The 57,671-nt window shown below is 61.2% G+C and carries 49 protein-coding genes and 1 pseudogene (2 of these 50 cut by a window edge); 26 read left to right on the forward strand and 24 right to left on the reverse strand.

The window, feature by feature from the left end; all coding sequences use genetic code 11:
- Positions 1–492 carry the end of an ATP-binding cassette domain-containing protein gene (locus C2L66_RS41690; protein ID WP_250636842.1) on the forward strand. It extends 996 nt beyond the left edge of the window, so only the last 492 of its 1,488 coding nucleotides appear in the window; its start codon lies off the left edge, out of view; it ends in the stop codon at positions 490–492.
- A 520-nt stretch (positions 493–1,012) separates the two neighbouring features.
- On the opposite strand, the gene C2L66_RS18750 is transcribed toward C2L66_RS41690, so the two are convergent.
- A complete protein-coding gene (locus C2L66_RS18750; RefSeq protein WP_054932744.1) occupies positions 1,013–2,032 on the reverse strand; it encodes a LysR family transcriptional regulator in 1,020 nt (339 codons plus the stop codon).
- Between the two features lie 178 nt (positions 2,033–2,210).
- Here C2L66_RS18750 and C2L66_RS18755 point away from each other — a divergent pair, with 178 nt between their 5' ends.
- The 4 genes from C2L66_RS18755 to C2L66_RS18770 are packed head-to-tail and all read left to right on the forward strand — an operon-like array spanning position 2,211 to position 9,016.
- Positions 2,211–3,026: an alpha/beta hydrolase gene (locus C2L66_RS18755; protein ID WP_060606928.1), complete on the forward strand. Its 816-nt coding sequence runs from the start codon at positions 2,211–2,213 to the stop codon at positions 3,024–3,026.
- Between the two features lie 30 nt (positions 3,027–3,056).
- Positions 3,057–4,232 (forward strand): efflux RND transporter periplasmic adaptor subunit, encoded by a 1,176-nt coding sequence (locus tag C2L66_RS18760; protein ID WP_054932743.1) that lies wholly within the window; start codon positions 3,057–3,059, stop codon positions 4,230–4,232.
- A gap of 45 nt (positions 4,233–4,277) precedes the next feature.
- Positions 4,278–7,472: an efflux RND transporter permease subunit gene (locus C2L66_RS18765; protein ID WP_054932742.1), complete on the forward strand. Its 3,195-nt coding sequence runs from the start codon at positions 4,278–4,280 to the stop codon at positions 7,470–7,472.
- Positions 7,473–7,480: 8 nt separating this feature from the next.
- A complete protein-coding gene (locus C2L66_RS18770) occupies positions 7,481–9,016 on the forward strand; it encodes an efflux transporter outer membrane subunit (RefSeq protein ID WP_060606925.1) in 1,536 nt (511 codons plus the stop codon).
- Between the two features lie 73 nt (positions 9,017–9,089).
- Here the strand turns inward: C2L66_RS18770 and C2L66_RS18775 are convergent, their stop codons facing one another.
- From C2L66_RS18775 to C2L66_RS40700, 6 genes are all read right to left on the reverse strand, one after another.
- Positions 9,090–9,587, reverse strand: coding sequence for a TetR/AcrR family transcriptional regulator (locus C2L66_RS18775; RefSeq protein WP_233445005.1), 498 nt, complete (start codon positions 9,585–9,587; stop codon positions 9,090–9,092).
- A 189-nt stretch (positions 9,588–9,776) separates the two neighbouring features.
- Positions 9,777–10,481 carry a substrate-binding domain-containing protein gene (locus tag C2L66_RS18780; protein WP_060603853.1) on the reverse strand — a complete coding sequence of 235 codons (705 nt, stop codon included), beginning with the start codon at positions 10,479–10,481 and terminating at the stop codon, positions 9,777–9,779.
- 11 nt (positions 10,482–10,492) lie between these two features.
- A complete protein-coding gene (gene ligK / locus C2L66_RS18785; RefSeq protein WP_060603851.1) occupies positions 10,493–11,176 on the reverse strand; it encodes a 4-carboxy-4-hydroxy-2-oxoadipate aldolase/oxaloacetate decarboxylase in 684 nt (227 codons plus the stop codon).
- 2 nt (positions 11,177–11,178) lie between these two features.
- On the reverse strand, positions 11,179–12,204 hold the full coding sequence (locus tag C2L66_RS18790) for an amidohydrolase family protein (RefSeq protein WP_060603847.1): 1,026 nt from the start codon (positions 12,202–12,204) through the stop codon (positions 11,179–11,181).
- Positions 12,205–12,246: 42 nt separating this feature from the next.
- On the reverse strand, positions 12,247–13,548 hold the full coding sequence (locus tag C2L66_RS18795) for a gallate dioxygenase (protein ID WP_060603844.1): 1,302 nt from the start codon (positions 13,546–13,548) through the stop codon (positions 12,247–12,249).
- 123 nt (positions 13,549–13,671) lie between these two features.
- On the reverse strand, positions 13,672–13,962 hold the full coding sequence (locus C2L66_RS40700) for a hypothetical protein (RefSeq protein ID WP_158512168.1): 291 nt from the start codon (positions 13,960–13,962) through the stop codon (positions 13,672–13,674).
- A gap of 357 nt (positions 13,963–14,319) precedes the next feature.
- Between C2L66_RS40700 and rpsU the strand changes: the two genes are divergently transcribed.
- From rpsU to C2L66_RS18815, 3 genes are all read left to right on the forward strand, one after another.
- The gene (gene rpsU, locus C2L66_RS18805; protein ID WP_054932747.1) at positions 14,320–14,532 is read left to right on the forward strand and encodes a 30S ribosomal protein S21; all 213 of its coding nucleotides are present in this window, start codon (positions 14,320–14,322) and stop codon (positions 14,530–14,532) included.
- Between the two features lie 305 nt (positions 14,533–14,837).
- Positions 14,838–15,041 (forward strand): cold-shock protein, encoded by a 204-nt coding sequence (locus tag C2L66_RS18810; RefSeq protein ID WP_036000558.1) that lies wholly within the window; start codon positions 14,838–14,840, stop codon positions 15,039–15,041.
- 189 nt (positions 15,042–15,230) lie between these two features.
- Complete coding sequence (locus C2L66_RS18815) at positions 15,231–15,455, forward strand: hypothetical protein (RefSeq protein ID WP_036000560.1); 225 nt, start codon at positions 15,231–15,233, stop codon at positions 15,453–15,455.
- 108 nt (positions 15,456–15,563) lie between these two features.
- Here the strand turns inward: C2L66_RS18815 and C2L66_RS18820 are convergent, their stop codons facing one another.
- The gene (locus tag C2L66_RS18820; RefSeq protein WP_409372623.1) at positions 15,564–17,807 is read right to left on the reverse strand and encodes a SulP family inorganic anion transporter; all 2,244 of its coding nucleotides are present in this window, start codon (positions 17,805–17,807) and stop codon (positions 15,564–15,566) included.
- Positions 17,808–17,986: 179 nt separating this feature from the next.
- On the reverse strand, positions 17,987–19,609 hold the full coding sequence (locus tag C2L66_RS18825; protein WP_060603838.1) for an NAD(P)/FAD-dependent oxidoreductase: 1,623 nt from the start codon (positions 19,607–19,609) through the stop codon (positions 17,987–17,989).
- A 613-nt stretch (positions 19,610–20,222) separates the two neighbouring features.
- On the opposite strand from C2L66_RS18825, the gene C2L66_RS18830 reads away from it, so the two are divergent.
- Entirely contained in the window at positions 20,223–20,975 is a 753-nt protein-coding gene (locus C2L66_RS18830; protein WP_060603836.1) for a tetratricopeptide repeat protein, read from the forward strand.
- A gap of 115 nt (positions 20,976–21,090) precedes the next feature.
- Here C2L66_RS18830 and C2L66_RS18835 read toward each other — a convergent pair whose 3' ends face one another.
- Positions 21,091–22,242 carry an MFS transporter gene (locus C2L66_RS18835; RefSeq protein ID WP_060603833.1) on the reverse strand — a complete coding sequence of 384 codons (1,152 nt, stop codon included), beginning with the start codon at positions 22,240–22,242 and terminating at the stop codon, positions 21,091–21,093.
- A gap of 34 nt (positions 22,243–22,276) precedes the next feature.
- Positions 22,277–23,059, reverse strand: coding sequence for a DeoR/GlpR family DNA-binding transcription regulator (locus C2L66_RS18840; RefSeq protein ID WP_054932730.1), 783 nt, complete (start codon positions 23,057–23,059; stop codon positions 22,277–22,279).
- Positions 23,060–23,077: 18 nt separating this feature from the next.
- Between C2L66_RS18840 and C2L66_RS18845 the strand changes: the two genes are divergently transcribed.
- Positions 23,078–24,034 (forward strand): PhzF family phenazine biosynthesis protein, encoded by a 957-nt coding sequence (locus tag C2L66_RS18845; RefSeq protein WP_233445006.1) that lies wholly within the window; start codon positions 23,078–23,080, stop codon positions 24,032–24,034.
- A gap of 60 nt (positions 24,035–24,094) precedes the next feature.
- On the opposite strand, the gene C2L66_RS18850 is transcribed toward C2L66_RS18845, so the two are convergent.
- The 6 genes from C2L66_RS18850 to C2L66_RS18870 form a co-directional block, all read right to left on the reverse strand.
- A complete protein-coding gene (locus C2L66_RS18850) occupies positions 24,095–24,394 on the reverse strand; it encodes a hypothetical protein (RefSeq protein WP_060603828.1) in 300 nt (99 codons plus the stop codon).
- Positions 24,391–24,765 carry a phage holin family protein gene (locus C2L66_RS18855; protein ID WP_054932727.1) on the reverse strand — a complete coding sequence of 125 codons (375 nt, stop codon included), beginning with the start codon at positions 24,763–24,765 and terminating at the stop codon, positions 24,391–24,393. Before C2L66_RS18855 ends, C2L66_RS18850 begins: the two co-directional genes overlap by 4 nt.
- A gap of 65 nt (positions 24,766–24,830) precedes the next feature.
- The gene (locus C2L66_RS18860; RefSeq protein WP_054932726.1) at positions 24,831–25,097 is read right to left on the reverse strand and encodes a CsbD family protein; all 267 of its coding nucleotides are present in this window, start codon (positions 25,095–25,097) and stop codon (positions 24,831–24,833) included.
- Positions 25,098–25,395: 298 nt separating this feature from the next.
- Complete coding sequence (locus C2L66_RS40705; protein WP_158512167.1) at positions 25,396–25,560, reverse strand: hypothetical protein; 165 nt, start codon at positions 25,558–25,560, stop codon at positions 25,396–25,398.
- Between the two features lie 223 nt (positions 25,561–25,783).
- Positions 25,784–26,035 (reverse strand): hypothetical protein, encoded by a 252-nt coding sequence (locus C2L66_RS18865; protein ID WP_060603825.1) that lies wholly within the window; start codon positions 26,033–26,035, stop codon positions 25,784–25,786.
- A gap of 84 nt (positions 26,036–26,119) precedes the next feature.
- Positions 26,120–27,541: a DHA2 family efflux MFS transporter permease subunit gene (locus C2L66_RS18870; RefSeq protein WP_060603822.1), complete on the reverse strand. Its 1,422-nt coding sequence runs from the start codon at positions 27,539–27,541 to the stop codon at positions 26,120–26,122.
- Positions 27,542–27,719: 178 nt separating this feature from the next.
- Here C2L66_RS18870 and C2L66_RS18875 point away from each other — a divergent pair.
- Positions 27,720–27,968, forward strand: a pseudogene (locus C2L66_RS18875) (cupin domain-containing protein); the annotation flags it as partial.
- Between the two features lie 57 nt (positions 27,969–28,025).
- Here C2L66_RS18875 and C2L66_RS18880 read toward each other — a convergent pair.
- The 3 genes from C2L66_RS18880 to C2L66_RS18890 form a co-directional block, all read right to left on the reverse strand.
- A complete protein-coding gene (locus C2L66_RS18880) occupies positions 28,026–28,301 on the reverse strand; it encodes a hypothetical protein (RefSeq protein ID WP_054932722.1) in 276 nt (91 codons plus the stop codon).
- A gap of 143 nt (positions 28,302–28,444) precedes the next feature.
- Entirely contained in the window at positions 28,445–29,710 is a 1,266-nt protein-coding gene (locus C2L66_RS18885) for a leucine-rich repeat domain-containing protein (protein WP_060603818.1), read from the reverse strand.
- 81 nt (positions 29,711–29,791) lie between these two features.
- The gene (locus C2L66_RS18890) at positions 29,792–30,847 is read right to left on the reverse strand and encodes an NAD(P)/FAD-dependent oxidoreductase (RefSeq protein ID WP_060603816.1); all 1,056 of its coding nucleotides are present in this window, start codon (positions 30,845–30,847) and stop codon (positions 29,792–29,794) included.
- Positions 30,848–31,389: 542 nt separating this feature from the next.
- Between C2L66_RS18890 and C2L66_RS18895 the strand changes: the two genes are divergently transcribed.
- From C2L66_RS18895 to C2L66_RS18910, 4 genes are all read left to right on the forward strand, one after another.
- Positions 31,390–33,060 (forward strand): hypothetical protein, encoded by a 1,671-nt coding sequence (locus tag C2L66_RS18895; RefSeq protein ID WP_176056866.1) that lies wholly within the window; start codon positions 31,390–31,392, stop codon positions 33,058–33,060.
- 286 nt (positions 33,061–33,346) lie between these two features.
- Entirely contained in the window at positions 33,347–34,381 is a 1,035-nt protein-coding gene (locus C2L66_RS18900) for a response regulator receiver protein (RefSeq protein WP_176056867.1), read from the forward strand.
- Between the two features lie 284 nt (positions 34,382–34,665).
- Positions 34,666–35,496, forward strand: coding sequence for a helix-turn-helix domain-containing protein (locus tag C2L66_RS18905; protein WP_233445007.1), 831 nt, complete (start codon positions 34,666–34,668; stop codon positions 35,494–35,496).
- Positions 35,497–36,286: 790 nt separating this feature from the next.
- On the forward strand, positions 36,287–37,837 hold the full coding sequence (locus tag C2L66_RS18910; protein ID WP_060603811.1) for a hypothetical protein: 1,551 nt from the start codon (positions 36,287–36,289) through the stop codon (positions 37,835–37,837).
- A gap of 60 nt (positions 37,838–37,897) precedes the next feature.
- On the opposite strand, the gene C2L66_RS18915 is transcribed toward C2L66_RS18910, so the two are convergent.
- Positions 37,898–38,758 (reverse strand): ATP-grasp fold amidoligase family protein, encoded by an 861-nt coding sequence (locus C2L66_RS18915; RefSeq protein ID WP_224101967.1) that lies wholly within the window; start codon positions 38,756–38,758, stop codon positions 37,898–37,900.
- A gap of 177 nt (positions 38,759–38,935) precedes the next feature.
- Entirely contained in the window at positions 38,936–39,862 is a 927-nt protein-coding gene (locus tag C2L66_RS18920; RefSeq protein ID WP_082670459.1) for a helix-turn-helix domain-containing protein, read from the reverse strand.
- A gap of 978 nt (positions 39,863–40,840) precedes the next feature.
- On the opposite strand from C2L66_RS18920, the gene C2L66_RS18925 reads away from it, so the two are divergent.
- The 6 genes from C2L66_RS18925 (at position 40,841) to C2L66_RS18950 (ending at position 49,565) form a co-directional block, all read left to right on the forward strand.
- Complete coding sequence (locus C2L66_RS18925) at positions 40,841–43,183, forward strand: polysaccharide biosynthesis tyrosine autokinase (RefSeq protein ID WP_225031867.1); 2,343 nt, start codon at positions 40,841–40,843, stop codon at positions 43,181–43,183.
- 59 nt (positions 43,184–43,242) lie between these two features.
- A complete protein-coding gene (locus C2L66_RS18930; RefSeq protein WP_054932713.1) occupies positions 43,243–44,358 on the forward strand; it encodes a glycosyltransferase family 4 protein in 1,116 nt (371 codons plus the stop codon).
- Between the two features lie 19 nt (positions 44,359–44,377).
- Positions 44,378–45,820, forward strand: a complete 1,443-nt coding sequence (locus tag C2L66_RS18935; RefSeq protein ID WP_060603800.1) for a hypothetical protein — start codon at positions 44,378–44,380, stop codon at positions 45,818–45,820.
- A gap of 97 nt (positions 45,821–45,917) precedes the next feature.
- On the forward strand, positions 45,918–46,928 hold the full coding sequence (locus C2L66_RS18940) for a glycosyltransferase family 2 protein (RefSeq protein WP_054932711.1): 1,011 nt from the start codon (positions 45,918–45,920) through the stop codon (positions 46,926–46,928).
- Positions 46,929–46,960: 32 nt separating this feature from the next.
- Complete coding sequence (locus tag C2L66_RS18945) at positions 46,961–48,277, forward strand: lipopolysaccharide biosynthesis protein (RefSeq protein WP_060603796.1); 1,317 nt, start codon at positions 46,961–46,963, stop codon at positions 48,275–48,277.
- A 94-nt stretch (positions 48,278–48,371) separates the two neighbouring features.
- Positions 48,372–49,565, forward strand: coding sequence for a glycosyltransferase family 4 protein (locus C2L66_RS18950; protein ID WP_054932745.1), 1,194 nt, complete (start codon positions 48,372–48,374; stop codon positions 49,563–49,565).
- 22 nt (positions 49,566–49,587) lie between these two features.
- Here C2L66_RS18950 and C2L66_RS18955 read toward each other — a convergent pair whose 3' ends face one another.
- A complete protein-coding gene (locus C2L66_RS18955) occupies positions 49,588–50,211 on the reverse strand; it encodes a phosphatase PAP2 family protein (protein WP_060603793.1) in 624 nt (207 codons plus the stop codon).
- A gap of 28 nt (positions 50,212–50,239) precedes the next feature.
- Positions 50,240–51,544, reverse strand: a complete 1,305-nt coding sequence (locus C2L66_RS18960) for an O-antigen ligase family protein (RefSeq protein WP_060603790.1) — start codon at positions 51,542–51,544, stop codon at positions 50,240–50,242.
- A 697-nt stretch (positions 51,545–52,241) separates the two neighbouring features.
- Here C2L66_RS18960 and C2L66_RS18965 point away from each other — a divergent pair.
- From C2L66_RS18965 to C2L66_RS18985, 5 genes are all read left to right on the forward strand, one after another.
- Positions 52,242–53,741: a mannose-1-phosphate guanylyltransferase/mannose-6-phosphate isomerase gene (locus tag C2L66_RS18965; protein WP_060606917.1), complete on the forward strand. Its 1,500-nt coding sequence runs from the start codon at positions 52,242–52,244 to the stop codon at positions 53,739–53,741.
- Between the two features lie 41 nt (positions 53,742–53,782).
- A complete protein-coding gene (locus C2L66_RS18970; RefSeq protein ID WP_060603787.1) occupies positions 53,783–55,159 on the forward strand; it encodes an undecaprenyl-phosphate glucose phosphotransferase in 1,377 nt (458 codons plus the stop codon).
- 197 nt (positions 55,160–55,356) lie between these two features.
- Positions 55,357–55,689, forward strand: coding sequence for a hypothetical protein (locus C2L66_RS18975; protein ID WP_054932707.1), 333 nt, complete (start codon positions 55,357–55,359; stop codon positions 55,687–55,689).
- Positions 55,690–55,777: 88 nt separating this feature from the next.
- Positions 55,778–56,935, forward strand: coding sequence for a hypothetical protein (locus tag C2L66_RS18980; RefSeq protein ID WP_176056868.1), 1,158 nt, complete (start codon positions 55,778–55,780; stop codon positions 56,933–56,935).
- Between the two features lie 536 nt (positions 56,936–57,471).
- Positions 57,472–57,671 carry the 5' portion of a hypothetical protein gene (locus C2L66_RS18985; RefSeq protein WP_060603784.1) on the forward strand. 82 nt of this gene lie beyond the right edge of the window, so only the first 200 of its 282 coding nucleotides appear in the window; the start codon lies at positions 57,472–57,474; its stop codon lies beyond the right edge, outside the window.

Here is a 57,671-nt window from a genome sequence, read left to right on the forward strand (position 1 = left end):
GCGCTGTCGACGGCGGGCCTGGGCGCGCAGCAAGTGCGGGATCGCGCTGTCGAACTGCTGGAGCAGGTCGGGCTGGATGCGCGTTATCTCGAACGGCGGCCGCTCTCGCTGTCGGGCGGACAGCGGCAGCGCGTGGCGATTGCTCGCGCGCTTGCTCCGCAGCCGGCGCTGATCGTTTGCGACGAGCCCGTGTCGGCGCTCGATGTGTACGTGCAGGCGCAGGTGCTCGATCTGCTCGGCACGTTGCAGGCGGAACTGGGCTTGTCCCTGCTGTTCATTTCGCACGATCTCGACGTGATCCGGCATGTCAGCGATCGTGTGCTCGTGTTCAAGGACGGACGCGTTGTCGAAGCGGGTGATGCACAGCGGCTCTTCGTCGCGCCACGTCATGCGTACACGCGGCTGCTGATGTCGTCCGCGCCGTCGCTGCGGCGCGCGAAGGAGGAGGGCAGTGCCGGGCGCGCGCGCGAGGTTGAACCGCTGGCGGGATAAGCGCTGGGCCGCGAATGCCGGGCGGCGGACAGTCACGCGGTTTCCGGAGTGCGCGCGACTCTCGCGCGCACCTCGGACGAGTCTTAACGCACGATACGAATGGGAGGCGAATAGGAGCTAACCGTTGTATCGCCACTCCCACCCGTTTGCGACGTGCCGTTCGGGTCTCCGCCGAAGCCCGCTTCGTCCACGGCTGCTGAATGACCCGGCGTGCTAAGGCTCAGTGGCGAGGGGCTGCCCCGGTCCGTAACGACTGGCGCCGTGCGTACCGGCGGTTGATCGAGCGGTTGACTCGCCTGCGCAAATGTAGACAGCGGGGTGGCGAAGATTGCCGCGATGGCGAGCGCTTGAACTGTCGATTTCATCGTGAAGTAGTGAGGTTGGAGATGGACGGACACCATTGCCCACAGCGTGAGCGCAAGTGTATGAAGCGACACCCGAGCGAAAAAGATGCGCGTGCCGACATCTGGGTTCGGATTGAGTGAAAAGTCGTCGCGATTGAGTTCATGGATAGCGGCGATCAGGTGCTGACTGCCATGTCCATTTCATCGGAATCGACCGTGTCGGCGAGGCGCGGCGATTGGCTTGCGACCACACGGACGTCGCGGGTCCCGTCAACCGGTGGACGGTTACGCGCGAATGCAAGCGGGGACTGGGCGCAGATTTCCGCCACCCATTCGACGAACACCCGGACCTTCGGAGCGAGATGCCGGTTGTGCGGATAGACGGCAGACAACGGCATGGAGCGGACTTTCCACGGCGCGAGTATTTCTTTGAGCTCCCCCGCTTCGATGTGCGATGCAAGCATGAACGAGGGCGCCTGAATGATGCCCGCGCCGTTGACGCCGCACATCACGTAAGCGTCCGCATCGTTGACGGCGAGGCCGCCATTCATTTTCATATCGCGGCTTTCGCCGTTCACATCGAAGTTCAAGCCGAGGGTTCGACCCGTACGGCTGGAAAAATAGTGCACCGCGACGTGTTGCTCCAGTTCTTCGAGTGAGCAAGGCTCGCCGTAGCGGGCGAGATAGGCCGGACTGGCGGCAGTGATGGTCGACAAGGCGCCGAGCCGCCGTGCGACCAGCGTCGAATCGTCCAGATTGCCGACGCGCAGCGCACAGTCGACTCCTTCCTGAATCAGGTCCACGTGCCGGTCGCCGAAACCCAGCATCAACTCGACGTGCGGATACCGCTCGCGAAATTCTTCAAGGCGTGGCATCACGATCAGGCGTCCCAGCGAACCGGGCATGTCCACTCTGAGTTTGCCCCGAGGACCTTTGACGACGTTGGCGAGGCTGTCCTCGATCTCGTCGATGTCGGCGAGCACCCGCACGCAGCGTTCGTAGTATCCCGCGCCTTCTGGCGTCAGATTCAGGCGGCGCGTGGTTCGCTGCATCAGGCGCGTGTGCAGATTCGCTTCCAGATTCTTGATGATGGTGGTGGCCGACGCACGCGGAATGTCCAGAGCGTCCGCTGCGCGGGCGAAGCTGTTCATCTCGACGACCTTGGTGAAGACCTTCATCGCCAGGAGCTTGTCCATATTCCCTTACCTCACACAAATCAGCTGCAACTTGCTTTCGGACGCGGCAGGGCTGCGGATAGCTGTGATTCTTCGGCTGCCGTGAATAGTGTTCTGGATTATAACCATTTATCTGTTTTTCGTCTTCGGACAGAATGGCATGCATCGAAACATCCCGGAAGGCGCAGGCCTGCAGGCTATGTCAATCAATGTCGAACAGGCGATCGAAATTCAGAACGTGGATCTGGAAGGCCACGCACAGGCCATCCGGTTGCGTACCTATCGTCCTCCAGGCAGGCGCGACGCGTTGCCTGTCATATTTTTCTTTCACGGCGGCGGATTCGTTAAAGGAACGCCCGAGCAGTCCGATCCGACGTGCTCGCAGATTGCGCGTCAGGCGCATGCGCTGGTCGTTTCAGTGGGTTACTCGCTGGCGCCGGCCTTTCCGTTTCCCACTGCGCTCCACGACGGATTCCTCGCTGCACAGTGGCTCGTCACCCATGCGCGCGCACTTCATGCCGACGCGAAGCGAATGGCTGTTGCCGGGCACGACGCGGGCGGCAATCTGGCGACAGGTCTCGCGGCAATGGTCCGCGATCGGGCCTCTTTCCGTTTTTGCGCCCAGGCGCTGGTTGCGCCGCTGCTCGATCCGAGCATGACGCGCTTTCCTGATCTGGATGATGAAATAACACTAGATATGTGCGCAGAGGAATGCGCGTCCGGATATCGGGCCTATCTGCCGTTGGCGTCTCTGAGGCTTCATCCCTACGCCGCGCCGATCGAATCGCTGCGTCTGGCGGGGCTGCCTGCTGCATTCATCGCAAGCGCGGCGAACGACCTGATGCACGTGGAGGCCGAGCGGTACGCCGCCGGGCTGATCGCAGCGGGCGTGCCCACCACGGTGACACGCTACCGCGGCGTCGCGCACTACGAACTGGCGTCACGACAGGAAGTCATCGCTGACGTTGCCGCCTTCTTCAGTAAAGAACTTGGCACTGCGCCGAAGCGTTCCTGATTCATGTAACCAGAAAAATGGAGTTTGAAAATGCCGTCAAAGCGTAGGCTGGTTGCCGCCAGCGCGGTCTTGCTGGTCATCGTCGCGGGTACTGCGGCGACATATCACGTGCGCGGCAGCGCGCCCCTGAGCGACGCTGCCGCCGCTGCGGCGCCGCCGGCTGCGGACGTGGATGTCGCGCCCGTGGTCTCGCAGACCATCACCGACTATCAGGCCTACTCGGGCCGCATCGAGGCCATCAACAACGTGGAGATCCGGCCGCTCGTGTCCGGAACGATCGTCGCCGTCCACTTCCACGACGGCGCGACGGTCAAAAAGGGCGACCTGCTCGTTACGATCGACCCGCGCCCGTATCAGGCGGAGGTCGACCGCGCGGCCGCGCAACTCGCTTCGGCGGAGTCGCGCAATGGTTATGCGGCGGCCGACTGGGCTCGCGCGCAAAGGCTGCTGACGGACAACGCCATTGCCAAACGCGACTACGACCAGGCGCAGAACGCAAATCGGGAAGCCCTGGCCGCCGTGAAGGCGGCCAGGGCCGCGCTCGAAGCGGCGCAGATCAATCTCGGCTACACCGCCATCACGGCGCCCGTGTCGGGACGCGTATCCCGTGCGGAATTGACGGTAGGCAACATCGTTTCGCCGGGGGCCAATGCGCCCGTGCTGACCACGCTGGTGTCGACGTCGCCCATCTATGCGTCATTCGATGTCGACGAGCAGACGTACCTGCGCTTTCTCAGTCGCGACTCGAAAGTGACGGTGCCTGTCTCCGTGGGTCTCGCTAACGAGACGGGCTATTCGCGGCAGGGCGTGATCGATTCCGTGGACAACCGGCTCGACACCAGTTCCGGGACGATTCGCGTGCGCGCGCGTTTCGGCAACGAGGATGGCGTGCTGGTCCCCGGCCTTTACGTGCGGGCCCGCGTTGGCGGCGGTGTGCCGCATCAGGCAGTGCTGGTCAGCGACGCAGCCATCCAGACCGACCAGGACAAGAAGTTCGTGCTGCTGGTGGACGCGGAGAACCGGGTCCGATACCGCGAAGTCAAGCTGGGCGACCAGCACCAGGGTTTGCGCGTCATCACGGGCGGCCTGCAGCCGGGAGACCGTGTCGTCGTGAACGGCATACAACGCGTTCGCCCGGGCGATCCCGTCAAGCCCAACCCGGTGCAAATGTCGGGCGACACCGCCTCCACGACAAGGGCTTCCTGAGTGCGCACATTGCGCATGGCCCTTCATGCCTAGCCAGAGAATGTCATGAACCTCTCCAAGTTTTTTATCGAACGCCCGATATTTGCGGCGGTGCTGTCAGCCATGATCTTGCTGGCGGGGCTGATCTCGATGGTGAATCTGCCCATCTCCGAATATCCAGGCGTAGTGCCTCCGTCCGTCGTGGTGACGGCGCAATATCCCGGCGCCAATCCGAAGGTGATTGCCGAAACGGTTGCGTCGCCGCTCGAAGAACAGATCAACGGTGTCGAGAACATGCTGTACATGCAGTCGCAGGCGAATAGCGACGGCACGCTCACCTTGACGATCACGTTCAAGCTCGGCACGAATCCCGACCTCGCGCAGCAGCAGGTGGAAACGCGTGTGAACCAGGCGCTGCCGCGCTTGCCCGAGGACGTGCAACGCCTCGGGGTCACGACGATCAAGTCGTCGCCGACGCTCACGATGGTTGTCCACCTTGTTTCGCCGAGCGAGAAATACAACAGCACGTATCTGCGCAACTATGCGCTGATCAACGTTCGCGACCGGCTCGAACGTATTCCCGGCGTCGGCCAGGTGACGTTGTGGGGCTCCGGCGACTATTCGATGCGCGTGTGGCTCGATCCGCAGAAAGTAGCCGAGCACAACATGACCGCCAACGATGTCGTAACGGCGATCCGCGACCAGAACCTTCAGGTGGCGGCCGGCCAGGTGGGTGCGTCTCCGTCGACGCCCGATGCACCGCTGCAACTGAATGTGAATGCGCAGGGCAGACTCGAGACCGAAGACGAATTCCGCGACATCGTCCTGAAGACATCGGCCGATGGCGCAGTGACGCGCCTCAAGGACGTCGCGCGAGTGGAAATGGGCGCGTCCGAATATGCGCGCCGCTCGCTGCTGAACAACAAGTCGGCGGTCGCGATGGCTATCTTCGAGCTGCCGAATGCGAACTCGCTGGACATCTCGGAGCATGTTCGCGATGCGATGAAGCAACTCCAGGCCGACATGCCGGAAGGCGTGAAGTACGACATCGTCTATGACCCGACGCAGTTCGTGCGTTCGAGTATCCACGCGGTGATTCATACGCTGCTGGAAGCCGTCGCACTCGTCGTGCTGGTCGTCATCGTGTTCCTGCAAACGTGGCGGGCGTCGATCATCCCGCTGCTCGCCGTTCCCGTTTCGATTGTCGGCACGTTCTCACTGTTGCTCGCATTCGGCTTCTCGATCAATGCGCTGTCGCTGTTCGGCATGGTGCTGGCAATCGGCATCGTGGTCGACGACGCGATCGTGGTGGTCGAGAACGTCGAACGCAATATCGCTACGGGCCTGACGCCGAAGGAAGCGACCCATCAGGCAATGCAGGAGGTGAGCGGGCCGATTATCGCCATTGCCCTGACGCTGATTGCCGTGTTCGTGCCGCTCGCTTTCATGAACGGCTTGACGGGCCAGTTCTACAAGCAGTTCGCGATGACCATTGCGATCTCGACGGTCATTTCCGCATTCAACTCGCTGACGCTTTCGCCCGCGCTTTCCGCGCTGTTGCTCAAAGGGCATCACGACCCGAAGGACTGGCTCACGCGCGCGATGGATCGGGTGTTCGGTCCGTTCTTCAACGCGTTCAACAAGGTCTTTCATCGCGGCTCCGAGTCGTATAGCCACGGTGTGTCGAAGGTCGTCAACCGCAAGGTCGTCATTCTGGCGATCTATGCCGTGCTGCTGGGGCTGACCGTGCTGATGAGCAAGGTCGTGCCGGGTGGATTCGTTCCCGTTCAGGACAAGCAGTACCTGGTCGCTATCGTGCAGTTGCCCAACGGCGCGTCGCTCGACCGCACGGAAGATGTGGTGCGCGAAGTCGGGGAGATCGCGTTGAAGACGCCCGGCGTCGAATCGGCCGTGCAGTTCCCCGGCTTGTCGATCAACGGCTTCACCAACTCGTCGAGTTCGGCTGTCATCTTCTTCGGGGAAACGCCATTCGAAGAGCGTAAGGGCAAGTCGATGAACGGACTGAGCATTGCCGCCGAGCTGAACAAGCGGCTGTCTGGCATCAAGGGGGCGTTCGTCGCGGTGTTTCCGCCGCCGCCCGTTCTCGGTCTGGGCACGCTGGGCGGCTTCAAGCTTCAGATCGAAGACCAGCAGGCGCAGGGCTATACCGCGCTCAACAACGCGACCCAGTCGTTCCTCAAAGAGGCCGCGAAGACGCCTGAACTCGGCCCGGCGTTCTCGACGTACCAGATCAATGTGCCGCAAGTGAATGTCGCTGTGGACCGCGTGAAGGCCAAGCAATTGGGCATCTCCGTGAACGACATTTTCAGCACGATGCAGGTGTATCTCGGTTCGTTCTATGTGAATGACTTCAACCGGTTCGGCCGCGTCTACCAGGTGCGCGTGCAGGCGGATGCGCCATTCCGCGCGCACATGGACGACATCGGATTGCTGAAGACGCGTAACGACAAGGGAGAGATGGTGCCGTTGTCCACTCTCGTGAAAGTCACGCCAACCTACGGTCCTGACTCGGTGGTCCGATACAACGGCTATACGGCGGCGGATATCAACGGCGGTCCCGCGCCGGGTTATTCGTCGGGGCAGGCCCAGGCCGCCATCGAAAAGGTCGCGGCGAAGACGTTGCCGCGAGGCATGAAGTTCGAATGGACCGATCTGACGTATCAGCAGATTCTTGCGGGCAATGCGGCGCTCTGGGTGTTCCCGATCAGCGTTCTGCTCGTCTACATGGTGCTGGCCGCGATGTATGAAAGCCTCACGTTGCCGCTCGCCATTCTGATGATCGTACCGATGAGCGTGCTGTCCGCACTGCTCGGCGTCTGGTTGACTCACGGCGACAACAACATCTTCACGCAGATCGGCCTCATGGTGCTGGTCGGGTTGTCCGCGAAGAACGCGATCCTGATTGTCGAATTTGCCCGGGAACTGGAGATGGAAGGGCGCTCGATCGTGCAGGCCGCGATCGAAGCCAGCCGGCTGCGTTTGCGGCCGATCCTGATGACGTCGTTCGCGTTCATCATGGGTGTGGTGCCGCTGGTCGTGTCGAGCGGCGCGGGTTCGGAGATGCGTCACGCGATCGGTATTGCGGTGTTCTTCGGGATGCTGGGCGTCACCCTGTTCGGCTTGCTGCTGACACCCGTCTTCTATGTCGTTCTGCGAAAGCTCGACAGGAAAGAGCACATCGTGGACAAGCACGGACATCACCCGCACGTTCGCGGTGTCGATGCTTCCGTCGAAGCGTGAGGATCATCATGTCGAACAATAGAACGAAGGCTGTCCTCTGGAGCTCGTTGACGCTGTTGAGCGCGGCCCTTCTGACGGCCGGTTGCTCGCTGGCGCCGGAGTACAAGGTGCCGGCTTCGGCTGCCTCCGCGGCTTTCAAGGAAACGCCCGTCACGACGGCAACGGCCGCAACGCAAGGGCAGGCGGGCGCGTGGAAAATCGCGCAACCGTCGGACCAGATTCCGCGCGGGAAGTGGTGGGTGATTTTCGATGATCCCGCTCTCGACGATCTGGAAGAACAGGCGCTCGCCGCCAACCAGAATCTGGCTGCGGCTGCGGCGCGCCTCCAGGAAGCGCGCGCGCTCCAGCAGGCGACCCGCGCTGGCCTGTTTCCGACTATCGACGCAGGCTTTGGACCCACCCGGGAAAAGGTTTCGCCCGCTTCGCAGTTACAGCCGGACGGTGGGAACATTCCGGCACAGACCTTGTGGCGCGCTCAGGCGACGGCGAGTTATGAAGTGGACCTGTTCGGACGGGTATCCGACGCGGTGCGGGCGAGCCGCGCGGAGAGCGAACAATCGGCGGCGCTGCTGCGCTCGGTTCAGCTCTCGTTGCAGGCGGATGTCGCTGCGAACTACTTCAAGGTCCGCGAGCTGGACGCGGAACTGCAGGTCTACGCGCAGAACGTGTCGCTTCGCGAGCAGGCGCTGAAACTCGTGCAGTCGAAGTTCGGTGCAGGCGACATCGCCGAACTCGATGTCGCCCGCGCCAAAGCCGAACTGGCAACGGCACGTTCCGACGCGATGACGGCGGAGCGACAACGGGCGACGGCCGAGCACAGTCTCGCGGTTCTTCTGGGCAAGGCGCCGTCCGAATTCTCGATGGCATCGAACCCGTTGCGGCCCGTGCAGATTCGCATTCCGCCAGGCTTGCCGTCCGCGCTGCTGGAGCGGCGGCCCGATATTGCGGCTGCCGAACGGGCCATGGCAGCGGCAAATGCGCGAGTCGGCGTGGCGAAGGCGGCGTATTTCCCGGCGCTGTCGATAACGGGCGCAGCGGGATTCGAGTCCGCGACGCTGGCAGACCTGTTCAAATGGTCCAGCCGGGCGTTCATTCTCGGACCGCTGGCGGGCACCGCGCTGACCGTGCCGATTTTCGACGGAGGCCGTCGCGCGGGGAATCTCGCGAACGCGCGGGCCGTGTTCGACGAGGACGTGGCGAAGTATCGTCAGCAGGTGCTGCAGGCTTTTCAGGAGGTCGAAGACAACCTGTCGGACTTGTGGATACTCGAACAGCAGGTTCAGACGCAGGATGAGGCCGTGCAGGCGTCGTCGCGGGCTGCAACGATCTCGCGCACGCAGTATCGGGAAGGCGCCGTCAACTATCTCGATGTGATCGACGCCGAGCGCACCGTGCTTCAGTCGCAAACCACGGCCGTGCAACTCACCGGTCTTCAGGCGGCGGCGACTGTCAATCTGGTTCGCGCGCTCGGTGGCGGATGGGGTGATGACGTGACCGTCGGCTCCATCGATACGACGCGGGCGGAGTCGACCGGGCGGCAGTGAAGCGCGGGCGATCAGCATGAGAAAAGCGGCGAGCGCGCCTTTGCGCGATGCTCGCCGCTTCTTCAGATCTCCGCTATTTTGCGGCGCGTTTCGGCGACAGCAGTTCGAGTATCTGGCTTAACACGCCGTCGAGAATCTGCTTCGAAAGCTTGGGGTCCGTTACGGCGCGCGACAGTGCAACTGCGCCGACACACGCGCTCAGGACGAAATGCGCTTCGGCGCGCTTGTCCGCGCTGTCTTCGGTCGGGATGGCTTTTGCGATCAGCTCGGCCATGCGCTTGACACGGTTCGTATAGGCCGCGCGCGCGTCGTCCGTGCTGCGGCTCATATCGTTCACGAGCGTTGAAACGGGACAACTATTCGACACCTCGTCACGATGCGCATCGGAGAGGTACATGCGCATCGCTTGCCGGGGCGAGGTGACCATCGCCGCTTCCCAGGGCTCGACGTCGCGCAGGGCGTGCTCGAAGGCCTCGGCGATGAGCTCGTCGCGGGAAGCAAAATGCCGGTAAAAACCGCCTACAGTGAGGCCCGCATCTTTCATCAGGTCAGCGATGCTGATGCCGTCCAACCCCTGTTCGCGGAAGCGTTTGGCAGCGGCATCGACGATACGTTGATGGGTGGCAATCTTGTCAGCTTGCGAATGTCCCATGTCTTCGGCTCCCACGGATCAAGAGGATTATTATAATCCTGATCGGGTTGCGTCGGGGCTGCGGCTGGTCCCGGTCGAATCGGCGTCGTCCGATGTTCGCCATGACAGTCAGACAGGCGCCATTCCGTGCGCGATTTTCACTTCATTGCCGTCCGCCGAAACGAGATGGTTCAGCAAAGCTTTAGCGGCTTCCTGCCGTTCCGACGATGCGCAAATAGCCGCTGAAAACACCGTGACAGCCTGGATGGCGGCTGGAAGCATGCCGATTATGTCGATGCCGGGTTCGTGGACAAGTTCGCTGAGCTGCTGGAAACCGAGTTCGACCGTTCCTTGTGCAACGAGACTGCCGACGGGCACGCCGGGCCGCGCCTCGACGATACGATCCGCGATGACGTCGGCAATACCCCATTGACGAAGCAGATTGACCATATGCGTCCCGCTCGGTCCCGTCGAATACCCGATGGTCCGGGCGCGCAGCACGGCATCGCGCACAGCGGATTCTGAACTGAGGTCCCGACGCGGCTCCCCGTGTTTGACGGCGACGGCCACCTCCGAACGCGCGACGCCGACGCGGCTCGCAGCGATGATGTGACCATTGCGCTCCAGCCGGTCGAGTGCTTCGGATGCGAGAACGACCACATCGAAACGCTCGCCTTCCTGAATGCGACGGGCCGCTTCAACCCCGCCTGCCGACACGATCGAAACGCGCTGCCCGGACGCAGCCTCGTACGCTTGCGCCAGCTGCGTCAAAACATGACGCGTCGCCATCGACGATATGACGGTCAATGAATCACGCGAAGTATCAGTCGGCATACCCGTCTCGATCAGTCGATATAACGCAGGCCCGCCTGCTTCAGCGGTTCTCGCATGTTGTACATGTCGAGCCCCAGAACGCCGGAAGCGAGCCTGGCGCGCTTTTCCGCTTCCAGTGCTTCGCGCGCACTCGCCTTGTCGAGCACCGCGGCGGCGGCAGAAGCGGGAACCGCGACCACTCCGTCGAAGTCCGCGACGATCACATCGCCGGGCGCAACGAGTGCGCCCGCGCAGATCACGGGGATATTGACCGAGCCCACGGTTGCCTTGATGGTGCCTTTCGAGGAAATCGCCTTGCTCCAGACGGGGAAACCCATTTCCTCGAGCACTCTGACGTCGCGCACGCCTGCATCGATGATGAGACCCGTGGCGCCGCGCGCCTTGAAGCTGGTCGCCAGCAGATCGCCAAAGTAGCCATCCGTGCAGTCCGCCGTGATGGCCGCCACGACGATGTCGCCGGGTTGAATCTGTTCAGCGGCGACGTGCATCATCCAGTTGTCGCCGGGATGCAGCAGAACCGTGACGGCTGTGCCGCTCGCCTGGGCGTGCGGATAGATCGGGCGCATGTACGGCTTGAGCAGACCCGTACGGCCCATGGCCTCGTGAACAGTGGCGGAACCCAAGGCGCCTAGCTTGCTCGCGACTTCCTTGTCCGCGCGTTTGATGTTGCGGTAGACAACGCCCATTTCATACATAGTCAGACTCCCTTTGCCTTGAGGGCTGCGTCCAGACGCGGATAGACGCGCCGCGCGTTGCCTTCGTAGATCTTGTAACGGTCTTCCGCGTCGATGGCGGCTGCCTCGACATAGCGCTTCGTGTCGTCGTAATTGAAGCCAGTTTCAGGGTCGATGCCCCGTACGGCGCCAATCATCTCGCTCGCGAAGAGAATGTTCTCGACGGGGATCACGCGCGTCAGCAGGTCGATGCCCGGCTGGTGATAGACGCAGGTGTCGAAGAACACGTTGTTCAGCAGATGGTCTTTCAGCAGGGGCTTCTTCAGTTCCTGCGCAAGCCCGCGGAAACGCCCCCAGTGATAAGGCGCCGCGCCGCCGCCGTGTGGGATGACAAAGCGCAGCGTCGGGAAATCATGGAACAGATCCGACGTGAGGCATTGCATGAACGCGCTCGTATCCGCGTTCAGATAGTGCGCGCCGGTAGTGTGAAAGCACGCGTTGCAACTCGTGCTGACGTGAATCATCGCCGGGATGTCGTATTCGACCATCTTCTCGTAGATGGGATACCAGTACCGGTCCGACAGCGGCGGGCTGGTCCAGTGACCACCCGACGGGTCCGGGTTCAGGTTGACGGCGACATTGCCATACTGCTCGACGCACTTCGCCAGCTCAGGGATGCATGTTCTGACATCGACGCCCGGACTTTGCGGCAGCATCGCCGCCGGGATGAAGTGGTCGGGGAACAGCTTGCTCACGCGAAAGCACAGTTCATTGCAGATGGCCGCCCACGTGCTGGAGACCTCGAAGTCGCCAATGTGATGCGCCATGAAGCTCGCGCGCGGACTGAAAATGGTCAGATCGAGGCCTCGCTCACGCATCAGCCGAAGCTGGTTGCTTTCGATGGACTCGCGCAATTCATCGTCGCTAATGTGCAGTTCGGACGCGTGCGGCATCTCGGCGGGATGCTTGATGCCCGCGATCTGGCGGTTGCGCCAGGTTTCGAGCGCTTTCGGCGCAGTGGTGTAGTGACCGTGAATGTCGATGATCATCGTTGCGTCTCTGTCAGTGCAATGGCCAGGCGTGCGTGCGGTCTACTGCTTGGGCGCCCCGGACTTGTCCCACGAAAGGCTTTGGCTACCCTTGCCGGCTACCGAATAAAGCGCACCGGGCGCGTTGCGGGTCTTCTGAAATGCTTCGAGTGTTTCGCCACGCATCGCGGCGTAGATGTGCAGGTTCGACACGCCGGTGACGGCGCCGAGCTTTTCCAGCATGAAGAAGATGACGCCGTAGTGGAGCATTCCGCGCCAGTCGCGCCGGCGGATCAGATCGCGCTCCTGTTCGGTCAGGCCTGCCGCCTCGAAGCTGGCTTCTTCGTCGCGCTTGAACGCTTCGCGATGCTCGGGCTCGACCATGCGATGCAGGTAGTCGTTGATGCGGTACGCGCGCACGGCCATCTCGATCGAGAACGGATACGTGCCGTCCAGCTTCTCGACGTTGGTGAGTTCGACCGCCATCTTCTGACGATGCCGCTCGACGATGGCGGGATTGGGCTCGCTGTCTTCGCCTTCATAAATCGCCGTCGCAATGCCCGCCATGGATGGCAGGTAGTAGCTGCGGTGCTTGCAGACCACGTTCGACGACAGCGCGCCGCGCATGGTGAGCCACATGACGACTTCCGCGCCTTCGTAGCCGCCGAGTTCCGCATATTCGGCAATGGTCATGTTCGCGAGTTGCTCGGGGTCGCGCTCGAACAGGTCGAGGAAGCGCTGGTCCCATTCGGTGTTATTGAAGCCGGCGCGTTCGCCATGCACCTGATGGGAGAGGCCGCCCGTCGCGAGAATCGCGACCTTCAGGTCTTCCGGATAGCTTTCGATTGCGCGGCGCAGCGCCTGACCGAGCTTGTAGAAGCGCCGCGCGCTCGGCACGGGCAGTTGCAGAACGCCCATCTGCAGAGGAACGAGTTTGACGGGCCAGTCGGGCTTGTGCGTGCACAGCATCGACAGGGGCGAGAAGCAGCCGTGATCGAGCGCCTTGTTCTGAAAGAAGGACATGTCGAACTCGTCCGTCATCAGCGACTTGCCGATGTGCGCAGCGAATTGCGGATGGCCCTTGATGGCGGGCAGATCGCGTGCGCCGCCGCCTTCGTCCGCGACCTGCCACTGCTCGCCGACGCCTAGCGCGAACGCCGAATAGTGATCGAAGAAGAACGAGGTGACGTGATCGTTATAGATCGTGACCAGCACGTCGGGGCGCTTCTCCGCGAGCCAGTCGGCCAGCGGCGCGAAATTCTCGAAGATAGGCGCCCAGACCGGGTCGTCGCGCTTGTTCTTGTCGAACGCGAAGCCGATCGTCGGAGTATGTGATGCGGCAAGCCCGCCGATGATTTTTGCCATAGCCGTAAGTCCCGTGACACGCGTCGCTTCGGAAGACGGTCTGTCGACGAAGCAAATCCCGCATTGAATAAACGCATGAGATAACAGCGGTCGCGGACGCGTCAACCGTGGTTCCACGGCTAGTTATGGGGACTTCAGGCGGGGCAACAGGCGCGAAGCACGCTCGGCAAAGCGCTCGGCCGACCATCGAAAATTTATGGCCGATAAATATTTTAGATACCAAACCCGCGTAAAAGCAACGAGTACGGATTCATTCATCCGGAGATAATTAAATTCGGCATCCGAAATAATGCGTTGCGATCCGCGAGACTCCATGAAATACGGCAGGGTTGTGGCATTCGCAGCCTGGCTTTTCAGTGCGCCCGCATTTGCGCAAAGCCGCGTGACGCTTTGTGGCGTGCGGGAGACGGGCATCGATTATGTTTCCCGTTCCAGTGCCGCAGGCGATCATGTCATCCGTATGCGGGGCATCACGGGCGAACTGCCTTGACGCTGGGGGATGCGCGGCGCCGAAGCTCTTGGCGACGGACTCAAGGCCGCATTCAGTTTCAAAAGCCGTTGTATGGGTTCACGTTCGGCGCATCGGAATTCACGGCGGCCGGTCCACGCGACAGGGCTTCCGTAGTCTCGCTCCCGGCGAAGACCGTGCAAATTACCAGACGGTCGCGAGATTTCGCGTGTACAGTAAAGTGTCCTCTGCTATCTGCATCGGATGACGCGCGAGCTATGCGCGGCCATTTCATCAATCGAATCAAGACTTCAAGGAACGATCTGACTACCGTCATCCCCAAACCCAATGAGCCCGTCGAAGTTGCGCTTCGACGTTTCCGCCGTGCCATTCAGAACAATGGCCTGATCGCGGAGTTGCGTGCGCGCACGGCGTATGAAAAGCCCACCACGGAGCGCAAACGCAAGAAAGCGGCCGCCGTGGCCCGCTTGCGCAAGCAGATTCGTCGCGCAATGCCGCCAAGGAAACTGTATTGACCCCGCGTCGTCAGTCTCCGTGTGGCTTCCCTGAGGCGCTTGTCCGGCGGGTGGCGGCTCAGCGGAGCGGCTCGTTTCGATGAGGTCGACTGGCGCCGGGCGAAAATAACCCGGGCCAGTTCATTGATATCTTGCAATTGCGGCGCACAGGTGTTACTGTGCCTTCCAGTTCAAGAAGTTCGATTGCTGTTCATCAATAGTTCCGTTGTCCCTCGGCGGTATTCGTTGTCCTCTCCCTCCTTGATCCTTTGGCTCCACGCTCTGGGGCGATAATCTCTTCATTTTTTCTCTTTCAAGGATTCGTAATGGATACCGGTACTGTCAAATGGTTCAACGACGCAAAGGGCTTCGGCTTCATCTCCCCGGATAACGGCGGCGACGACCTGTTCGCGCACTTCTCCGAAATCCGCGGCGAAGGTTTCAAGAGCCTCGCTGAAGGCCAGAAGGTCAGCTTCGAAACGAAGCGCGGCCCGAAGGGCGTGCAAGCTGCAAACATCACGCCGGTTTAAGGCGTAGCAGTGCGGGGCCGAATGCGGCCCCGATTCGTTTTTCCCCGAAGTTCACGCTCCACGTCTCTCGCACTGGCGTTTGCCAGTCGCATCTCAAACGGCGCGAAGCCGCCTCTGTCATGCTGGTTGCCGTCTCAGCGGCACATGCTTTCGATGCGTGACTAATACAATTCAAAACATCAAAGACACATGCAAAATTCAACAACCCAGCAATACGGGGGTTATACCGTACGTCCGTCTGCACATTGCCTGCCCGATGGTCTCTTTTCCGCGAATCTGCTGCTCGAGCGCAATGGCGCGCGACGCTCGCCGAATCAATACGAATTCTTTTCGCTCGACTATTTCGTCGACGAGGCCGACGCGGTCGATTACGCACGAAGCTGGGCCTGTCACTGGATCGACACGCGCGGTTGATGTGAGTCGGCAGCAAGCGCAGCGACGTTTTATCGAGCATTCCTGGGCATCGCCAACGGCGATCATGAAGGTTGACCGTGACCCACATGCCCTGAACGGCTGACGCAATCAATACGCCGCCCGCAACGCTTCATTGGCGACAGCGAGCCGCGACGCAATCGTCTTGATCAGAAAGCGGTGAAACTGCTGTGCGGTGACGGGGTCCTCGCGTTCGAGCGCGAGCAGCGTGGGCACCGACAGACGGTGAACACGCGTCGATGCTTCGGCGATCACATCGGCGCTTCGCGTGGTCTGTGTGTACACGGCCATTTCGCCGACGACCGTGCCGGGGCCGAACGAGCGCAGCCGCACGAGCCGGCCGTCGGGCAGCGGCAGCGAAACGGCAACGCGTCCGCGCTCGACGATATACAGCGCATCGCCCGGCTCGCCGCGTGAAAACAGGTGCTGACCTGCGTCGAGATCGCGCACTTCCAGACACTCACACAGCCTTTCCAGCGCGGGCGCCGTGAAATGCGGAGCGAGTGTTGCACGGAAATCCGGTTCTCCCGATGGTTGCATGGTGGAGCCCGATCCGAGCAGCATGTCTTCAATCCATTGAAGACCGGCATCGAGCGTGGTGAATTCGTGTATCCGCAGGTTCAGCGTACCCGTTCTCACGAGCAGACTGCGTGAGCGCGCGGGCAACGCGGTGAGCACGAGGTCCGCGCCCGATGACGCGCACAGTTGCCGCAGCTTCACGAAGGCGATCGATACCGACGCATCCATGCCGTTGGTGGCCGCGAAGTCGAGCACGATATAGCGCACAGGTACGGCATCGTTTGCTTCGAGCCGTTCGCGCACGCGTTGCAGAATCGAGTTCGTGGTGCCGAAGAACAGAAAGCCCTGCAGGCACATTCCGCATAGCTGCGTGCCGTGTTCGCGCAAACGCGCGGCGTCCTCGATGCTGCGCTCGACGGTCGAGGTGCGGGTGGTTGCATCGAATGCCATGCGCACGCAGCTCACGCGTCCGTACAGCAGCGTGAACATCACACACGCGGCAATCACGCCCGCGATCACGCCTGCCACGACCCCATAGAACGCCACGACGGCGAGCATGCCGGGCACGAGCGCGTACTCGTACCAGTTGAGCCTTGCATAGGCACCGACCAGCCATTGCATCAACAGCCGCAGCCCCATGAAAAGCTGTAGCCCGACCAGCACGGGTACGGGAAAGAGCGCCACCAGATCGGGCGATGCCATCAGTGCAACCAGGCACGCGAGCGCCGCGAATACGCCCGCCATGCGGCTCGTCGCGCCGGCACGCGCATTGAGCATCGAGCGGTTGTACGACTGATAGCCGACCATCCCGCCCAGCAGCCCGCTCGCGATGTTGGCGAGGCCCGCCGCGCGCATTTCGCGGTTCAGGTCGACGTCCTCGCCTGTTGCTGCGCCAATGGCCGTCGAGTTCATCAGGATCGTGATTGCCGACGCAGATGTCACGACGAGCGTCTCCGGCAGATGCGCCGCGATCGCGGCCCAGTCGATCGCGCCATTCGCGAGCGGCGCGGGCATGTGCATATCCGGGAAAAAGTGCAGCTTCACATGCGGCAGCAGCAGGCCCATGTTGCGGGCATCGTCGAACGAGAGTCCGGCGAAGTGCAGTGACAGATAGAACAGCGCGATCCCGCACGCGAGCACGAACGGCAGCGCGGCGATGTGCTGCCGCCCGCGCGTGAGAACGGTGGTGAGCACGCCGATGAACAGCGCGGGCATCCACGCGAGCCAGTGCAGATGCGTGAGCAGGGGCAGCGTGTGCCACTGCGGCGACTCGCCCGTCAGCACGCGGAATGCGCCCGCCAGCAGCAGGTAACCGGTGCCCGCCAGAAATCCGCCGACCACGGGATACGGCAGAAACTGCAATGAACGGCTGCGCCTGGACGAACCGATCGCGTACAGCACGATCCCCGTCACCACCGAACATAGGGCGATGGCGATCAGTACAGTCAGAAGAATGGTCTGCGTCGAGCCGCCGTCGGCACGCACGCTGCTCGCGACGCCTGCCGCCACGCCCGCGAGAAATGCCGTCGCGTTGCTGTCCGGCCCGGCGATATTCAGGCGCATCGAACTGGTCAGCGCGATCACCAGCGCCGTGACGATGCAACTGATCAGCGCGGTGGGCACGCCCAGTTCGGCGTAACGGGCGAGGTCCGCGCTGAAGATCAGCGTGCCCAGGCTCATTGCGTAGCAGAGCATGACGAGCGTCGAGACGGCGCCCGCCGTCAGGTCGCCGAGCAGGCCGACGGTCGTCATGCGCGATGCGGCAGCGCTGTCGGACGCAGACTCGGACGCGGAACCTGTGGCAGCTGGCTTCACGGCGCTCCCCCGGAACGCGGCGCCGGGCACGAGCGGGCGACCGCGCGACCCAGTATCCGCCGCCCGTCTCGCGCCTGTCAAACCGCCGGCACGCGGGCAGCGGCCCGAGTTTTCACGAGGATTCGGCCACCGGGTTCACCATGCTGACGAACCTCGGTGGGCCGATCCTGTCCGACCCATCAGGGCGTGTGCGCCGACGTCAGATTGAGTGCCAACGCTTGCGCGACTTCGATACCGTCGATGGCCGCCGAATAGATCCCGCCCGCATACCCCGCGCCTTCGCCAGCCGGATACAGACCTTCGACGTTCATGCTCTGGAAATTGTCTTTGCGTCGAATCCGCAGCGGTGACGACGTGCGCGTCTCCACGCCCGTCAGCACGGCATCGTGCATCGCGAAGCCTGCGATCTTCTTTTCCATCTGCGGAAGTGCTTCGCGGATGGCTTCGATCACGTAGTCCGGCAGCGAAGTGCTGAGATCGGTCGGGCGCACGCCCGGCTTGTACGACGGCACCACGGAGCCCAGCGACGTCGACGGCCGGCCGGCGATGAAATCGCCGACCAGTTGACCCGGCGCGTGGTAGTCGCCGCCGCCGAGTTCGAATGCGCGCTCTTCCCATTTGCGCTGGAACGCGATGCCGGCCAGCGGACCGCCGGGATAGTCTTCCGGCGTGATGCCGACGACGATACCCGCATTCGCGTTGCGCTCGGCCCGGGAATACTGGCTCATGCCGTTGGTGACCACACGGCCCGGCTCGGAGGTCGCCGCGACCACCGTGCCGCCAGGGCACATGCAAAAGCTGTAGACCGCCCGTCCGTTACTGCAGTGATGGACCACCTTGTAGTCGGCCGCGCCGAGTTGCTTGTGGCCCGCAAACTTGCCGAAGCGGCTGCGATCGATCACCCCCTGCGGATGCTCGATGCGAAACCCCAGTGAAAAGGGCTTGGCTTCCATATAAACGCCGCGATCGTGCAGCATCTGGAAGGTGTCGCGCGCGCTGTGGCCCACGGCCAGCACCACGTGATCGCAGCGCAGCGTTTCGCCGTCCGACAGCTTCAGCGCGCGCACCTTGCCCTGATCGATTTCGATGTCCTCGACGCGGGTTTCGAAGCGCACTTCGCCGCCCAGTTCCTCGATGTTGGCGCGCATCTTTTCCACCATGCTGACGAGGCGGAAGGTGCCGATGTGCGGCCGGCTCAGATAAAGGATGTCGTCCGGTGCGCCCGCCTTGACGAACTCCTCCAGCACCTTGCGGCCGTAGTGGTTCGGGTCCTTGATCTGGCTGTACAGCTTGCCGTCGGAAAACGTTCCAGCCCCGCCTTCGCCGAACTGCACATTGGATTCCGGGTTCAGTACGGACTTGCGCCACAGGCCGAAGGTGTCCTTGGTGCGCTCGCGCACGGCTTTGCCGCGTTCGAGGATGATCGGGCGGAACCCCATCTGCGCGAGGATCAGCCCGGCGAACAGGCCGCACGGCCCCATGCCGATCACGACCGGGCGCAAGGAATCCGTGTGCTCGGGCGCCTTCGCGACGAAGTGGTACGCCATGTCCGGGGTCGGTCCGCAATGCGGCTTGCCCGCCATCCGCTTGAGCGCGGCCGCTTCGTCCTTGACTTCGACATCGACGATATAGGTCAGCTTGATGTCGGAGCGCTTGCGTGCGTCGTGCGCACGGCGGAACACGGTGTAACGGATGAGCCCGTCTGCCGGCACGCCGAGATCCGCGAGGCGCGCGCGAATCGCGGCTTCGAGATCGCTCTCGGGATGGTCGAGCGGGAGTTTGACTTCGCTTAGACGTAGCATGAGTACTGAAATATGATCGCCACGGAATCGTGGCGGTGTTGAAACAGGTGGAGACCGGCATGCTGGCGACCGTGTTGTTCGTTACGTGGGCATCCCGGTGCAGACCTTCCATGGGCGGAAAATGCTGTATGCGGGGCTGCAAACGGATCACGCCGGACAACTCAAGCAACTGCACGATGAGAAACTGAAGCGGGCACGGGTGGGGAAGGTTGCTCCGCTCCGAAGTCATCATCAGGCACGCGACCGGGTCGTGCGAGCATCTCGGGCACGTGAAAGGGGCAAGCCTGGACGCCGAAACCGCCTACCTCATGGACGCTGCCGCGCTAACCCTGCCCGGGCGCCAGGCAAATTCCGTGGAAATTCGACCGGCGATCTGCCGTTTCAGCTGTTTATCGCCACCGCGGCCACCGCCTCTCCAGCCCTCCATTATAGCGGTGCAAGCGAGCGGCCTGTGCGACGCCATGCCATGTGGGCGTGGCCGCGCGCGTCGAGGTGTGGCGCGGGAAGGAGGCCGCCGGGCAATCCGGCATGGCAGCGCGCTTCTGTCACAATAACGCTCGGCCATTTTGCTGGCGTACCGTCGGCAACGCCTCACAACCGAGCTTCCCGTCAAATGCGCATCTTCGGAATCAGCCTTTACGTCATCATCGCCTTGTTCTTTGCGGTGCATGCCGTGCGCACCCAGCAGAACATGTACTGGCTGCTGATCCTGTTTCTGTTCCCTGGCTTGGGCAGCGTGGTCTACTTCTTTGTCGTTTACTTGCCCTCCCTGCGCCAGTCGCGTGGGGCAAGGGCGGCAACGAGGGCCATTTCGCAGTTCGTCGATCCCAACCGGGCAGTGCGCGAGGCGCGCACGGATTTCGATCGCGCGCCGACCGTTGCGCATCGCATGCGGCTGGCTGCAGCGCTGCTCGACGCAGGCAATGCCGCCGAAGCGCTGGAGCATTACCAGACAGCGGCCAGCGGGCCGTTCTCATCCGATCCGGCTCTACTCCTGGGGCTGGCGCGCGCGCAGTTTGCCAACGGCAATGTTGCCGCCGCGCAGGATGCGCTGGAAAAACTCTTCGCCGCCGATCCTCTCGCGCGCCGGCAGCCGGAGCCGGCATTGCTGTACGCGCGGACTCTGGCCGCGATCGGCGCGCCGGGGGCCCGCGCCGCGTTCGAGATTGCGCTCGCGAGCGCAAGCGACGCCGCTCCGCGTTGCCTGTACGCCGATTGGCTGGCGGCGCAGCCCGACGAGGCAGACCGCCAGCGTGCGCGCGAACTTTACGCCGAGATCGTGCACGATGCGAGGCATTGGCCGCGCCACGCCCGCGAACATAACAGCGAGTGGCTGCAACGGGCCCAGACCGCCCTGAGCCGGTAATCCACGGGCGAGCTTCACAAGCGACTGGCTGTGCGCGTTTGGGCGTCAGTCCGCCCGAACGCGCGGCGCACGACAACTTGGGCAGACCGTCTCAGGACCTCACCGTAACCGAAGTTCACGACACTTCCACTTGCGACCGTTTCGCCGTAACGAGACGGGCACAACACGGCACGAGACAGAGCAGTGCCGCCAGCATCCAGAACGCCCCCGGCAGTCCCACTCCATTGGCGACAAACCCCACACCCGCCGGGCCGACGAGATTGCCCGCATAGCCCGTCGTCGTGATCGCGACGACGGCGAGCGCCGATGGCATCGTGCGTTGCGAGCCCGCCTGACGAAACAGCACCGGCACCACGTTCGATGCGCCAAGACCGATCAACAGGAAGCCCGCCATCGCAATCGCCGTGCTCGGGGCCGTCAGCAGGACCACAAAACCGCCCATCGCAACCCATCCACCCCAGAACACCATTGCGCGGTCCCCGACGCGGGCGGTCACCGCGTCGCCGCCAAGGCGCCCGGCCGTCATCGCAACCGAGAAGATCATGTAGCCGACTCCGCCTTGCGCGGCAGCCACCAGTCCAGCGCCCGTGATCAGCAGCGCGCTCCAGTCGAGCAGTGCACCTTCGACAAGAAACGTGATTGCCGTGAGGCCGGCCAGCACCAGCACGATGCCGCGCGGCGCGGCGAACAGCGGACCTTCTTTCGCGTGAGCCGTCTGGATCAGGCGCGACCGTGCGACGGCGATCGCGCCGAGCATCGGTACGGCGCATAGCAGGGTGCTTTCGAGCGGGGCGATGTGCATCGAAAGAAGAAAGGTCATCAGCATCGATCCCGCAAAGCCGCCGATGCTGAACAGCGCATGAAACCCCGACATCAGAGGCCGGCCCTCCATGCGTTCGACGTCGACGGCGTGGATATTCATCGCGACGTCGAGCGAACCGAGCGACGCGCCGAACGCGAGCAGGACGATACCCAGTGTGAGCGGCGTGCTGACAATGGTCAGAAACGGGAGGATCACGGCCAGGCCGAATCCGGCCGCGACGATGATCGGCTTGCTGCCGTATCGCGCGCTGAGCGCGCCGGTGATCACCATCGCGATAACCGATCCGAGGCCGAGGCAAAGCAGCAACAGGCCGAGCACGCCGTCATCGACGCCGAGCCGCTGCTTGGCGAAGGGCACGAGCGGCGCCCAGCACGCGACACCGAAGCCGGCCACGAGGAAAGCAAGGCGCGTTGCGAGTCGGGCTGCGGGTTGGTCGAACGTCATTGTCACGGGTGTCCTGAGTGAGTTGGCCGCGCGCTCACAGGCTGGCGGGCGGCTCGGCCTTCACCACCGATGGGCCGGATTTCGACAAGGCCGAACGCTCCGCGCGCGCCAGGTCGTGTTCGACGATCACGCATTCGATCGCCTTGAGCGCGGCGACGCGATGCGGCGCGCGCGCATTGAACTTGTCGGTGAGCGCGAGCACCACGCTGTGCTCGCTGGCCGCGAGAACCGCGCGTTTGAACGTCGCGTCGGCGAGTCCGAATGCGCTGATCCCGCTCTTCGGCGATATCGCACATGAGCCGATGAAGCATCGGTCGATATTCAATTCGGCGACGGCCTCCACCGCGTTCGCATCGACGCATCCGCCCACGGCCGGATCGACCGATCCGCCGATCATGATGAGATGCAGATCGGACCGGCGCAGCACGGCGGCCGCGATGTCGATGGAATTGGTCGCCACGGTGAGTTCGCTTTCCTCCGGCAACACGTCGACGAGGGCGAGGTTGGTGCTGCCGCTGTCGAGGAACAGAAGCTCGCCTGATTGAATCAGCGGCACGGCTGAACGAGCCAGTGCCGACTTGCGCTCCCGCGCCAGGTCCATGCGGGCCGTCATCGGTGCGGACGCGGGCGTGATCGGCAAGGCGCCGCCGTAGACCCGGCGGCAACGGCCTTCCGTTGCGAGCGCGCGCAGGTCGCGACGGATCGCGTCTTCGGAAATATTGAATTCGGCAGCGAGCGCGGCCGCGACGACGGCCTGGCCTTGGGCGAGCCGGTTTGCGATCTCGTCGCGCCGTGCGAGGGGGATGTCGTCATTCATGTTTGAATGATATCGTGCATGAACAAGAATGTAAACGTGCACAAACGTGCACGTGTCCGCTCAAGGCTCCGCGCTGAAAAAGGCCCGCAGCGAACGGTTCGTCGCGACCCAACCCGCTGTGTGCGAAAAGTGGAATGCGCGATAATTTCCGCTCCGTGCAATTCGACAGCGACACGACCGACGATGAATATCCAACGCATGCTTTGCTTCGGCCGCAATGACGAGAGTGGCAACGCGGCGATCGTCGTCGAGCACGCTGCTTTGGCTGGACCAGAACGGCTGAAGTTTGCGCAGCGGCAAGACGCAAGCGCTACGGTGTTCGTGGAAGCCGATGCCGCCGGCGACATGCAGCTCGACTACTACTACCCGCATGCCCGCAGCCCCCTTTGCCTGCATGCGACGCTTGCGGCGAGCGCGGTTTTCTTCGAGCGGCATCCCGACATCGGGCGGACCCGGTTCATCACGAGCATGCATCGGCAGACGCTTGAGATCGAGCGCGTTGGCGAGGGAATCTTCGTCGGCGTGAAGGCGCAGCCTTGCCCGGCGGTGGCCGTTCATGTCGCGGAGACGGCGCGGCTGCTGCGCGTCGAACCGGCACACGTGATTGGTACACCTCGACTCGCATCGGTGGGAAGCGCAAAGCTGCTGGTGGAGGTGGCGGAGCCATCCGTGCTGGCCGCCTTGCGCCCGGATCTGCCAGGCATTGCTGAATGGAGCCGCAAACACGGCGTGTCGGGCATGTACGTGTACTGCCGCCTTCACGATGCTATCTACGCGGGGCGGAACTTCAATCATCTCGAGCCGCGTTTCGAAGATGCTGCGACGGGCGTGGCGGCGGGTGCGCTGGCCCTGTCGCTGGAGCGAAGCATTACGCTGCTGCAGGGCGACGCACTCGGCCAGCCGTGTACGCTCATGGCGCGATACGCGGACGGGTCCGTGCAGATTGGCGGGCGGGCGGCCAAAAGCGCAATCTGACACGTCCTGCCATCGCGCTGGGACGGACAGTTGCGCCTTCCCGAGGGTGAAGCGCGACGCTCAGTTCCCCGCGATCCGCCGCACCGTCTTCGCAATCCATGCAAGGAGCCCATTGCGCACGACGACGCCCACGATCCTGCGCGGCCCGATCACCAGCGATCCGACGAGCACTGCCGCGAGCAGCGTGACGTTCGGCGCGACGGACACCAGCTCTCGCGCGCGCATCGGCAATGAAGGTCTGCTGGCGGCGGGACGCAGGCGTGCAGCTTCCTGCGCGGCAACCAGGTGCGCGCGCGATAGGGCCATTCGTTCCCGCACATCGGATTCAGCGGCGGCAAGCGCCGCCAATCGAGAAGTCATTTCAACGCCTCCTTGACTGCCTGCAGGTCGTGGTGAATTTCATCCTGGACCACGCGGAAAGAGCGCACAGGCCTTTGTGCACGAACGACGATGAAGGAAATCACGCACAACAGCAGCCACGCCGCCGCGATTGCCCACGCCACCTGAACGAAGTATGGCGTGGACAATGCCGTCGCGATGATGGCGATGCAGAAGAACGACAGCGCAAACAATCCCGCGACCGCCAGCGCCACCAGCGCAATCACTTCGCGAGCGAGCTGGGCTCGCGCCTGCGCCAGTTCGATGGAAATGAGTTCGCCGTAGTCTGCCATCCGGTCCATGCAGAACCGGCTTACGGTGCTCCACTGGTCCACTTTGGATCGGATCGACATTTCACGGCTTCCTCAAAGAAGGGGACTGTGCGGCTTCTCGTCTTATGCTCGCCTGCCTGCGGGACCTAGTCGCTCGTGTCGCGCCCCGACGACCACAGCGCGCCAATCACGAAGCCGATTGCAGTCGCGCCGGCCAGCACGGCAAGCGGGCGCGTTGACATGGCGTCGCGCGCGAGAGCGGTGGCGTCGGCGCAGAGTTGTTGCGCCTTGCCCTGCAATTCATTCGCTTTACCCTCGATCTGCATCCCGACGTCGCCTGCGAGCGAGCCGATCGTTTCCTTCACGTTGCCCGCTGCTTCGCGAAGGGTACCTTCCGTCTTGGTCGTTTCCATTTGTCACTCCAGTTGAGCACGATCTGATAAACCGCCATGTCGACGGCGGGACAGTGCAGCGTCGGCGCACTGCCTGCGATGAGTTCTGAGCAAACACCGAACCCGACGCGTACGTCGGGCTATAGAACGCTCTCGAATGACGGGAGTTTGACGCGCGGTGACGGGCGCGTGCCGTAAGCAGCGACGCCAGGCGGGTCTGGCGGCACGGCGGCGAACGCGGCAGACGATGCGCCGCTGGAAGTCCGTCCGGACGTCTGACGGAAGATGACCTGCAATACGGGATAGGGCGCTAGAACTTCTAGTCCTGGCTGCCTTTTTTGTTGGGTTTGTATAGCCAGACCAGTAGCGCGCAAATGGCGAGCAACACTATCTTCGCGAAGAATGTCGGTGCCAATGCCGCCAGCACCAGAAAGCACAAGAGCCAGACGATCTCGGCCGTCAGCGAGGCCAACCTTTTCTTCACGCCATCTCCTTGGTCTGCCAGCCGGCAACGCGTAGAACGTCGCTGGACGGGGGGAGAGGAATCCCAGATTATTCGCCGGGGCCCGGCTGCGCGCAGTGCGCGACCTCTGCGAAGTATACTGGCACCATTAATGCATGGCGCGGAATTGAATTTTCTGCCTCGGACAAAGATCGACGCGGGGCACATCAGGCGCCGCTGAGGTTCGACACCTGTCAGCAAACGCTCAGCCCGTTGCTCCGGCGCTGAAGCCCTCGTCCTGTTCGCCTTCCGCGTCCGGGTCGCCGCCTAACGCCCGGATGCAGTCGTCGAGAAACTCCATCGTGACGACTTCGTATTCGAGTGTGCCGGGCGTGCAGTCTTCCGGGTTCAATTTTCCACGGGCCTTGCGAATGGTGCGGACACCCCCTTCGACAGCCTGCGCAACACGCCACATCGGGTCGTCCGGGACGTGCTCGTCGAGTTCATTTGCTTTCATGCACCGGATATCGGCCCTTGCAATTCAACCTTGAGCATAAAAATCCGCTTTATGCTCGATGTGTGCTGAAACTGAGGGATATCTCTAACGCGACGCGGCGCTCAGCCTGTGCCCCGCATCGCGGGCAAGCCTGACATAGCCGTACACCGATGCGATCGTCAACGCGCCCGCGCACAGGAACGCGAAGCGGAAGTCGTCGAGCGTGAACGCCTGTCCTTGACCGCCGCCCGAGCCGTTGACGGCCGCTGCCGCGCGCAGCGCCAGCGCGCCGAAGGCGATCCCGAGACCGATGCTCATCTGCGCCGCCGCGTTCCACAGCGTATTGGCCGCGCTCGTCTGTTCGGCGGGCACGTCCGCGTAGGCGAGCGTGGCCAGCGTGGAAAACTGCAGCGAACGCGCGAGCCCGTAGATGAACACGACCACCAGCACCCACGCGAGCGGCGACGCGGGCGTCAGCACGCCGCACGCGATGGTGAACACGCCGCATACCGCGCTGCCCGCTATCGCAACGCGCCTGAAGCCGTAGCGCCGCAGGATTCGCGTCGTGAGCGCTTTCATGCCGAGATTGCCGGTTGCGCTGACAAGCAGCAGCAATCCCGATTTGAACGCCGACAATCCAAAGCCGATCTGGAACAGCAAGGGCATCAGGTACGGCACCGCGCCGATGCCGATGCGCGTCAGCGTGCCTGTGACGACCGTGACGGAGAAGGTCGGGATCTTCAGCGTGGTGACGTCGATCAACGGATGTGGCTGGCGGCGCGCCTGATAGAACGCGACAGTGCCGGTTGCGAGCCCGACGGCGATGATGCCGAGTCCGACGAGAGGATTCGTGTCCGGCTGGCTGGCCATATCGGCGCCGTACAGAATGGCTGTCAACGCTGCGCCGCTCAGCACGAGTCCAAGTGCGTCGAAGGGGCGGCGTTCGTCGCTGCGCAGATTCGGCACCCACTTGAGCACGGCGACGAGCACGACGAGACAGACGGGCAGGTTGAGCAGGAAGATCCAGCGCCACGACGCATAGGTGGTGATGAAACCGCCTACGGGCGGCCCGATCACGGGCGCGACGATGCCCGGCCAGGTGATCGTTGAAATTGCCTGCATTAACTGCTTGCGGTCGATGCTGCGCACCACGGTCAGCCGCCCCACGGGCACCATCAGCGCGCCGCCGACGCCCTGCAGCACGCGTGCAGCGGTAAATTCGACCACGTTCTGCGAAATGCCGCACAGCAGCGAAGCGAGCGTGAACGTGACGATGGCCGAGAAGAACACGCTGCGAGAGCCGAAGCGGTCGGCGACCCAGCCGCTTGCCGGAATGAAGATCGCGAGCGCGATCATATAGGCGCTCATGCCGAGGCTGAGCGCGTTGGGACTCGTGCCGAACGAGCGCGCCATCTCCGGCAGCGCCGTGGCGATGATCGTCGTATCGAGATATTCCATGAAGAAGGTCGCGGCTACGACATAAGGCAGCGGCCCGAGTGAATCTGAGCGTGATGGCGAGTCTTTCATGAGTCGGGTGGGAAGTGCGTACGCAGCGGTAGGCGATCGTACGATGACTGCGCCTGTTCTGCAAAAGAAGGCTTACGCCCTGCAGGGCTGAGAGCGAACAATGCCACAACGAATCGGGAATCGTGTATGAATGCGCTGTTCGCCTGGATTGACGGAGTCTTGCATGCCCAAGATCGACATTGCCGAGGGCGAGTTGACGCTGATCGAAGACGGCGGCGAGACGCTATTGCGCGCGGGGGATTGCGCGGCCTTTCGGAAGAACGCCGGAAATGGCCATCATATGATCAACCGATCGAACGTGACCGCCCATCACCTCGAAATCGGTTCGCGTTCGGCCGCGGATGTCATCACCTGTTCCGACATCGACACGATGAGCCCCAGCAGCGACGGCCGTTTTCTGCACAAGGACGGCACGCCGTATGTCTGACGCTCGTCATGCGAATGACGGCGGCGCGCGCAGCGCCGCGACCGCGTGGGCCAGCTGCTATTGCGCGGCTGTGAGCTTCAGGCTTGGCCGTGAACTGTCGAGAGCGACTTCCTGCGGGATTTTGCGGCGGTCCGACACCAGCTCGATGCCCGCTTTTGCAACCTGTTCGCAGAACGCGATGCGGGATCGGTAATAATCGGCTTGCAATTGCGCGTCCAGAACCCGTTGCTCGGCCTGGAAGAGGCCCATTCGAAGCTCGCTCAAGGCCCGCTCGGCCTGCTTTTCTGGAGTCGGGGCGTGGTGGGAAATCAGGTTTGCAAGCCAGTTAAGCATGAGCGTACCCTCCGGTACTCAAACACCTGGTCGAATTTCTCTGCCAGCGCATTTAAACGTCACCCGCGCTGTCGGATAAAGACTATCAAAAACCAGGCTGCTGCTGTGTGACCTTGCGCACCTGTTGCGAAAATGTCGAATGCTCACCACACGATGCGCGTTTTCGGCAGCGCCGCCTTGAGTTCATCGACGTTTCGCGCCTTGGTGCCGTAGAGAACGAGTTCCCGCAATCCCGTCAGCCCCTTCAGCACGTCGATATCTTCGACAGGGGTGTTCGCCAGATACAGTTCCTGCAAATTCGTCAAACTTTTTAGTGCATCGATATTGCGAACTCTCGTGCGGAAAAGGTTGAGCATCTGCAGGTTCTTCAGGTCTTTCAGCGCGTCGATGTTCTCGATGCGAGTGTCGGCGAGATTCAGCCTTTGCAGCGCGGTCAGTTCCTTCAACGCTTCGATGCTGGTGATTTGCGTACGCGCGAGCACGAGCGTATCCAGTTGGCGCAGGCCGCGCATCGCATCGATATCGTCGACTTTGGAGCCGTCCAGCACGAGCGTTTTCAGCGACGGCATGCCTTTTATCACGTCGATGTCGCGCAGCGGCGTGTTCGCGAGGTAAAGCGCCTGCATGTCGCGCAACTTCTTCAACGCAGCGATGCTGTCGATCTGCGTCTCGTTGAGGTCGAGTGATTTGAGGGCGGTCAGCTGGCCGAGCGCGTCGATGTCGCGTACATTTCGCGCGCCGCCGAGTTTCAGTGTTTCCAGATGAGGCAGGTCTTCGAGCGGATCGAGATCCCGAACCTGGGTGTCACGCAGGTCGAGTTGCCGAAGGTCGGTCAGATTCTTTAGCGCATCGAGATTCGAGACGCGCGTATCCCAGAGCGTGAGCGATTGCAGACCGGTCAGTCCTTTAAGCGCCGCAATGTTCTCTACATCCGTGCGATGCAGGACGAGCCGCTTGAGCGAATGCATGTCCTTGAGTGCATCGAGGTTCCACACGGGCGTGCCCGTCAGGTCGAGCGAATCCAGCGTGTCCAGTTCTTTCAGTGGATCGAGGTTCTCGATTTGCGTATTGGCGAGGTTCAGTTCGATCTTGCGGTCCGAGTCCTTCAGGTGCGGAATCGCGGCCGCGACTTCGGATGCCGTCAGCGTCGGCTTTGCCCGCAAGGCGAGGCAGGCGGAGTCGGGTGGCGCGGCTGAACCGTCGCTGTTGCTGCAGGTGGCCTTGATGAATCCCAGTTCGCCCAGCGCCCGCTCGTCCGGGCTTCTGCGCGACGTGCCAAACGCGACGAACAGGATGATGAGCAGCAGGACGACCGCGGCGCCGATGGCCCACGGCGTGGCGCGGCGCCACGTGGGTGAAGGCAGGTCTTCGGTGTTTGGGCTGGTGCTTGACGGCGGCGTGTCGGACACGGAGCGCTCCGTTGGTTCTGGCTGCCTCCTTTATACACGAAGCGCGACGCGCATCCCGTCGCGGCCAAGGCGATCGGTCTGCTACGCGTGAGACGCGGCGACGCGCTCTGCCAGCTTCGCGTCATAGCTCGAATGGATGTGCACGCGTTTCTTGTCGGGAAACGCGTAGTTGTACGCCTTTCGAAGGGCGAGCGAAGCTTCGTGAAATCCCGAAAGAATCAGCTTCTGTTTGTTCGGATAGCCCGCGATATCGCCCGCCGCGAAGATACCGGGACACGTGCTTTCGTAGTTCGATGTATCGACCGTGATGCGTCCGCCTTGTACTTCGATGCCCCACTTCGCTATAGGACCGAGATCGGCCACGAGACCGAACAACACCAGCAAATGATCGGCTTCGAGATGCGCAGAACCCTCGGCCTGCCGGATTTCGACTGATTGGAGTTGCCCATTGGGTGCGCTCAGGCTCGCGATCGTGCCGACCGCAAAATCCATCTCGCGCGCTTCGACAGCGCGGCGCATATTGGCGACGCTGGAGTCCGTCGCGCTGAAACCATTGCGACGATGCACGAGCGTGACGTGCTGTGCCACCGTGCGCAGCGCCAATGCCCAGTCGAGTGCGGAGTCGCCGCCGCCCGCCACGATCACTTTCTTGCCCGCGAAGTCGTCGAGTTTGGGAACGCTGTAGTGAACGTGACGGCCTTCGAGCGGCACGGCCTCTTCGAGCAGCAAACGCTGCGGGACGAACGACCCGTTGCCGCCCGCGATCAGGATGGCGGCTGCTTCGAATGTCAGTCCTTTATCGGTGCGGGCAAGCCAGCGTCCGTTATCGAGCCGCTCGACCGTCTCCACACGATGTCCGAGATGCAGCGGCGGAGCGAAGGGCCGGCATTGCTCGACGAGCCGGTCGACCAGTTCGCGCGCAGTGCAGACGGGCACGGCCGGAATGTCATAGATCGGCTTGTCCGGATACAGCTCGATGCATTGCCCGCCCACGCGCTCGATGTTGTCGACGATCTGCGTCGACAGGCCGATCACGCCTGCCTCGAACGCGGCGAACAGCCCCACGGGTCCCGCGCCGATGATCAGCACGTCGGTGCTGACGGGTGAAGCGGGCGGCGTGTCTGGCGCAGTGCTCATGAGGTCCTCGCGGGTCGATGGATGACGCGTGTGCCAATGCACGATCTCACGATACAGACGCGGGCATGGGTCGGCAACGAAGGCACCATGGCGGGCAGGGGTAAGCCGCGGGTATCAATTGGCCATCGAATAAAAGGAATAAAGGGGAATTAACAAGGAATTTATTCTTTTTCTGCTGCGTATTGGTTTCTCGCGCATTCGTATCGTTATCGGGGATTTAACGCATGCGAGCCGGCCGATTCGGTAAAAATGGCATCGACCGCTGAAGGCAAATCTTTTCCCGAGACTGATAAGTGGCGAAATAAACCTGTTATTTCATTCATTCCCTGCGCCAACAGGCCTTTGCTGCCGACAACCATTCACTAGCTGCGCGATACGGACTAAAGGCGGGAATATTTACCGCCATCCAATAGCGCTCAATGTGAAGTGATAAGGATCGCGAATCGAATGCGAAAGGCTGGACGCCTTTTGCCAACCCGCTCGCCGCCATTCCCTATCGAAGTGTTTTCCTCGGGCGTGGCCCGGCAGTGGATTGAATGGTCATGGTAAAGCGTCGTCAATTTCTTGGTTGGGCCACCGCTATGGGCGGAAGCTATGTGCTGACCGCCTGTGGCGGCGGGGGAGGCGGCGCAGGTGGCAACCAGAGCGCTACATCCGGCGCAGGCACAACGACCAGCAGCGCGGCATCCGGTTCGACTGCGGCAACCGTCGTGAATGGCGCACCGTCAGCGGCTTCGAATGGCGCGGCATCAGGCTCGTCGAACCAGATGGATACGGGCTCATCGAACAGTGGCACGCCGGCTTCGGCGAACGGCACGGCTATTCCGCCCGCTGCTTCCATCACTGACAATCAGGGCGCGCTCTGGACACTCGTGAACGGCTCGGTCTACCGCAGCGGCGTCATGGCGGGTAATACCTATAACGTGACGCTGCTGCTGTGGTACGGCAACGTGATGTATCACCAGGGCACGGGCGGACAGTTTTATGGATGGAACGGCACGACCTGGCTCGCCTGCAACGATCCGCGCCTTGGCGGCACGTCTGCCGACGGCACGACCATCCCGTCGGCGTCGTACATCATCGACAAAGCGGGCGCCTTGTGGACGGTTGCCAATGGCAGGGTCCTGCGCAACAACGCTTATGTTGGCTCGGCCTTCAACGTGTCGCTGCTGCTGTGGTATGGCGGGAAGATCTGGTATCGGTCGACGGGCGGGCAGTTCTACGTGTGCACCGACCTCGATCAATGGTTGCCGTGCAGCGACCCGCGTCTCGCCGCCGCCGCGCCGCGCGGTTCTTTCCACGGCATCAACGGCCACTACGACTATCGCTATACGGCCGCTCAGGTCGTGCAGATCATGATGAACATGGGCTGCTCGACGTATCGCGTCGGCTGCACGGATGATCCCGCGCAACTCAACGCCGTCACCGGGCTCGCACAGGCTTTTCAGGCAGCGGGATTGACGCTGTTCGTGCTCGTCAATATCGGCGTGCGCGATCTGAACGGCGTGCTGTTTGCAAGTGAAACCGCCGCCTACGATCGCGGGCGCTCATGTGGCGCGACGGTCGCGGCGGCGCTCGCTCCGTATGGTGTCGTCATGTATGAGTGCGGAAACGAACTGACACGCGATAACGCAATCATTCTCGACTCGACCAACGCCGGCACCAAGGCGGCCGACTTCAGCAACGCGAACTGGCCCATCATGCGTGGCGCGATGCGCGGAATGATCGACGGCGTGAAGTCGGCTCAGCCGGCTGCGAAATGCGGCATCAACTTCTGTGTGGCCGATATCGGCGCTGCCGACGCGTTATGGGACGGCAAGCAACCCGACGGTACGAGCGGCTATCCAACCGTGCGGTGGGACCTGACGACGTGGCATAACTACGAGGTGTACGGCGGCATCTTCGACATCGGCACGGACGGCGCAGGCCCCGGGTTCGATCTCCCCATTTACTGCAACGCGCGCTATGGCGTGCCGTTTCTGCTCACCGAGTGGAACACCGGCCCGGAGAAGAGCCAGGCGTATCGCGCGAATTACATCAGCTCCCGCTACGCGAGCTACTATCAGGCGAGAAAGACGAAGAACATTCAGTCGGCCATGTACTACGTGCTCGACAGCGGTGACGCAACATATGGCGTGATGATCGACGGCGTCACGTTGAATCTTCCCTATAACGCGCTGGTGAGCTTTGTCGCGAGTCACCCGGACAATTGAGAAAGACTTGCGGGCAATTGCAATGCTCTCTCATTCAATGAAAAACTTGCCGACCTGAAAAAATTTGCCTCCGCGAATTTGCACACACTACAAGACAAATTTTCAAAGCGCTGTCTACGTAAGTCTCAACACCTTCGATTCCGTGCCACTTATTCAGGTGGCATGGATGCTGCTATTTCAATGCGCCACGCATTGAATATCCGTCGAATAGGGTGGTCATCAGCACTTCCCATTCAATCAGCCGAGGGCAACATGCCTCACTACAACAGCTAGCCCGGAGGAGACGATGTTCGACGCAGCGCTCCTGCGCAACGGCCTCGTGCCAACCATCAGACAGATAGACCATCCCGCGTCGGGCTATGTCCACTCGGGCGCCAGTGTCGTGCCGTGCGCGCTCGTGTACCTGGAAACCGATAGCGCAGGAAGTCCGAATTGCAAAAGTGCTGATCCGTTCTGTTATCTCGAGCAGGCCATCACGCTCAATCGCAGTCTCGAAGCTGTCGGTTTGCCGAGGTTGACCGTGGCGACGAACGTTGCTGATGAGGTCACGCGCTACCTCGAGAAAGTCGACGGCGATTCACGTCCCAACGTGTTGCAACTGACGCCGTCGGGATTGACGCTGCCGAGGAATACGCGCTTCTACAGCGCGCATTTCAAGCTCGACATGATCGAGCAGTTGGGTGCGATGCTACGCGAAGGCGAATTGCTGATGGTGCTCGACACCGACATGCTCGCACTTCGAACGGTGAACAAGGAACTCTTGCAGCGCTGTCAAGCGACAGGTGTGGGCGCATTTGACATTTCCGACCAGGAGTTCTCGGCGTATGGCGACGCTCGCGTCATCGACGATCTTGAAACAGTGGCGGGCGTGCGCCTTCACAATCCGCGATGGTTCGGCGGCGAAGTGCTGCTCGCGTCCGGTGAATTCATCAAGGAACTGGTGCCTTGCGCGCATGCATGCTTTGAGCGATACCGGCGCGTCATCAACGAGTTGAATCACAACGGCGACGAGGCATTCATTTCCGCCGCGCTCAATCTGCTTTCCGGCGCCGGCCATCAGATCATCGATCTCGGTGCGAATCGCGTGGTCGGACGTCACTGGTCAGGCAATACGCACCGTGACCTTCGCTGGTTCAAAGGATGTTCGTTGCTGCATCTGCCCGGATGCAAGCGTCTACTGGAGCGTCAGGCGCGTCGTCCCGTGTTCAGCGCAGCACATGTGTGGCGGAGTCTGGTGGTGAGGCACGAACTCAATCGAACGGTTTGGCCGCTCAGGCGCTGGGTGCGCTCGTGGGTGCGACCTTCGAGCGGGCGTCGGTAGACAGCAGTCTATTTTCGATTCGCGTTTAAGCGAACGCCTTGAACAATCGTCTTAGAAGTCATTGCATGCGCAGGCATGCCAATCAAAAGCACGCGGGAGAGACCATGTTTGTCGGGAACAACTTGCAATGGGTAACACACCAGCAGATCGGCGCAATTTCAGCCACGCAACGCATCGCTTTCGTACTCACGGAATCGTGCGACCTGCTCGGGATAGGCGCTATCGCCGAGGCGCTTGAATGTGCGTGTTCGCTAGCGACAGGCGAGTCTTCGAAAAGGTACGAGATGCGATTTCTGTCCGAAGGCGGTGGACATGTCAAATGCGATCGCTCGCTGTTCGTTTCGACAGACGATTTACCGAAGTCGGGCGACGAGCGATTTGCCCATGTGTTCGTCGCTGGTGGGATGCATTCGAGAGCGGCCTGCGACACACCGGCACTGAGCGGCTGGCTGCAACGGATGAGGGCCAATGGCGCGCGCGTCAAACTCTTCGCGGCGGGCTTCGAAGCATCGAATGGGACCTACGACAAAGGCGCGGTCAACGGATACGAACAGGCGCGTCGCCGCAGGGCGCAATTAGGCAGTGCTGTTAAAGCGGCCTTCGAAGTTATCCGTGCGGATTTCGGCGAATCGGTCGCGCACGAAGCACTGCGCCGTACATCGTTCGTCGATTCGAGCGAATGGCTGTCGTCATCCATGGACCCAGCCAATACGTCGGGAGACCGAATCCGCGCTGCGGCGCGGTGGCTGCAGGATAACTGTCATCGCGCCGTCACCGTGAACGACGCAGCGGAAGCCTGCGCGATGAGCCAACGCACGCTGTTGCGCAACTTTCAAACGCACATCGGCGCATCGCCTTCCGAGTATTTGCAGCGAGTCAGGATCGAGCGTGCGTGCCAGTTGCTCGCGGAGACTTCGCTGCCCGCCGACAAAGTGGCGCGACGCGTCGGACTGACCAACGGCGATCGACTTGGCAAGCTGTTTCGCCGTTGCGTGGGCAAGTCTCCCATCGAGTACCGTGCGTGGACGCGTGGCAACGCAGATGCGAAAGGATCGAATGGCGAGACGACGTGTAGTGTTCTTCAACAGCCGACGCTCGCGACATGTGACGAATAACGCGCGTGCCGTTAGTGCTAGCCGACTCAAAATGGCAGCGCGTGCCTCGGGGTGTCGCGCTGCCGCATTTTCTACAGATCGGACGGATGGTCAAACGGGGTGTCAATAAGCCCGCCAATCCCATTTTGTCGAATGCATCCAGGGTCGATACCGAAATAAAATTCTCAGCGTGACGAAAATTGCGCCATTCACCGCACATTTTTCTGTCGGTAATTGTGTCTCCTCGGTAAAAGCGACGTCCCCATTCTTCCGCTTATCGATTTCCAATGCGGCAATACCCGCAATGCGCAGAACAATAAGGATCACAAAAATACCTCATAGGGTCATATTGGCCCGCCCTCCTGCGCGAAATCCACTCAAAGAGAATCGAAAGGGCGAATTTCCTTTCCAGAAAGATATAGTCGGAAGAATTCTGCTAATTGTCCGATGAAGTTATTTTTCGGTGTGATTTACCGCATGTATTGGGTATTATTTACGCCGATCGAAAGGATATGTGCGAACAAATTGCCGGGCGTCATTCACACCCGAAAAAGGTGGGACGGTTGCGCAGTGCACAAGGACAGTTGGCATTAGTGGCAGTACATTAGGGGAAACATCGGAACCCGCCGGGCAGCATGCGGTGTCCGTTCACTCACTTTCTCCCTGTTTATCAATCGGGCGACGAAACGTCATTGCCAGTAAGGATTACTGAGCAATGCGGAGTCGCTCGCGCCGCCATCCTGGTCCGAAATCCAGTAGTCACCTCTTTGGACTTTTTTTCGAGAACTTTCTCGACAGGGATGCGCTTGCCATGAACAAACGACGTCAATTTCTAGGCCGCCTGACGGCTCTCGGTGGCAGCTATGTTCTCACCGCGTGCGGCGGAGGGACGGGCAGTGTCAGCGATGTTTCCGGTGACGCGGTGGCGAAAGCCACGGCCCGCGCAGCGGCATCGGCCAGCGGCACGACGATTCCGTCGGGCACGTCGATCGTCGACAACTCTGGTGCCACATGGACCTTGTCGGGCGGCTCCGTCTACCGGAACGGCGTGAAAGCCGGCAACAACTATAACGTGGCGCTCGTGCTGTTTTATGGCGGCGTGATCTATCACCAGGGGACGGGCGGCCAGTTCTATTCGTGGAATGGATCGACATGGATTGCCTGTAACGACCCACGCCTCGGCGGGACGTCCGCGGATGGCACGGCGATTCCCCCCGCGTCGTACATCATCGACAAGACGGGCGCGATGTGGACCGTCGTGAGCGGTGTCGTCTACAAGAACGGCAAGACGGTCGGCAACACCTATAACGTGTCGCTGTTGCTGTGGTATGGCGGAAAGATCTGGCACAAGGGAACAGGCGGACAGTTCTATGTCTGCACGGATGCTGGCGGCTGGCTGCCCTGCAGCGATCCTCGTATCGCGACAGCGGCTACGGCAGGGACGTTCTACGGCGTCAACGGCCACTACGACTACAGCTATACGCCAGCGCAGCTCGTGTCGATCCTGAAAGGCATGGGCTGCACGAGTTACCGCGTGGGTTGCACCGACGACCCAAAGCAGTTGAATGCAGTCACGAAGCTCGCGCAAGCCTTCCAGTCGGCGGGGATCTCGCTGCTCGTGCTGATCAACCAGGGCGTGTACGACGCCAACGGCAACGTCTTCACTAGTGAGTCAGCCGCATACAATCGCGGCTTGCAGGCTGCAATGGCAGTCGCGAATGCACTCAAGGCGTACGGCGTAACCCTTTACGAGTGCGGAAACGAGCTGACCCGGCAGAACGCCACGGTTCTGGACTTTACCAACGCAGGCACCAAAGCGGTCGACTTCAACAACGCGAACTGGCCCGCCATGCGCGGCGTGATGCGCGGCATGATCGACGGCGTGAGGTCGGTTCAACCGTCGGCAAAGTGCGGCATCAACTTCTGTGTCGCGGATATCGGCGCAGCGGACGCCCTGTGGGACGGCATGCAGCCGGACGGATCGGGCGGTCATCCGAAGGTGCGCTGGGACATCACGACGTGGCATAACTACGAGGTGTACGGCGACATCTTCAACATCGGTATCGACGGCTCGGGGCCCGGCTTTGATCTGCCCACATACTGCAAGGCTCGTTACGGCGTGCCGTTCATCATCACGGAATGGAACACGGGGCCCGAGAAGACGCAGGCGTATCGAGCCAGCTATATCACCAGCACGCTCGGCAAGTTCTATCAGGCGCGTAAGACGCACAATATCCAGTCCGTCATGTATTACGTGCTCGATAGCGGCAACAACACTTACGGCGTTATGACCAACGGTGTCACGCTGAACCCGCCGTATAGCGCGTTTACGAGTTTCGTGTCGGGCAACGCGGACGCCTGATCCGCGGCGTGCCACGCACGCCGCGAATGCTTCCCCGACTGCGAACGGGGAAGCGCGGCCTCACAGATCAGCACTGGCTTCCAGCAGTTGCCCCCATTCATAATCGACGTGGTCGGGCGTGAAGGGCAATACGCCAGCCCCCGGCGTGAATGTCAATTCACCGAAATAGACGCGGTTATCGGGGGCATAGAGATCGACGCGAACATAGTCGAAATCTTTGGCCAGGACCGTCGCGGCTTTCAGCACCGCTTCGAGGTTGTCAGGCCGCGGCGGCGGCACGGCGCTGCGTGTGTAAGGGCCGATCATCACATCCATATGGCGCCATTGCGTGTCGAACACGTCGCCATGCGTGTTATTGCCGAAGCGGTCCGTGATCAGAAGAATGTACATGAGCGGACGTCCAGCGTTTCCGCCGAAGCAATGCACCTTGAAATCGGCTGGAACGCGCCCGTGATGGTCCAGAAGCAGTTGCTCGAAGAAGATTCGCGGCCGGATCTTCCTGTAATGCCGTTCGCGTGCGACCCAATAGAACGACGTCGATAGCCACCGTTCCGACAGTTCCTGCAGCCTTTCAAACGTGGTCTCCGACTTGTTCCGCACAATTTCGACGAACGTGCTGCCGTGATTCGCCTTCATCACGAATGCATCGGGCAGACTGTCGAAGACCGCACGCGTGAATACCTCAGGCGCGGCGATAAGCGGAACGAGATGCGCTTCGCCGAGTTTGGCGGCAACATATTCCCGGACTTCGAGCTTATCGGTCAATGGTACATAGCGCGGGTCCGGCCGAAGATTGCGTTGCAGGATCTTCTCGTTGAACGTTGCTGGACGCGCGAGCCGTGGATATCGCCCGATACATTTCCGGTGCAACAGGCTAAGGAACAGCGTGTCGGGCAACATCGACTTTGCCTTCTCTTTCATTCTGCGGATTGCCGACTGCGAAGGAATCGGATCTCCTGAACCATAGTCATGCAACTGCGGGCGCGCCCCGACCTCTTCGGACGATGCGGCCTTCTCGTTTCTGGTGCCAGACGCGTCCTTCTCTTCGCGGGCCTGCGCATATTCGGTTATTGGCATTGTTAGCGCTCCCTGCGCCCGCTAGAAAACGGGTTTCATTTGCGAATCGACCGCTGCGGCAGTTTCGACGACATGGTCAGCTGGCGACGGTGTCGGTGTGTGATTGCTGGTGCCGAGATGGCGCAACGCGCGAAAAGCGGTTGGCGACATGCCGTATCGCACCTTGAAGATGCGCCCCAGCCGGTTGCCGTCGCCCATGCCGCAACGCCTTGCAATCTTGTCGATGGGAAGCTCGGTTTCCATCAGCATCGAGCAGACGACCTCGAAGCGCGTGCGCAACAGGTATTCAAGTGGGGTCAGCCCAAACTCGACCTTGAAACGCCGCTGATAGTTGCGTTTGCTCATCGCCGCGGACTCGGCCGCCCGACTCACGGAAATCGCCTTGCTATAGTTTTCCCGGATCCAACGCGCCGACTCGCGGATTTTCTCGGCCGTGGTCGCGATAGCCGGATCATCCGCGCCAGGCCGCATGCGCTGACGCACTTGCGGCTGCAGCGTATGCGCGATCCGGCGCGCCGTTTCCGCGTCGAGGTCGCGACCAATCTGCACGAGGGCCATTTCAGTCGGCGTCGCCCCGGCGGGCCGCATCTCTGACAGACCATCATCCAGCACGAACACAGGCACAGCCGGTTGCACCGCCCCGCTCGACAGATCGCTCTTCTGCCGCATGCAGGGCGGCGCGCTCGATCCCTGGCGCGACAGCCAGGAGACGAGTTGCTCGCTCGATTCATTCATCGGGTCGCCGCTGCAAGCAACGAAGAATGCATGAAAGTCGGCCAGCCGAAACCGTTCGAGCTTCTGCGTCCAGATCGGAAAGCTGGAGCCGCCCGTAACGAATCCGCCCGTCTCAGACAACACCGAGAAGCGGTACGGGGGCTCCTCGCCGACCTCCAGCCCGAGCTTGTTGGCAAGGCAAAAGGCGTCGCCAATCGCGCCCGCAGCGGCCATCGAACAATGCGGGGCAATGAGCAGGCCGATATGCTTCTCAACCTCCGGTTTCTCGAGCCGGTCATCGACACACAAGGGATGTGATTGATAAATCCCATTCACTGTTAGCTCTCCCAATTAATGCGCAACAATTCAACGCAAATCAGAATACATTAGAGAAAAGAGCCATGCGATGCCTGTCCGATTGGCGCGAACGATATGGCGAAATCGTTCGGACGTGGGAATTCTTACTTAAATGCGGACTCGGCGTTTCAGGCTATTTTTCCTAATGACGGAAAGATTTTCTGGGAGAAAATGTCCGATTGTGTTGACCCGAAGCCGCGTCATGAACCGCGAGAGCTCGCCATAGAAGGGCCGCAGAGCGAGCAAGGACTTTGTAAGCGAATGGCGCTAATGGCGTACTGTCACTACCGTTTCGTGACGCGATTGCTCGCGTTGCGTATCACTCTGTTACACGAATTTCAGATCGCAACAACTCTTTCTTCGATGCCCGGCCGATGTAACGTGTTCCACGATATCGGCCATTAGTACCCGAATTTATGCCGGGTTTGTACTAATTCAAATTCGGTGCGTCTATCCTTCAACGCAACATCAATCGAAGGGCGACGTCGTGGATCGAAGACCGATTCCTGAAGTCTGCCTAAGCTCTTTTCATAGGCTCCCGTCGAGAGCGTGCGTGACTTGCCAATCGTCCCACTCGTTGTGTGGCTCGACGCCTGTCACTGTGAACGCTAAAGGGTTCGCATCAATGCGGACACGACGGGTGCTTTGCCATTGCCAGTGAAGTTCTGACACATCGGGGAGCTGCGGCTATTTCACTCCCCGTGAGTCGCTATTGCCATCCGTTCCTGTAACTCATCATCAGCCCGAGCACGGCTGATCGAGCTTTCTGTTGCATTCCGTCCGGCGGCTTCAGGTCGCCGTCTGGCCGTGTACTCGTGTGCTTCGCAGCCTGCTCGACCAACCGCATTTCAAAGGATGATTCCCGTGGATTATTACCCCTCGAACTCGCTTCCTGTTGCCCCTGAGGTTGAGCGCGGGCAACTCACCGCTCGAGAAATGCTCAACCTGATGCGGGACCACATCTGGGAAATCGTGGCGGCCACCGTCGCGGTGTTTCTGCTCGCGGTCGCGTACCAGCTGATTGCCACGCCCGTCTATTCGGCGGATGTGCTCGTGCGCGTCGATCCGCCCGAGCCCAACGCGCTCGGTCTCGCGCTACAGACCCAGGAGGCGCTTCCGCCGCCCGCGCCGTCACCCAGCACGGAAATGGGCGTGATGCGCAGCCGTTCGGTGCTCGACCCCGTGATCGACCGATATCGCTTCGATGTCTCGGTGAAGCCTCGGCGCATCCCGATCCTCGGCGACATTGCAGACAGGTTCTCGACGCCAGGCGAGCCGAATGGCGCATGGCTCGGCCTGAAGTCGTTCGCGTGGGGCGGCGAGGTCGTCAAGGTCGGTTACCTGAATGTTCCGCAGAATCTCGAAGAAGAGAAGCTGAGTCTCGTTGCGCTAGGCGACGGCGCATATGAACTGTTAGGTCCGTCGGGCGAATTTCTGATCAAGGGCACGGTCGGCAAGCCCGCCGAAGGCAACGGCATTTCGGTGCTGATCAACCAGCTTGCCGCGCGGGCAGGCACGCACTTCGAGGTGATCCGCTGGAACGCGGTGGATGCGACCAAGCGCTTCATGGACGTCGTGAAGATCACGGACAAGGTGAAGGACTCCGGCCTCATCCAGATCGAATACGCGGACAAGAGTCCTTCAAAGGCCGCTGAAGTCGCGAACGCGCTGGGGCAGCAGTACCTCGTGGCAGCGATCGCCGGTCGTCAATTGAACGACACGCAGACACTGAGTTTCATCAAGGGCGAATTGCCGCGCCTGCTTGCGGACCTGCGCAAATCGGAAGAAGCACTCAAGAGCTTCCGCGCGAAGTCCAATTCGATGCAGCCGACCACGGAAGCGCAATCCTATCTGCAAGGCGGCCTCGATCTCGACCGGCAGATTGCCAGTCTGGAACTGCAACGCACGCAACTGCTGGACAAGTACGCGCCGGGAAGCCGCTGGATTCAAAGCATCGATACTCAGCTTGCGCAACTGAAGAAGACGAAATCCGAGTTCGACGGACGCTTTCAGGGCATGCCTGCGTCCGAGCGTGAGAGTGTCGACCTGATTCGTGCGCAGAAGGTCGCTGAAACGGTCTACATGGGCATGGTGCAGAAGGCCGAGCAATTGACGGTGCGTCGTGCGAGCACCACGGGTGGCGCGCACATTCTCGATTCGGCCGTGCGGCCGCATCGCCCCGTCAAGCCCGATCCGCTGATCGTGCTCCCGGGTGGCTTCGTGCTCGGTCTCGTGGCGGGCGTGTTTATCGTCTTCATGCGCCGTCACGTGCTGGTCGGCGTAACGGACCCGCGCTATGTCGAGCGTCGTCTGAGTGTGCCTGTCGTCGGCGAAGTGCTGTTCAGTCATCAGCAATCGCTGCTCGATCGCGGCCTGCCGGCCGCCGCGCGCAAGCCATTGCCGGGCGCAGGCGGGCGCGGTGCACTGCCGATGCAGCGCGGCGCGGAGGGAGGCGAGTCGGCAACGGGCGAAAAGATCGACCCGTCGTTCGGTACCTCGGGCAACAAGATTCTTGCCGAACGCTTCCCGCATGACGCATCGGTTGAAGCGTTACGCGAAGTCCGCACGGCAATGGCGCGAGATCTTGCGCATACGCGCAACAACATCGTGATGGTGACGGGACCGACCACATCGGCGGGCAAGAGCTTCGTCGCGGCGAACCTCGCGACACTGCATGCGGAGGCAGGGTCGCGGGTCGCGCTGATCGACGGCGACATGCGCCGTGGCCATCTCGCGGCATTCTTCGGCCAGAACAATCGCGGCGGTCTTTCCGAAGTACTCGCCGAACGGATGCCGCTGCGCGACGCGTTGCGGCAAGTCGGGATTGAAGGCGTGACCTTCATGTCGTGCGGGGCGCGCCCGGAGAACCCTGCGGCATTGCTCACGCGGCCGCGCTTCAGGGAAATATTGCAGCGGCTCGGCAATCACTTCGACATGGTGATCGTCGACACACCGCCGTTCCTCGCCGTGACGGACGCGTCCATCATCGCGAACGAAACCGGCGCGTCGCTGCTCGTGCTGCGTTCGGGCATGCAGACCGAGGAGGAGATTGCCGACACGATCAAGAAGATCGAGCGCGCGGGCGGACGTGTTGCCGGCGCTGTCTTCAACGGCATTCCGCTGCGTCGTAGCACGCGCAATTACGGCTACGCGACGAACTATGCGAGCGACTTCGGCGAGGTCGAGGCAACCGCCTGATGGCAGGTTGTCCCTACGCAACCCCTGAAAACGGCACAACTTCGTGAGGCGAAGAATCGATGGCATTCGCGATTAATGGAAAGTTCACATCGCAGCCTGTAACAGGCGTGCAACGGGTCGCATATGAACTCACGAGAGCGATGCAACTGCGTGAGGAACCGGGCAACGAACTGGAGATATTCGTGCCGCACAACGCGATGGAGCCCGGTGCGTCGCTCAGGCGGCAGCGGCGCTTTCCGTGGCTGCGCGGCACGCTGTGGGAACAGATCACGCTGCCGCTGGCAGCGAGGGGCCGAACGCTCGTCAATCTGTGCAACACGAATCCGATCCTCAAGCGCAGGCAAGTGGTGATGGTGCACGACATGGCCGTCTATGACGCGCCGAATGGTTTTTCGAAGAAGTTCTTGCTGTGGTATCGGCTGTGTTTCTCGATCCTGCCACGAATGGAACCATTCGTGCTCACGGTATCGGCATTTTCGAAGCGGCGTATCAGCCATCACCTGAAGATCGACGAGTCGCGTATTGCCGTGATCCAGCCGGGTGCGGATCATCTCGATCGCGTCGTGCCGGATTACGGCGTCATCGATCGCCTGCAACTCCGGGAAGACTCGTACTGCGTGATCGTCGGGAGCCTGGATCCGCGCAAGAATCTGCAGTGCGTGCTCGAAGCGATCTCGGGCTTGAGCCATTTACGCGACGTGAGATTCGTGATTGTCGGCGGAAAGAACTCGCGCATTTTTGCCAGTGAAGGCATCGAGGCGATGTCGCGCTCAAAGCAGGTGATATGGGCGGGCTTCGTATCGGACGGCGAGTTGAAGGCGCTCTATCAACGTGCCGGTTGCCTGGTTTTTCCGTCGCTATATGAAGGCTTTGGATTGCCGCCGCTCGAGGCCATGTATTGCGGATGCCCTGTGGTCGCTTCGTCGCGCACCTCGATTCCCGAAGCGTGCGGAGACGCCGCGATGTATTGCGATGCGACGTCGGCGCAAGACGTTGCCGAAAAGATCTCGCTGATGATGAGCGACGGTGCCATCAGGCAACAGTACCGGGTGAAAGGTATGGCGCATGCGCGCGAATACCGCTGGGACCGCTCGGCAAAGAGGCTGCTCGACGTGTTGTACGGCAAGGAGAGCGAGCCGCTTTCGGAACTTGCAGCACGTGTGTCGGCTGGGTGAGCAACGGACGAGGCAGCCCATGGATCGAATGAATTACCGGCCATCCAGACGACGTGTGCTCGCGGCGTTTGCTGCGCTCGCGTGTGCGGGCTTGCGGCCCATGCATGCGATGGCAGCAGCCGCAGCCGGTCCGGTCGGCAATCGCGCAGCTCGCAGGATTACCGACATGATCGGAACGAATGGGTGGCCGGGCTCGGCTGCCGACATCGAGATGTGGCGCAAGATGGGCATCAGCTGGGGGCGTGGGTCAGTCGGGCCCGGTCAGCCGGATGCGCCGACCCAACCGATGCGCGTCGACAAGACAGGCAATCGCTATGACAGCGATCTGCCCTCCGTCATATTGCGCAATAACCAGAATGGCATCCGGTCCTTGTTGTTTCTCGGCTATACGCCAAAGTGGAATGCGAGTCTTCCCGGCGACACGAAGTCAGCACCGGAAGATGTCGACGCGTGGGAACGTTATGTGGATGCGGTGGTTCGCAAGTACTCTGGACCGCCGTATGGCGTGCGCCATTTCCAGATATGGAATGAAGCGGCGGGACGTTTGTCGGGCGGATTGCCGCAAGCCACTTTCTGGCACGGCCCGAACTTCAGCAAGAACGAGCACCAGTCCGGACCTTATGACCGCGCATTGCAGGACTATGTGGAGCGAATTCATATTCCGGCCGCCCGCATTATTCGACGCTATGGCGGCTACGTCGTCTATGGCGGTTGGCCCGATCAGGGCGGTCTCGACAATCTCGACAAATGGCTCGATTACCGGAGCCCGCGTTTGAACGAGCGAATGGCCGACTGGGTGGATTACCTCGACACACACTACCTGCCCGTGGCAGACCTGGACCGCCTGTATGAACGATACGTCAAGCAGGGGCCGGCGCGCGGATTGTGGCAAACGGAGATTGGCGACAGATACATGCTCGACGAGCACTACTTGCCCCGCTACTTTTTCGAGTTCGCGGTATGGGCGCTGGCGCGAAATTGGGACGATCCGGACAAGTATCTGTCGATGGTCTATCACTGGGACGGCTATGAACCGTTCCGGCTCACGCATCGCGGCCCGCCCGTGCGCACTTTCAATGTCTCGGGGCAAAGCCTGATCGTGCTCAACCAGACGATTCCCGGCACGCTTGCGCCGCTTTCGAAGCCGCTTCGATTCGGCCCGGAAGTCACGGGGTCCGGTTTGCTGTCCGACAGGGACATGGTGATTCAGGTGAGCGCGCCATCCGGTTGGCGCACCGTGGAGGCAGCGGGTGTCGCACCGCCGTCGGGTGGCGCGCAAGTGCTCTTGATCGATGCGCTGACAGGTGCCGCTGCTTCCAGGGAAGACGCCGCGCTGAACTGGAATAGCGACGTCATGAACATACGGTTTCGCGTGCCGGACAACGTCAATGGTGCCGACAGAAAGCCGCCCAGACATCTTGCCTATCTCGTCGTGCGGGCGAACCAGGGGAAAACAGCTTGAGAGAGACGGGTTCTTTTTGCATTCAACAGGCAACTGCACCCATTTCCACAAAGCGGATTCGATTGCCCGCTGATTCAATTTATCGTATCGAGGCTCTATGAAACAGATCGCCATCGTCATATGCAACTACAACTATGAACGCTTTCTCGCCGAGACGATCGATTCTTCGTTGGCGCAGGACTATCCCGGAACGCGCGTGATCGTCATCGACGATGGATCGACGGATGATTCGCGCGCCGTGATAGAGCAATACGGTACCCGTATCTCTGCGGTTTTCAAGGAAAACGGCGGGCAGGTGTCCGCATACAACCTCGGCGTCGAACTCGCCGGCACCGACTATGTGATCTTCCTCGATTCCGACGATGTGCTGTATCCGCACGCGGTGTCGGAGGTCATGCGCAAGTTCGAAGAAGAGCCTCTGGCGAAAGTGCAGTTCCGTCTCGATGTGATCGACGAAGCGGGCAAGCAGACGGGCGCCTACGTACCGCATTCGGAGCCGCCCGCCGACTGCGGCCGTTTGCTCAGAGAAGGCTGGCTCTATCCGTCGCCGCCGGCGTCGGGCAATGCATATAGCGTCAGTGCGCTGAAAGCGGTCTTCCCTGTGCCGGAAGGCGGCACCAACCGCTACGGGGCGGACTTCTATGCGATCTACGGAGCGGCGCTGATGGGTGCCGTTGCGACGATACCGCAATCGCTCGGAGCGTACCGGGTCCATCATTCTGCTGCGCCGAGCGTGTCGTTCGCGAACTCGGAGCAGATCAAGAAGGCACCGAAGGCGTTCAAGGAGCGTTGGGTCACGCTGCGTGAAATCGCGAAGCAGAGGATGAATCTCGATCTACCGCCTGCATTTCACGATTTCGCCCATGAAAAAGCGTACTTCGGATCGAGTCTCTATCATGCGTCGCTCGGCGCGCGGTGGCGCTGGATGCTGAACGATTCGCGCGCCTATATGCACACGATCGTCGCCAACCCGTTCTGGAGCCTGAAAAAGAAGGCTGGCACGCTGTTCTTGTCGAGCCTTTGTCTGTTGCCTTACTCACCTCTTTCAGACTTCGTGGTCCGATACATCACCAACCCCCTTGCGCGCCGCAGCACGGTCGAGCAATAGCATGCGGCGTCGCCAATACAGGAGAGGTGGGAATGGATGGTAAGAAGAGCGCTAACGTCATAGCGTTTGTCTATGGTGGATATCTGATGAGGTACGTGTACCTCATCATCGTCGTGCCATTCTACGGACGCGTGCTCGGCGTCGCCGAATACGGACGTGTTCTCGCGGCGATGTCGCTGATGAACGTCATCTGGATGCTGGCGAGCTACGGCTTCACATTCGTCGGCATGCGCGAGATATCGAAGGCTCGGAACAACAGCGAATGCAACGCCATTTACTCGTTGCATACGAGCGCGCGCCTTGTATTGTGCGCGCTGGGCGCGTGCATCGGCGTCATTGCGACCTTCTGTTCGCCGACATTGTCGGAGCGCCCGCTCATCGGCTTGCTGGCAACCACGCTGGGCGTCGTGTCTGCATTGAATCTGGGCTGGCTCTATCAAGGGCGTCATCATTTCCGCACGCCGATCATGATCGAGGTATTCGGCTTTGCGGTGAGTCTGGTGCTGGTGCTGTGCCTCGTGAAAGGACCGGCGGACTCGGTTTGGGTAGTCGGTAGTCTGTTGACGGCGGGCGTGCTGTCTCTGGCCATTTCCTATGCGCTGGCGACGTATCAGCTGGGGCGGCCCCATCTCTCGTTTTCGGGTATCGCGTCGCTCGTAAAGGGCTCGACGATGCTGTTCTGCTATTCGTCGGGTTCGGTCGTGCTGACGGCATCGTCGACGTATCTGCTGACGCTGCTCTCCACGCCGGCTCAAGTGGGCTATTTCGGCGCGGCGGAGCGGTTTGCGACGATTGGGCTGAGCCTGATGGGGCCCGCATCGCAAGTCTTCATTCCGACCATTTCCCGCCAGCTTGCACAGGGCGACAAGGCGGGCGCTCACGCGACCACGCGGCGCGGCGCGACGCTGATGCTCGGTTACGGCATGCTGGTTTTTTGCGGTGCTTTGACGTTGTCGCCCATCGTTCTGCCGTTGATTCTCGGGGAAGCGTTTACGCCGAGCGGCCATGTGTTGCAGTGCTTTGCCTGGATGTTTCCGTTTGCGGCGTTCAACGAATTCGCTGCGTTCTATGTATTCGTTCCGCGGAAAAAAGATCGCTTGCTGGCTATTGCGGGTGCCGCGTCCGGTGTCGCGAACCTGCTCGCGGCGCTCTACCTTGCGCCGCGATACGGGGCGCAGGGTATGGCATTCGCTCGCGTCATCGGCGAACTTTCGCTGTCGGCGATGCTGCTGACCATCATGGTTCGGTTGGAATTGATTACCTTGGTGCCCGGGGCCGGGCGCGCGATCGCAATGGCGCGAGTCGCGTGGGGAACACGCGGTCAGGCTGGCGCGCGCGAGGAGGATTGACAGATTCCTTGTTGGCGGGCGGAGCAGATTGTCGGATCAGGTTCGAATGGACCGGAAAAGTATTAACGTACTCGACGAGTACAGGGAGGTCGCGTTGAAAGTTGCCATTGTTCATGACTGGTTGGTGGTATCGGGCGGTGCCGAAAAGGTACTGCAGAACATTATCGAATGCTTCCCGGACGCGGACCTGTTTTCGCTGGTCGATTTCATGGAGGACCGCGCCTGCATCAAGGACAAGCCGGTCAGGACATCGTTCATTCAGCGCTTGCCGTTCGCGCGCAAACGCTACAGGGCGTATCTGCCCTTGATGCCGATCGCAATCGAACAGCTCGATCTGTCCTCCTACGACCTCGTCATTTCCAGTTCGCATGCCGTGGCGAAAGGCGTGCTGACGGGACCGAACCAGTTGCACATAAGCTACGTGCATTCGCCCATACGCTACGCGTGGGATCTTCAGCATCAGTACCTGAGAGAGTCGCGTCTGACGGCGGGCGTCAAATCGGCGATGGCCCGTGTGCTGCTTCACTATATTCGGGGGTGGGATTCGCGCTCCGCGAATGGTGTCGATCATCTGCTCGCCAATTCGAAGTTCATTGCGCGCCGGATCAGGAAGGCCTATCGGCGCGATGCGACGGTCATTTATCCGCCCGTCGATCTTAGCCATATGCCGATTCGTGAGGGCAAGGAGAACTTCTACGTCACTGCGTCCCGCATGGTGCCCTACAAGCGCATCGATCTGATCGTCAAGGCGTTTTCACAAACACCGGAGCGCAAACTGGTCGTCATCGGCGATGGGCCGGATATGAAGAAGGTCAAAGCCGCCGCGGGTGAAAACGTCACGATTCTCGGCCATCAGCCGTTCGACGTGCTGGTCGATCATCTGCAGCGCGCGCGTGCCTTCGTGTTCGCGGCGGAAGAAGATTTCGGCATTTCGGTCGTCGAAGCGCAGGCGTGCGGGACACCCGTGGTCGCGTTCGGGCGGGGCGGAGCGTTGGAGTCGGTGCTAGGCTTGCCGCGCGAGCGGCCCACGGGCGTGTTTTTCCAGGAGCAGACGGCTGAGTCGCTGCTGGAAGCCGTGGACAGGTTCGAAAAGTACTCCCGTCTTTTCGATGCGCGTCAGTGCCGCAAGAACGCGGAGCGCTTTTCGTCGGAGCGGTTCAAGACAGCGTTGACGTCATTTATCGAAGACCGGCTGCCGGATAGTCTCACCGATCCTTCGTATGTGGAGGCCGCAGACGATGAAGTGTCGTTAAAGGACGAAGCGCCCGAGCGGCATCTGCTGGTCTGAACGGCTTCGCTCGCGCGGACGCTTATCCGTGTTGCCGCGGGCGCGCGTGTGACAGCGCGCAGACAAGCGCTGGCGTATTCTCTCTAAGCGCCGCCGAGTTGTCCTTGATGAGATCCTGGAACGGCGCCGTATGCCCATAGGTCAAGGTCGACACGGCGAGCAGGCAAATCGTCGACTCGATAGGCCATAACCGTCGGAATTCGGCGCGTAGCGCCGTCCGCAGAAACGCTGCAGCGACGGCGGCGCCGATCACCCAACCCACACAGACTTCGGCGATCGAGTGCGAATGTCCATGCACACGCGAAGCCCCTGTCAGTGCGCCCAAAAGCAGTCCAGCGGCGACGCCTGCGAGGATGCCTGAACGGGGTAGCCGCCACCATCTCAATTGCAGCGCGAGCGCAACGGTCCACACGGCTGTCGATAGCATCGTATGACCGCTAATGACGCGAAAGTGCATCAATGGCGGCACCACGCCCCACGTGTAGTACAAGATCTTGCTCGCGCCGACCAGCAGCATGCCGCAGCTCAACGCGAGCGCCCAGCGCAACGCGAGCCGCACATCACTCATTGCAATCCAGATTGCACACACGATGGCGATGGGCAGCGTGACAGCAGCATCGCCGACGTTGGAAAGGACTGTCCACATATCGGCCTGTTCGTTCGGTTTCGTCGGCTCAAGAGCGCGGGATACTGCGCCCGGTTGCCGTTGGATAAGCTTGTCCGCGTTGTCGATATGGCGGCTGCGGGTCGGGCACACGGGCCCGTCCGTATGCGGGATTCGACACGCGCACCGGTCGCGACGCGAGCAGCAGTGAAATGACTAGAGAAAGAATCAGAACATTTGAAGGCGAGACCAGCCGATGTTCCGTCGCGGCCATGACGAGCAGACATACGGACGAAATCTCGACGAAGCGGAATGCCGCGAAGTTCCGTCCGCGTTCGACGAGAGCGCTGCGCGCGGCGCCATCCTGGCTCCATTTGACGAGCTTCCAGTAAAAACCCAGCACCAGTGCCAGGCCGACCACGCCAAGCTCGGCAAGAAAGTTCAGATACGAGTTGTGCGCGTGGGAATCGCTGTGTTCGACGATGATGTCGGAAGGTACGCCGAGCACGCCGAAATACGACACGACGTTGCGTATCTGGTCGTCGAATGAACCGAATCCCATGCCGACAATCGGGCTTTGGCGGAAATAGGCGAGTGCTCTTGGCCAGAGCCATTCGTAGCGGATGTCCAGATTCGCCGTCTTGGCGTCCTGATTCTGGATGCTGAAGGTGTAACCCATGTAGTCGACAGTGGAGCGCGTGTGATACATCGCCATGGCAAGGGACGCCACAACGAGGCATGAGATCAGCGACGCGAGAATCACGCGTTTGCGCCCGAAGTACAGATAGGGCAGTACCGCAAGGGCGCCTAGCAGCGAGCCGCGGCTATATGTCGAGAAGAGCATCAGCCAGTTGAGCGCGATCAGCGCGAGCATGATCTTGCTGCGCCGCTGGAGATAGCAGGCCACGCCGAGGCAGAACAGCATCGCGAGAAAGCCGCCTGCCGCATTGCGGGCGATGAAGAAGCTGCCGAAGCTGTCGTCGGGATGCTTGAAGATGCTGAGCAATCCATTCTGTGCGAGATAGAGCGCGTAAGGCGGGATATTGATGACAACGGCAAACACGAAGAACGCGCGAAGCAGCTTGTTCATGTCCCAGCGATGCGAGTACAGGCAACCGGCAAAAATGGGCGCATACGCAATGAACAAATTGCCGTCGCGCCGATAGAAATCGAATTCGGTCAGAGAGTGGGGGTCGTAGAGCAACGTCGATACGAGCGCGAACAGCGTCAGTGCCGTGAGCGGCGCGATAAAGGACGGGTAGCTTCTGCCGAAAAAGCGCCAGGCGCAGAATATGATCGGCAAAAATCCCACTGCGCTAAGCGGCACCAGATTGGTAACAGTCAGGAATAGCGCCAATACCGATATGTAAGCCATTTCGACTCTCGCGAAGAATAGAGTTGCACGTCCGCTGGTGGAAGTGGCGCATGTCAATGAAGGATGTTGATCCAACATTGCGCGCGGCGAACGATCGGGATGCCGATCAGCCGCCAGAATGGAATTGCGACTTTGCTATTGACGTGTGAGGTTTCCGTATCCGGACACCAAACGAGGGCAGATATCGTGCCCAACCGGATAAGAGAGGAACACCTTCTATACACAACCTAACACGATTACCCCTTTATTTCCAAGCTCGAATCGCTTTTCAAAAATCTTGAAGCCGCCAGATATTAGCCATTATCCGAAAGGCTCAGCGTGACAGGCCATAACATCAACCGTTCGCGCCAGAGATGCTGTATCGCAGCGTAAGGTGTCTATGATTCATCACAGGTCGAGTTGAATACGATGGCTGCGAGTCGTTCACGACGCCGTTGCCGGAACTTCGATCTTTCCTTCATCTTGCAAGGTTGCGCGAGCACGACGCAGGACGGGCGCTTTCCTCAGTTGCCTCCCGTTCGCGGCCGATGCGCTCTGCGGCCATCACAATCCCGCGTCGATACTCGCAAGATTCGCGCGCAAGGTGTGTAAATAAAAAGCCGGTGGTTGGTTCATATCGACGTCGCCCAGACAGTCACGGGCGACGAGGACCTGGCTTCCGGACTTCAATACCAGGGAGATTGAAGTGGACACACGAATCACGCATGCCGAAGCACAGAACGTCGCCGTTGCCGAATCGGCAACCAGTGGCCGACGGCTCGTGCAGGTCATTCTCGCAGGCGGCTCGGGCACGCGGTTGTGGCCCGTATCACGCGAGCAATATCCGAAACAGCTGATCGATGTAGTCGGCGATCAATCGCTTCTGCAGGCCACGATGAAGCGCATGGACGGGTTCACGAAAGCGTGGGACGTCGCTGCGGAACCTGTGATTGTCTGCGGCGCTGAACATTTCCATGCGACGTCCGGGCAGGCAGCCGACTGTGGTGTGAAGCCGTGTGTCGTCGTCGAACCGGCGCGGCGCGATACGGCGCCTGCATTGACGCTGGCCGCGCTGGCCGCCTGCGCCGACGGAGACGATCCGATTCTCGTCGCGATGCCTGCGGACCACGCGATTGCGGACGTGCTCGCATTGCATCGGTCCATCGAACTCGCGGCGCTCCACGCGCAGGAAGGTGAGATCGCTACGCTGGGTGTTCCGCCAACGAGCGCCGACACGGGCTTCGGTTATATCCGACTCGGCGCGCAATTGCAGGATGGCGCGCATCGTATCGACCGCTTCGTCGAAAAGCCCGCTGCCGAACTGGCCGCGCAATACGTTGCATCGGGCGGCTACTGGTGGAATAGCGGCATGTTCGTGGTGCGCGCGTCAGTATGGCTCGCCGCGTTGAAAGTGTTCCAGCCGGACATGCACGCTGCGTGCATGCAGGCCTACGCGGATGCCAGGCGCGACAACGGTCATATCGCGCCGGGTGCCGATGCATTCGAGCGCTGTCCGTCCGATTCGATCGACTATGCGGTGATGGAGCAACTCGGCAAGCCTGCGTCGCCCTTCACGGCTGTCGTGGTGCCGCTCGAAGCCGGCTGGTCCGATCTCGGTTCATGGGATGCCGTGTGGCAGGCAATGGACAAAGATGAGTTCGGCAATGTGGCGAACGGCCGTGTGGTGATGGAAGGCGCAACGAGTACGTATGCGCGTTCGCAAGGCGGCAGGCTCGTCGCATGCGTGGGGACGAGCGATCTGGTCGTCGTCGAAACGGACGATGCCGTGCTCGTCGCGGACCGGTCGCATGTGCAGGACATCAAGGGTCTGGTGTCGCGGATCCGGCAGACCAAGGCGCCGGAAGCCGACAATCATCGAAAAGTGCGTCGTCCGTGGGGCTTTTACGATTCCATCGATCACGGCGAGCGCTTTCAGGTCAAGCGCATCGTCGTGAGTCCTGGCGGGCGGCTGTCATTGCAGATGCATCACCATCGCGCGGAACACTGGATCGTCGTATGCGGCACCGCGCTCGTCACGCGCGGCGACGAGCAGTTCCTGCTGAGCGAGAACCAGTCGACCTACATTCCGATCGGCGTGCAGCATCGTCTCGAGAACCCCGGCCATGTGCCGCTGCAGATCATCGAAGTGCAGTCCGGCGCGTATCTCGGCGAGGACGACATCGTGCGGTTCGATGACAAGTACGGCCGCTGCAATTGAGCGGCCGTGGTGGATATGTGCTTGCCTAGAGGGGTGTTGTGATGCGTGCATTGACAGGTCTGCTGGCGCGGCTATTCGATGTCGCCCTGATCGTGACGGGTGCGCTCGTGGCGTCGCAAATCCGCTTCGACGACGTGTCGCAGCGTGGGTTTTATCTCGCCTTCGTCGCGTTTTCGGCGGCTTTTTCGCTTGCCATTTTTCCCACGCTCGGCGTGTATGAATCGTGGCGTGGGCGTTCGAAGCGGATATTGACGGGTCAAGTGGCGTTGGGCTGGCTGATCGTGCAGGGATGCGCAATGGCCCTGATGTTCTCGCTGCACCGGATCGATTTCGTGTCGCGGCTGTGGTTCGTTTACTGGACGGCCATTTCAGGCAGCGCGCTCATTGCGAGCCGTCTCGTGCTGCACAGTGTGATTGGACGTGCCCGCCATGCCGGAATGGATTTGCAGCCGGTTGCAATTGCTGCGTGTGGAGACCACTACAACGACATCATTCATAAAATGGATGATGCACCTGCTTCCGGTTTCCGGCCGTGGGCGATCTACAATCTGCAACCGGACGCCGAACCTGCGTCGCATGTGCCGACTTTCTCCGAGCACAAGGCATTTGCCCGATACGTGCGCGAGCAGAACATCGGCGAAGTATGGCTGGCGTTGCCATTGACGGAAGAGCGCGCAATCCTGAAGCTGGTCGACGAGTTCCGCAATGACCTGATCAACATTCGTTTCATGCCGGATGTGCGCGCGCTTGCTTTATTCGAGGGAAGCGTGACGAGTGTGCTGGATCAGCCGACGATCAATCTCGCCGCGTCGCCGTTGCCGCCCAACGCAATGGTCAAGAAAGATCTGTTCGACCGCCTGTTCGCGCTTTGCGCGCTGATCGCCATTTCACCGATTCTTCTCGGGTGCGCGATTGCCGTGAAGCTGAGTTCGCGGGGGCCTGTGTTTTTCAAGCAGCAGCGCAAGGGCGCGGATGGCCGCGTATTCACGATCTACAAGTTCCGCACGATGCGCCTGCATCAGAAAAAGACGGGTGTGCTCGAGCAGGCGAAACGCGATGATCCGCGTATCACGCGCGCTGGCGCTTTCTTGCGGCGCACGAGTCTCGACGAATTGCCGCAGTTCTTCAACGTGCTGTGTGGCGATATGTCGGTGGTCGGGCCGCGTCCGCATGCGCTGGAGCATGACGACCAGTATCAGCATGTGGTGTCGGGCTATATCCATCGCTACCGGATCAAGCCGGGCATTACAGGCTGGGCGCAGATCAACGGATTCCGGGGCGAAACCGATCGCATCGAAAAGATGGAAGGGCGTGTCGAACACGATCTGTATTACCTGCGCAACTGGTCTTTCGCTCTGGATCTGCGGATCATCCTCGCGACCATCTTCAAGGGCATTTCTCATCAGAACGCGTATTGAGCGCAATCGCGTATGCGCTTTATCGCGGCGCTCGAGGAACGTATTTTTCCCCCACGAAAGCAGGAACGGCTCAACGTTTTATTCGAGCAGGTGCGCCATACATGACTCATGCAATCACGTTCAGGAAGTCTGCGGCTCACACGCAACGTGCGGGTTCGAAAGACGAAGATCGAGCCTCGGTTCATCAGGAGCGCGTCTTGAGCGAGCAGCTTTGGTGCGTTCACATCGAAGGGCTGGACGACTTCGTTGCGACGATCTCGAGGGAAGCCGCCGAGCGCGAGGCATCGGCGATCAACGCATACATCGACAGCGCGAAAGCGCACGGGCAGGCCGTCACGGGCATCATGCGCGCGTCGGCAACCGTGTGGCCTTTTACGCCAGCGGGCCATGCGCGCTCACTGGAAACCGACTGGGACGATCTGCAGCGCATGCCGCACCGTCAGGTGCAAGTACATCGTCGTGAAGGTCTCCTGTCCGCGCTGTTGCGGCGGCTCAAGGCGCTGGTCAGCGGCACGCGGCAAGGCAGCTAGTACACGAGCAACGCACGTTCGTGCCGTTGCGCAATCACGAGATGCCGTCCAACGGCACGTCACTGGGATTACATGGGCGGAGATCGACATGTCGTACGGCATCTTTTCACGGATCGTTACGGTTGGCGCCATTCTGATGTTGGCGAGTTGCGGCGGCGGCGGATCGGGCGGTTCACCGGGCGCGCCAGCTGCGAATACGAGCCAGCCGACGCTGGCGAACGCGACCGCGCTTGTCGACGGCAGCAAGGTCGGCGACGATTATTGGCCCGCCGGATCGACGCAGACGGGCGGCAAGGGCCAGCCTGTCAGCGGCCTGAATTGCGGCACGCGCGGCAATATCTACACCTACTCGCATTTGTCGATTTATCTGAACGGCAGATCACTAGCGCTGCCCGCGAACATCGGCACGGTGGCGCCGACGATGGCCGCGCAAACGGGTTGCGCGTATCCGCTGCACACGGATGACGAAACGGGCAAGATCCGCATGGACGCGAGCTCGAATGCGTCGTACACGCTCGGCCAGTTCTTTGCGATCTGGGGCCAGCCGCTCACGTCGGCGAATGTCGCGGGATTGACGTCGACGCCTATCACGGTCTACGTGAACAATGGCGGCCAGCTCACCAGATACACGGGCGATCCCGCCAGTCTCGTGCTGCCCGCACACGGCGAAGTGTCGATAGAAATCGGCTCGCCACTCGGACAGATCCCGACGTTCAGCTGGACTGATCCGCCGTCTTTCGATCCCAACCAGACGGTGCTGGCGTATGGCGGCACCGTCGGCACCGCGCACTGGCAGAACGGCAATACATCGACGGGCGGCACGGGCGCCGATGTCGACGGGCTGGTCTGCGCGTCGGGCATGAGCGAGCTGTACCACGTGCACGCGCATCTGGCGATCGTCAGCGATGGCCAGTGGCTAGCGTTGCCCGCGAACGTCGGCATTCTCTCGCAGTGCAACTACGAGATGCACACGCACGATTCGACGGGGATCATCCACATCGAAACGCCAAATATGAAGACTTTCACGCTCGGCCAGTTCTTCGATATCTGGGGACAGACGTTATCGAATACGAACGTCGCGGGGGTAACGGGAACGGTAGTCGCATACGTCAACGACAACGGCGACGTGCGGCGCTACGAAGGGGATTTGCGCAGTATCGAGTTGATCTCGCATCGCGATATCACACTGCAGATCGGCAAGCCCGTGAATACACTGGCGACGTACTCGTGGTACGAGCCGCAATAGGCCGCAGATTTCAGCAAATGCATGATTGAGTTGGGCCGCGACATACGCGCGCATCGGGCGTGGTGTTTCGCGGCCCAATTACATGCGTCCTGCCGCGCGTGCATTGGCGTGTCATTCAGTGCTTCGTTAAAGACATCGCCGCACGGCGACGGCATTCTGTTGGACGATCGCGTACATCAAATAGAAAAGAGTTGGCATCCGCCCGACAACGCGACGCTACGCGCGTGGCTCGCATTCGCCTTTCAATGCGGCAATTCTGTTTGTTTTCAACTGCCTGACAGCAACCGGCGGAAAAGATAGCGCGGCTGGCACAACCCCTGCATTGGTAGCCGCGGGCACAACGACGGCCAGCTTGGCCAGGCCGCCACGGCGTCAACAGCATTGCTCAGATTCCTGGAAAGTGTTGTTTGGTTGAGCCTCTTTGGCAGCGTGCCGCACGACGGCCCTGCACATCGTCCCATCAATATTGAACACGACGCGACGCAATGGACATGGTCCTTGTGGTCGATCCGTTCATTGATTTAATTGGAGTCCTTATGAAATCGAAGCTTATCGTTACTTTGCTCGTCGCAAGCTCGGCGTCGCTGGCCGCACCCGCTTTCGCAAGCGGCTATGGTCCTGCGCCTTACTATCGTCCGGATACCGGCGCACCGGCTTCGCAGGCGGGCCAAAGCGCTCAGACACTGGCAGCGGAAGCGGCCATGGCAGGCATGATGGATGAAAAGCGTACTGGCGT

Origin of the sequence: Paraburkholderia caribensis, assembly GCF_002902945.1 — a bacterium.
GTDB lineage: Bacteria > Pseudomonadota > Gammaproteobacteria > Burkholderiales > Burkholderiaceae > Paraburkholderia > Paraburkholderia caribensis.

Bases quoted from the DNA above. Each gene is read 5' to 3' on its own strand.
- C2L66_RS18960 (WP_060603790.1), bottom strand. From the start codon at position 51,544: ATGGCTTACATATCGGTATTGGCGCTATTCCTGACTGTTACCAATCTG.
- C2L66_RS18840 (WP_054932730.1), bottom strand. From the start codon at position 23,059: ATGAATGACGACATCCCCCTCGCACGGCGCGACGAGATCGCAAACCGG.
- C2L66_RS18970 (WP_060603787.1), top strand. From the start codon at position 53,783: ATGCGTGCATTGACAGGTCTGCTGGCGCGGCTATTCGATGTCGCCCTG.
- C2L66_RS18920 (WP_082670459.1), bottom strand. From the start codon at position 39,862: ATGGCCGCTGCGGGCGCGATTGGCGACGCCTTTTGCCTTGCCAACAAG.
- C2L66_RS18935 (WP_060603800.1), top strand. From the start codon at position 44,378: ATGGATCGAATGAATTACCGGCCATCCAGACGACGTGTGCTCGCGGCG.
- C2L66_RS18790 (WP_060603847.1), bottom strand. From the start codon at position 12,204: ATGATCATCGACATTCACGGTCACTACACCACTGCGCCGAAAGCGCTC.
- C2L66_RS18765 (WP_054932742.1), top strand. From the start codon at position 4,278: ATGAACCTCTCCAAGTTTTTTATCGAACGCCCGATATTTGCGGCGGTG.
- C2L66_RS18845 (WP_233445006.1), top strand. From the start codon at position 23,078: ATGAACAAGAATGTAAACGTGCACAAACGTGCACGTGTCCGCTCAAGG.
- C2L66_RS18780 (WP_060603853.1), bottom strand. From the start codon at position 10,481: ATGCCGACTGATACTTCGCGTGATTCATTGACCGTCATATCGTCGATG.
- C2L66_RS18750 (WP_054932744.1), bottom strand. From the start codon at position 2,032: ATGGACAAGCTCCTGGCGATGAAGGTCTTCACCAAGGTCGTCGAGATG.
- C2L66_RS18895 (WP_176056866.1), top strand. From the start codon at position 31,390: ATGGTAAAGCGTCGTCAATTTCTTGGTTGGGCCACCGCTATGGGCGGA.
- C2L66_RS18830 (WP_060603836.1), top strand. From the start codon at position 20,223: ATGCGCATCTTCGGAATCAGCCTTTACGTCATCATCGCCTTGTTCTTT.
- C2L66_RS18930 (WP_054932713.1), top strand. From the start codon at position 43,243: ATGGCATTCGCGATTAATGGAAAGTTCACATCGCAGCCTGTAACAGGC.
- C2L66_RS18855 (WP_054932727.1), bottom strand. From the start codon at position 24,765: ATGTCGATCCGATCCAAAGTGGACCAGTGGAGCACCGTAAGCCGGTTC.
- C2L66_RS18955 (WP_060603793.1), bottom strand. From the start codon at position 50,211: ATGTGGACAGTCCTTTCCAACGTCGGCGATGCTGCTGTCACGCTGCCC.
- C2L66_RS18755 (WP_060606928.1), top strand. From the start codon at position 2,211: ATGTCAATCAATGTCGAACAGGCGATCGAAATTCAGAACGTGGATCTG.
- C2L66_RS18870 (WP_060603822.1), bottom strand. From the start codon at position 27,541: ATGAAAGACTCGCCATCACGCTCAGATTCACTCGGGCCGCTGCCTTAT.
- C2L66_RS18770 (WP_060606925.1), top strand. From the start codon at position 7,481: ATGTCGAACAATAGAACGAAGGCTGTCCTCTGGAGCTCGTTGACGCTG.
- C2L66_RS18760 (WP_054932743.1), top strand. From the start codon at position 3,057: ATGCCGTCAAAGCGTAGGCTGGTTGCCGCCAGCGCGGTCTTGCTGGTC.
- C2L66_RS18815 (WP_036000560.1), top strand. From the start codon at position 15,231: ATGCAAAATTCAACAACCCAGCAATACGGGGGTTATACCGTACGTCCG.
- C2L66_RS18795 (WP_060603844.1), bottom strand. From the start codon at position 13,548: ATGGCAAAAATCATCGGCGGGCTTGCCGCATCACATACTCCGACGATC.
- C2L66_RS18825 (WP_060603838.1), bottom strand. From the start codon at position 19,609: ATGCTACGTCTAAGCGAAGTCAAACTCCCGCTCGACCATCCCGAGAGC.
- C2L66_RS18925 (WP_225031867.1), top strand. From the start codon at position 40,841: ATGATTCCCGTGGATTATTACCCCTCGAACTCGCTTCCTGTTGCCCCT.
- C2L66_RS18900 (WP_176056867.1), top strand. From the start codon at position 33,347: ATGTTCGACGCAGCGCTCCTGCGCAACGGCCTCGTGCCAACCATCAGA.
- C2L66_RS18945 (WP_060603796.1), top strand. From the start codon at position 46,961: ATGGATGGTAAGAAGAGCGCTAACGTCATAGCGTTTGTCTATGGTGGA.
- C2L66_RS18915 (WP_224101967.1), bottom strand. From the start codon at position 38,758: ATGAAAGAGAAGGCAAAGTCGATGTTGCCCGACACGCTGTTCCTTAGC.
- C2L66_RS18905 (WP_233445007.1), top strand. From the start codon at position 34,666: ATGCGATTTCTGTCCGAAGGCGGTGGACATGTCAAATGCGATCGCTCG.
- C2L66_RS40700 (WP_158512168.1), bottom strand. From the start codon at position 13,962: ATGCCCGTCTCCCGCACGCCACAAAGCGTCACGCGGCTTTGCGCAAAT.
- C2L66_RS18910 (WP_060603811.1), top strand. From the start codon at position 36,287: ATGAACAAACGACGTCAATTTCTAGGCCGCCTGACGGCTCTCGGTGGC.
- C2L66_RS18835 (WP_060603833.1), bottom strand. From the start codon at position 22,242: ATGACGTTCGACCAACCCGCAGCCCGACTCGCAACGCGCCTTGCTTTC.
- C2L66_RS18980 (WP_176056868.1), top strand. From the start codon at position 55,778: ATGTCGTACGGCATCTTTTCACGGATCGTTACGGTTGGCGCCATTCTG.
- C2L66_RS18810 (WP_036000558.1), top strand. From the start codon at position 14,838: ATGGATACCGGTACTGTCAAATGGTTCAACGACGCAAAGGGCTTCGGC.
- C2L66_RS18940 (WP_054932711.1), top strand. From the start codon at position 45,918: ATGAAACAGATCGCCATCGTCATATGCAACTACAACTATGAACGCTTT.
- C2L66_RS18865 (WP_060603825.1), bottom strand. From the start codon at position 26,035: ATGAAAGCAAATGAACTCGACGAGCACGTCCCGGACGACCCGATGTGG.
- C2L66_RS18880 (WP_054932722.1), bottom strand. From the start codon at position 28,301: ATGCTTAACTGGCTTGCAAACCTGATTTCCCACCACGCCCCGACTCCA.
- ligK (WP_060603851.1), bottom strand. From the start codon at position 11,176: ATGTATGAAATGGGCGTTGTCTACCGCAACATCAAACGCGCGGACAAG.
- C2L66_RS18850 (WP_060603828.1), bottom strand. From the start codon at position 24,394: ATGACTTCTCGATTGGCGGCGCTTGCCGCCGCTGAATCCGATGTGCGG.
- C2L66_RS18860 (WP_054932726.1), bottom strand. From the start codon at position 25,097: ATGGAAACGACCAAGACGGAAGGTACCCTTCGCGAAGCAGCGGGCAAC.
- C2L66_RS18890 (WP_060603816.1), bottom strand. From the start codon at position 30,847: ATGAGCACTGCGCCAGACACGCCGCCCGCTTCACCCGTCAGCACCGAC.